The organism is Devosia beringensis (assembly GCF_014926585.1).
GTDB classification, from domain to species: Bacteria; Pseudomonadota; Alphaproteobacteria; order Rhizobiales; family Devosiaceae; genus Devosia; species Devosia beringensis.
Map to the genome: position 1 here is coordinate 3,680,122 of NZ_CP045422.1, position 57,056 is coordinate 3,737,177.

Sequence of the window (57,056 nt, forward strand, 5' to 3'; positions counted from 1 at the left end):
TCTACCGGAACGACAAAATAACTGGCTGGCTCGACATTCAGGATCTGGTCGCCAACCGAAAGGCTCTTGCTGCCCTGCAGGACCAGATGGATCATCGGCTGATAGACCTGATTGGAACAGGCCTCTGCGCGCACCATGGATACGCGGGGGAGCCCGGTCTCGGTCCACTTGTCGTCGGCGCGCATGGCGAAGTTGCGCAAGTCTTTTAGGTCATTGATCATGGACAAGCCTATCACCCTGCTTCCCGGGATAACAAGACAATGAGAAGAATAGGCAAGAATGCGCGAGGATCCGGCACGCTGTCTTCCCGCCAGCTCCCCACATCACGCCTGTCGACCGGGCCATGAGGTTTGTGCCCGGCGCATTCAAGGCGGGATAAACCAATGAAACTGAGTGGAAAAGTTGCCATCGTCACGGGCGCGTCGAGCGGCATCGGGGCGGGCATCGCCAAGGCCCTGGGCAGCGAAGGCGCCACGGTCATCGTCAACTATGCCAGCAACAAGCAGGCCGCAGACGCCGTGGTCGCCTCGATCCAAGGCGCAGGAGGCACTGCAGTGGCCATCCAGGCAGATATGACCCGTTCAGCCGACATTATTGCCCTGTTTGACACCGTCATGACCGGGCATGGTCGGCTGGATGTGCTGGTGAACAATGCCGGCATCGCTATTTTCGAAATGGTCGCTGACCTGACCGAGGACGCCTTCCACAAGCAGTTCAACCTGAACGTGCTGGGTCCGCTCCTGGCGATCCGCGAAGCGGTCAAGCATTTCGGGGACGCGGGCGGCAGTGTCATCAATATCAGTTCGATTCTGAGCACCGACCCCTATCTGGCATCCAGTGTCTATGCCGCGACCAAGGGGGCCGTCGACACAATGACCTTCGCGCTTGCCAGAGAGCTCGGTTCGCGTGGCATCCGGGTGAATTCCATCCTGCCAGGCCACACCAACACCCCGGGCACTGACGGGAATTTCGCCGGCGAATTCGGTGACAAGCTGATTGCGGGCACCCCGCTTGGCCGTTTCGGTGAGCCTGCCGATGTCGCCCCGGTGGCGGTCTTTCTGGCGTCGGACGATGCCCATTGGGTGACGGGTGAATCGATCCGCGCCGCGGGCGGCGTTCGTGGTGTCGGCTACTAGCTACCCCGATTGCTAATCAGGATGGCGCCCGGATCGCTTCGGACCGGGCGCCATCCACCGCGCGTTGGCGGCGACGACCGCACGTCAGGCCAGGGGCTTGGAGAGGAAGGTGCGGGTGCGGCCGCGGGGAAAGTCGGGCAGGGCGCCGAACGCCGTGTAGCCAGCCTTCTGATAGACCTGCAGGGCCTGCGGGTTGAAGGTGTCGATATAGGCGCCGTGACAGCCGCGGGTCCGCGCCTCGGCCTCGGCCGCGGCGAGCATGCGCCCGGCCAGGCCCTGTCCGCGCTGGCTTTCGGCCACCCAGAGCCACTGGACGTAGAGCCAGCCCCAGGCGGTATAGCCGGACAGCCCGGCGACCAGGGTCTCGCCCTCATGCAACAGCACGGCGAGGGCCGCGCGGCCGGACGGGCCGACATCGGCGGCATTGAAGGCGCTGAGATTATCGCCCAGCTGCGCCAGGCTTGCCGCGTCGGGCTGGCCGGTCAGCGTCAGGGACAGCTCAGCCATGGCTGAGCCTGCCGCCGGTGAGGGGGTGGGGCGCGCCGGTCGTGGTGGGAAAGCTAATCGGCAGGTCGCGCAATACCCGTACGGCGAGGAAGGCAAAGCATTCCGCCTCGATGGCATCGCCGCGCAGGCCCAGCGTATCGGCGGCAATGGGCTCGACGCCGGCCCGGCTTTCCAGCATGGCCATGATGGCTGGGTTGTGCCTGCCGCCGCCGCAGACCACCAGCCGCTCGGGCCGGCGCGGCAGCAGGCCGAGCCCCTTGCCGACGGCGCCGGTGGTAAAGGCGGTCAGCGTCGCCGCGCCGTCTTCGGCACTCAGCCCGTCGGCCATGCGGGCAGAGAAGTCGAAGCGATCGAGCGATTTGGGATAGGGCGCGCTGAGATAGGGGTGGGTCAGCAATTGCGCCAGGCGCGCCTCGTCCACCGTGCCGCGCAGCGCCAGCTGCCCGTCGCGATCCATGTCGCCCAGGCCCAGGCCGCGGATGAAGTCGTTGATCGGCGCATTGGCCGGTCCGACATCGAAGGCGATCAGCTGGTCGGCGCCGTCCCACCAGGTGATATTGGCGACCCCGCCCAGATTGAGCACAGCGGTGCGGCCGTCGACATAGCCGAGGCGCCGGAGCAGCGCCTGATGATAGAGCGCCGCCAGCGGCGCGCCCTGGCCGCCGGCCCGAACATCGGCGGAGCGGAAATCGGAGGCCACCCGGATCCCCAGCAGGTCCGCCATCAGCTGGCCATGGCCCAATTGCCGCGTGGCGCCGATGCGGCCCGGCTGCGGCGCCCGATGCAGCACCGACTGGCCGTGAAAGCCGACAATGCCGATATCGGCCGGCGTCAGCCCGGCTGCGCGGACGAGGTCCGCCACTGCGGCGGCCTGGGCGCGGGTAATGGCCTCCTCGGCTTCGGCAAAGATGGCCGGCTCGGGGCCCTCGAACTGCCAGACCAATGCTTGGCGGAGGGTTTCCTCGAGCAGGCTGCGGATCGATGGCGGATAGGGGGCGAGGGTATAGTCGCCAAAGGCGGTAATGCTCTCGCCATCGGTCTGCACCAGCGCCACGTCGATATAGCCGTCGAGCACGGTTCCGGTCATCAGGCCCACGGCCCAGATCGGCTGCATGGCGCTTCTCCTATTGGGTGTTGATCAGGTCGCCGACGGCGCGGCGCAGCGCCACGATGCCGCTGTCGAAATGGCGGGTGGGATGGACGCGATTGGTCAGCAATGTCCAGGCCAGGCCGCGCTCGAAATCGATCCACAGGCCGGTGCCGGTAAAGCCGGTATGGCCGATCGTGGAGGGTGAACAGTGCTCGCCGCCCGACCAGCCTTCATAAGGCCGCTCCCAGCCATGCGTGCGGCGGGCAGAGAGCGGGGTGCGGATCAGGGCATCACTGCCACTGTCATTGAGGCGCGCCGCGGCGAAGTCGAGTACGGAAGCGGCCGTACCGAACAGCCCGGCATGGCCGGCGCCCTGCAGCGCCGAACAATTGTCGTCATGCACTTCGCCGACCAGGACGCGATGGCGCCAATAGCAGTCCTCGGTTGCGGCCGCCTGTGCCGGATCGGCCGACCAGGCAAGGCCGGGACCGGGATCCATGTCGCGAATGGTGCGGCCCTCGATCCGCTCCAGTGCCAGGCCGAGCAGGATGAAATTGATGTCGGAATAGACCGAGGGGCCGGCCTCCCAGGCGTGCTGCAGCAGGAAGGTGCGCAGCAGGTCGGGGTCGCGGCCATAGGTATAGAGCGGAAACACCGCCGGGAACGGCGTCTGGTGCCCCAGGCACTGCCGGAAGGTGACGCGGCGTTCCCAATTGTCGAGATTATAGTGCCGGAAATCCGGCAGCACGCTGGTGAGTGGGGCATCGAGATCGATGGTGCCGGCCGCTGCCAGCGCCAGGATGCGCGGTGTGGTGAACAGCACTTTGCTGAGGGACGCCAGGTCGAACCAGGTGTCCTCGGTCATGGGACGCCGCTCGGGCACCAGCTGGGCTTGTCCCATGGATCGCACGGCCCGGTTGCCCTCAGCATCAACCACACCCAGCACGCCGCCAGGAATGCGGCCGGCCTGGATGGCGGCAGCGAGCGGCGCAAAGGCGCGCTCCAGCAGGGCGGCAGCTTTCATGACGGGGTCTCCAGGCGCACATGGTGATCAGGCCCGGCCTCGCGCCACTGCGCGGCCGGGGGTTCATAGCCTGCCACCCGCACCAGGGAGGGCACCTGGCTGGCGTCGAGGGCGAAGTGCTGGTTGCGCCGCTCGATGGCGGGCACTGCCGCGATCAGGCGCTTGGTATAGCTGTGCCGGGGCGCCGAGAGCACGGACTGGGCCGCGCCGATCTCGACGATCTGGCCGGCGAACATCACCGCCACGCGATGGGCAATGCGTTCGACCACGGCCATGTCATGGGAAATGAACAGATAGGCCAGGCCAAATTCGCGCTGCAGGTCGATCAGCAGGTCGAGCACCGTGGCCTGCACCGAGACGTCCAGCGCCGACACCGCTTCGTCGAGCACGACGATTTCGGGATTGAGCATCAGCGCTCGGGCAATGCAGAGGCGCTGCCGCTGGCCCCCCGAGAACTGGTGCGGATAGCGCGTCAGCACGTCGGCCGGCAGACCCACCCGCTCGAGCAGGAAGACCATGCGCTCGCGCAGGGCGGCGTCCTGGCGCTGGCCATTGGCGATGGCCGGCTCGGCCAGCAGGGCCGCCACATCAAGCCGCGGATTGAGCGAGGCAAAGGGGTCCTGGAATACCATCTGTACCGGGCGGCGCGAGCGGCCGGCCGCTATCGTGACACTGCCGCGCTGCTTGCCGACCAACGACAGCAAGGCGCGCGCGGTGGTCGACTTGCCCGAGCCGCTTTCCCCGACAATGCCCAGCGTCTCGCCAGCCAGCAGGTCGAAATCCACGCCATCGACGGCATGGACGGCATCGGGGCGGGCAAACAGGCCGCGGCCCACCGGGAACCGCACCACCAGGTCGTCGACCTTGATGACCGGCGTGCTGTTTATGCGGCGCGGCCCATCGTCCCGCGCCGCCTTGCCGGACGTGAAATGCGGCACCGCACTCAGCAGGTGCCTTGTATAGGCGTGCTGCGGCCGGTCGAGCACGGCATTGGTATCGTCCTGCTCGACGGCAAGGCCGTTCTGCATGACCATGATGCGGTCGGCAATGCCGGCGACCAGCCCGATATCATGGGTGATGAAGATCATCGCCATGCCGGTCTCTGCCCGTAGCTCGGCCAGCAGCGCCATGATCTGGGCCTGCACCGTGACATCGAGCGCGGTGGTCGGCTCATCGGCAATCAGCAGGCGCGGGCTGCTGGCCAGCACCATGGCGATCATCACGCGCTGCCGCATGCCGCCCGACAGCTGATGCGGATAATAGTCGAGGCGCGATTTCGCATCGGGAATGCGGACCCGGTCGAGCATGTCCAGCGCACCACTGCGGGCGGCCTGGCCGCGCAGGCCCCGGTTGAGCCGCAGCGCTTCCTCGATCTGGGCGCCCACCGTGTGCACCGGATTGAGCGAGGTCATCGGCTCCTGGAAGATCATGCCGATATCGCGGCCCCGCACCTGGCGCAGCGTTTTTTCCGGGGCGGTGGTGATGTCGAGCAGGCTGCCATCGGCGCGCTGCAGGGTAATGGCGCCACCGGTAATGCGGCCGCCGCCGAAATCCACCAGCCGGTTGATCGATAGTGCCGTGACCGACTTGCCCGAGCCGCTTTCGCCGACAATGCCCAGTGTCTGGCCGGCCGCCAGCTCAAAGCTGACGCCGCGCACCACTGCATTGGCCTTGGGGTCGGGACCAAAGCCGACATGCAGGTCGCGGACGGAAAGCAGGGCAGTCATGGGGTCCTCCCTTGCGTGCGCGGATCGAGAATGTCGCGCAGCGCGTCGCCGGTCAGGTTGAAGCCCAAAATGCCCAGCATGATGGTGAGGGCCGGAAACAGCATCAGCCAGGGCGCCTGCTGCATCAGGTTCTTGCTCTCCGACAGCATGACCCCCAGCGAGGGCGCCGGCGGCTGCGTGCCCAGGCCCAGGAAGGACAGGCCGGCTTCGGTGAGCAGCGCCCAGGCCAGAGCCAGGGTGACCTGCACGGCCAGCGGCGCCACGAGGTTGAGCAGCAGGTGCCGGCTCAGGACATAGGCCTGCGAGCTGCCAAAGGTGCGCGCCGCATCGACAAAGTCGCGCTGCTTGAGCGACAGAGCCGGGCCGCGCACCACCCGGGCAAAGATCGGCGTATAGACGATGGCAATGGCGGTGACGCTGGTAAAGGTGCCCGGCCCGACAATGGCGATGATCAGCAGCGCCAGGAGGATCGCGGGGAAGGCCAGCAATATATCCATCAGCCGCATCAACAGGCCATCCCACAGCCCGCCCCACCAGGCGGCCAGCAGGCCGATCACCGTGCCGGCCAGGGTGGCGCAGGCGACGGCGGCAAAGGCGATGTTGAGCGACTGGCCGATGCCCAGCATCAATCGGCTTAGCGTATCGCGACCCAAGAGGTCGGTGCCCATCCAGAACTCGGCATTGGGCGGCTTGAGCCGGTTGAGCGTGAACATCTGCAGCGCGTCATGCGGCGTCAGGCCCAGGCCAGCACACAGCGCCGCGAGCAGATAGAGCCCGATAATGACGACGCCGATGCGCCCGGAGGGGTGGGCGATGAGCGCGCGCAGCATGGCCATCACCTGCCTCCCAGCCGGATGCGCGGATCAAGCGCTGCATAGGCCAGGTCGACCAGCAGATTGACCACGAGGAAGTTGAAGGCGATGAACAGCACGCAACCCTGCACCAGCGCATAATCGCGCTGGCTGATGGCGTCGAGCACCAGCCGACCTAGGCCGGGCAAAGCGAAGATCTGTTCCACGATGACGGCGCCCCCCAGCAGATAGCCGAATTCGACGCCCGACAGGGTCACCACCGGGATCAGCGCATTGGGCAAAGCGTGGTGCCAGACGACGCTGAGGGCCGGCACACCCTTGGAGCGGGCGGTGCGCACATAGTCCTCGCTCAGCACGTCAAGCATGGCCGAGCGGGAGATGCGGGTGACCGAGGCGGCGAAGGCAAAGCCCAGCGTGATCGCCGGAAAGATCAGCTGGCTGAGATTGGCCAGCGGATCCTGCCAGAGCGGGGTAAACATGCCCATGGCTGGTACGACGCCGAAAAACACCGAAAGCACGAAGATGATCAGGATGCCCAGCACGAAGCTGGGCGTCGACTGCCCCAGCATGGCCAGCAGGCGCACACCCAGGTCGCTGGGCCGGCCATTGCGGGTGGCCGCCAAGACGCCGAGCGGAATGCCCACGCAAAGCGCGATCAGCATGGCCAGCAGCGCCAGCTCCAGCGTCAGCGGAAAGCGTTCGAGAATGATGCTGAAGACCGGCCGCGCATAAATGGTGGAGACGCCCAGGTCGCCCTGGAACAGCCCGCCCAGCCACCGCAGATATTGTGACCAGACCGGCTGGTCGATGCCGAAATAGACGGCGAGGGAAGCCCGCTGGTCAGGTGTCAGCATGCCGGCTTCGGTGCCCAGCATGGCGGTGATGGCGTCGCCGGGAATGAGCCGGATCGAGACAAACACCAGCACCGAGACGCCCAGCAGGATCAGCGGAAAGGTCAGCAGGCGCCGTGCCAGATAGTGCATTGATGCGGGGCCTTTGAGAAAGGGGGCTGGCAGCGCGCCAGCCCCGTCGGAAGCTACTGGATGGCGACCTTGGTGAGGCCGAACAGCGTGCCGGTCGGCGAGGGCTCAAAGCCGGTCACCGTCTTGAGCTGGGCCGTGTAGGTGAACGAGGTCGACAGCCACAGCCAGGGCGCCTGTTCGGCCAGGTGGCTTTCGAACTGATGGAAGATCTCGACGCGCTTGGCCGGGTCGGTCTCGGCCTGGCCCTGCTTCATCAGGCTGTCCAGCGTATCGTCGACAAAGTTCGAGACGCCCAGCAGATTGCCGTCCTTGGTGAAGTAGCGGTTATACATCGGATAGGGGTCAGGCCGGCCGCCATTCTGCGCCACGGCCATGTCGAAATCACCCTTGAGCCAGGTGTCGACATAGACATTGAGCTCCATCATCTCGATCTCGAGCGTGACGCCGATTTCGGCCAGCTGCGCCTGCAGCACCTGCGCTTCGGCGGCAGCCACCGGCGGCTCGCCGGTCGCGGCGATGACGGTGGCGCTAAAGCCCTCGGCCATCCCGGCTTCTTCCATCAAGGCCCGGGCGCGATCGACGTCCTGCTCGTAGCAGAAGAGCGTATCGGGATCCTGGGCAAAGGCCGGCACCGTCATCGGCCCGGTGACGACGCCTTCGCCGACCAGCGCCGCGTCGATGATTTCCTGGCGGTTGATGGCACAGGACATGGCCTGGCGGACCTTGAGATTGTCCATGGGCGGGCGCGACGGATTGAGCTGCAAGACGTTGTAGGCGAGGCCGCCGACGCGGTTGAGCTGCAGATTGGCCTCGTTGGGCACCAGGGTGGCAATCAGCGGGTCATTGATCAGGGCAAAATCGATCTGGCCGGCGCGCAGCGAGGCCAGGATCGCGCTTTCATCGGGCAGCACCGTCACATTGATGCCGTCGATGGCCAGGTCGCCACCGGCCCATGCGGGATTGGCGCTGAGCACTTCGCGCGCATTGGGTTCCCAGCTGTCGAGCACGAACGGGCCCGAACCCAAAGCCGTCGTGCCGATGGAACCGGCTGCGATGGCGCTGCCCGGCACGATGGCCGCATTGATATTGGCCATGGCCGCCAGGATCGGCACGTCGGCCGTGCTGAGGTTGAACACGACCGTGGCGTCATCGGGCGTATCGATGCTGGCAATGGAGAGGAAGTTGGAACGGGCGGCCGCCGCGGTCGCTTCATCGAGCACGCGCTCGAACGAGGCCTTGACGTCAGCCGGGGTCACCTTGGTGCCGTCGCTGAAACTGGCTTCGGGGTCGAGCGTGAAGGTGAGCGTCTTGGCATCGGCCGAGAATTCCCAGCTGCTGGCAATGGCGGGCACGATGTTGAGTTCGGTGTCGAGGCGCACCAGTGGCTCATAGATCAGCTCGAGCAGGCGCAGCGACGAAAACGCCGTCTGCGTATGGGGATCAAGGCCGGTGGCGTCCTGAGACCAGGCCATGCGCAGGGTGGCGGCCTGGGCGGGCAGGGCGATGGCGGTGGTCGACAGGGCGGTCGCAATAGCGAGGCCAGCGGCGAATTTGCGTGAATTGGTCCAGATCATCTTGTTCCCTCCAGAATCGATGGCATGTGGTCAGGCTTTTGCGGCAGATTTTTCGCTGGGTTGTGCAGGCTTGCCCTCGATGGCCAGGCGCAGGAAGCCGCCGGCCGATGCCAGCGTGGCGCGCGCGGCGGTCACGTCGAGCCCCGTCAGGCGGACCAGGATGGCCAGCTTGACGTCATTGCCGGTCAGTTCAAGTGCGGCCTCGGCCTGCTGGGGCGTGCACTCGGTGGCCTGCATGACGATACGCACGGCGCGGGCCAGCAGCTTTTCATTGCTGGCATTCACGTCGACCATCAGGTTTTGATAGATCTTGCCGATGCGGATCATGCTGGCGGTGCTCAGCATGTTGAGCACCAGCTTCTGTGCCGTGCCCGATTTGAGGCGGGTCGAGCCGGTCAGGGCCTCGGGGCCGACCACCGGCGAAATGGCAATGTCGGCCAGCCGGGCAATGGTGGAATCCGGATTGCAGGACAGGGCCACCGTCGTCGCGCCCAGGCTCTTGGCATAGTCGAGCGCGCCGATGACATAGGGGGTGCGGCCGCTGACGGCGATGCCCACCACCACGTCGTGCGGCGTCAGCGCCAGCTTTTCGAGGTCGCGCTGGCCTTCGCCGCGATCATCCTCGGCGCCTTCGATGGGGTGGCGCAGCGCCCGGTCGCCCCCGGCAATGATGCCGATCACCATGCCCTCGGGTACGCCGAAGGTGGGCGGGCATTCCGACGCGTCCAGCACGCCGAGGCGGCCGCTGGTCCCGGCGCCCAGATAGATCAACCGTGCGCCGGCCTTGAAGGATTCCACTACCTTGTCCACGGCGGCGGCGATCTGGGGCAGCTCGCGTCGGACGGCCTCGGCGACCTTGCTATCCTCGCCGTTCATCGCGGCCAGAATGTCGGGGGTCGGCATCAGGTCGATCTGCATCGTGCCGGGGTTGCGGGCCTCCGAGACGAGCTGGTCGAGCTCTGCCATCAAGATGCTTCTTGCCATTGTGCCCTCACTCAATCCGGCTGGAATGCTAGGAGGCAATATTCCATATGTCAATTAATCTTGGAATATTGTATTCCAAATTAACCGATGGCGCGGCACCATGCGGTTTAGGCGGCAGGGCTGCCGACCGCGCGCTGTCCTTGCCACGGCGGTGTGCTGGGCTCTAGTCGTGCCCGCCGGTCGTTGCGTCGAAAATGCTGTTTTGGGGGAAACATGTCCATATTGAAGGTGCTCGGCGCCAAGCTGGAATCGATGACCCAGGCGGATCAGCAAATTGCCCGCTTCATCATTGAGCATCCCGAGCAGATGCTCACCCTGTCGTCGCAGGGCCTGGCCGATGCCACCGGGCGCAGCCAGTCCAGCGTGGTCAAATTCAGCCAGAAGCTGGGTTATGGCGGCTATCAGCAGCTCAAGCTGGCGGTGAACAAGGCCAAGGCGCTGGAGTGGCAGGCGCCCGGCGGCATCATCCATGGCTCGATCGACAGCAGCGACAGCTACATGACGATCCTGCAGAAGCTGATCGGCAGCAAGCTGCTGTCCATGCGTGAAACCACCGCTGCCAATAGCGAACAGACCATCGATCGGTCCCTTGAAGCCCTGGCCAAGGCGCGGAAGATCCAGTTGGCCGGCGTCGGGGCCTCTTCCCTAGTGGCGCGGGATTTCTCCTACAAGCTGCTCAAGATCGGCCGCACCGTGCTGATCGACAGTGATACCCATATCCAGGTCGCCAATGCCTCCGGTCTGGGACCGGGCGATACCCTGCTGGCCCTGTCGCATTCGGGGCGGAGTCTGGAGACTCTGCGTATCGCCGAAGTGGCCAAACAGCGGGGAGCGACGGTTATTTCGGTGACCGGCCTGCAGCCCAACCCGCTGCTCGATCTGGCCGATATCCACCTCTTTACCGTCGCCGACGAGGAACGGGTGCGCTCATCCGCCATCACCTCGCGCGACGCGCAGTTGATGCTGATGGACATGATGTTCATCCTGCTGCTGCGCCGGCAGGATGACGCAGCGGACTTCATCCACAACAGCGAAATCGCTGTCGCCGTTCTCAAGGCACCCTGAGCGGCAAGACACGGAAAACGTGATTTCCTCAGCCTGTGCATATAATATAATATTCTTGACACTGTCAAAATTAGGAATTTAGTATTCCAACGTCGGCGCTCTTGAGGGAGAGTGCCTGCGCAGGGGCCTGCATGCTTGCAGGCGATCGGAGGAATATAGTGGCTCAGCTATCGCTGCGCGGCATCAAGAAGCGCTTTCGCACGACCGACGTGCTGCACGGCATCGATCTGGAGATCGGGGACCGCGAATTCGTGGTCTTTGTCGGGCCGTCCGGTTGTGGCAAGTCGACCCTGCTGCGCCTGATTGCCGGGCTCGACCCGATCAGCGAAGGCGAGTTTTTTCTCAACGGCCATCGCATGAACGATGTGGCGCCCTCGCGCCGCGGCATTGCCATGGTCTTCCAGTCCTATGCGCTCTATCCGCACATGGACGTCTATGAAAACATGGCCTTCGGCGCCCGCCTCATGGGTCTGGACAAGACCGAGGTCGAAAGCCGCATTGCCGAGACGGCGCGCATGCTGCGGCTCGAGCCGCTGATGCAGCGCAAGCCGCGCGAACTCTCGGGCGGCCAGCGCCAGCGCGTCGCCATCGGCCGCGCTCTGGTGCGCAAGCCCGACGTCTTCCTGCTCGACGAGCCGCTGTCCAATCTCGATGCCGCGCTGCGCTCGGATGTGCGGCTGGAGATCGCCAAGCTGCACCGCGATATCGGCGGCACCATGATCTATGTGACGCATGACCAAGTCGAGGCCATGACCCTTGCCGACAAGATCGTGGTGATGAATGCCGGCCGCATTGAGCAGGTCGGCTCGCCCCGACAGCTCTACGAAACCCCGGCCAATACCTTCGTTGCGACCTTTATCGGCTCGCCGCGCATGACGCTGGTCGATGTGACACGCGATGGCGATCGCGTCGGGGTGGCCAATGGCGGCTCGGTCGCCACCGGCGCGCTCCCAGAGGGCTCCGCCTTCAAGCTCGGCCTGCGTCCAGACGCCGTCCACCTGCAGCGCGGGGAGGGGGGCGAAGGGCTCTCCGCCACCGTGGTCTATACCGAATATCTCGGTGACAACGCCTATGTCTATGCCCGCCTGGCCGACGATACGCTGCTCTCGGCCCGCACCACGCCCAATGATCTGTTTGCGCCCGACGAGTTGGTGACCGTGACGGTCACGCCGGGCGCAGCGCATTACTTTTCCGCCGAGGATGGCCGGCGGCTGGAGCCCTAGAGGCGCCGGCACAGTCCATATGCATGAATTCACAAGGAGAGGGAACACCATGAGAACCAAATTGATCCGCATCGGCGCCGCATTGAGCGCCCTGCTTGTCGCGGCGCCGGCTTTGGCGCAGGACCTGACCTTCTGGAGCTGGCGCCAGGAAGACCGCGCCGCCTATGAGACGTTCATCGCGACGTTCGAAGCGGCCAATCCCGGCATCACGGTCAATTTCGAGACCTTCGAAGCCGCCAATTACAACACCATCCTCTCCACCGCTCTGGCGGGCGGTACCGGGCCGGACGTCATGATGGTGCGCGCCTATGGCGGGCTCGAGAATGTCGCCGCTGCCGGCTACCTCGAGCCACTGTCGGCCGAGACCGTGCCGGCGCTGGCCGATTTCGTCCCGGCCGCTCTTGCTGCCGAAAGCGTGCGCGCCGATGGCATTGCCTATGCGGTGCCCTTTGCCAGCCAGACCCAGCTGGTCATCTACAACAAGACCATTTTCGACGACAATGGCCTGGCCGAACCCAAGACCTGGGACGAGTTGCTGGCTGCCAGCCAGACCCTCAAGGATGCCGGCGTGATCCCCTTTGCCAATGGCACCGCGACCGCCTGGCAGAACGAAACCGTCACCTTCGGCCTCGGCTCCTCGCTGATGGGCAAGGAATTCTATGACGGGCTGATGGCCGGCACGACCGACTTCACCGACCCCGCCTTTACCGGCGCGCTGACCTCGATCGCCGCCCTGGCCGCCGACTATTTCCCCGACGGCTTTATCGGCCTCGACTATCCCTCGGCCCAGCAGTTGTTCTCCTCGGGCATGGCCGGCATGTTCATTGGCGGCTCCTATGAACTGGCGACTTTCAAGGCCCAAAACCCCGATATCGAGCTGGGCGTCTTTGCCGCCCCGGGCGAGACTGCCGAGGCTGACAAGCTGGTGGGCCTCTACTTCGACGGTGGTTATGCGGCCAATGCGGCTGGCGCCAACAAGGAAGCCTCGATCAAGTTCCTCAACTATCTGGCCAGCCAGGAATTCGGCCAGGCTTTCGCCAATACGCTGAACAATATCTCGACCATTCCGGGCGTCACCTTCGACAACCCGCTGCTGGCCGAGGTCAACGAGCTCAATGCCAGCTCGATCCCCTATCTGATGCTGGTGCACTTCCGCTTCGGCGAGCCTTCCGGCTCGGTGCTGATCCAGGGCGAAATGCAGAAGCTGTTTGCCGGCGAAACCACGCCCGAAGCCATTGGCGAAGCGCTCACTACCGGTCTTGCCGCTTGGTACGAGCCCTTCAAGAAATAAGTCTCCCGACTTGTCGCGCCGCTCCTTCCCGTCCGCGGGGAGGAGCACCCATCCCCAAATCCAGGCGAGCCCGACCATGCCCAAACTCAGGATGACCGGCCGAGGCCTCTGGATCACGCTGCTGATCGTGCCGCCACTGGCCTTTGTGGCGCTGTTTATCGTCTATCCGATCATCTCGGCCTTCGCCTATGCCTTCTTTGACTGGCAGGGCCTGCGCCGCGGCGGTTTCGTCGGGCTGGAAAACTTCCATACCGTGCTCTTCGTCGAGCCCTATCGCAGCTGGACGATCAACGCCTTCTCGCACAACCTGATCGTCTTCTTTGCCCTGATGGTGCTGCAGAACGGGCTGGGTTTCCTGCTGGCCTATGCGCTGTGGCGCGAACTGCCCGGCGCGCGCTTCCACCGCATCGCCGTGTTCCTGCCGGTGGTGCTCTCCACCATCATCGTCGCCTATCTGTTCAAGCTGTTCCTCCATCCCCTGTTCGGGGTGGTCAATATCAGCCTGCGCGGCATTGGCCTCGACTGGCTGGCCCAGCCCTGGCTGGGGCAGGGCGGCACGGCGCTCTGGGCGCTGATCGGCGCGCAGGCCTGGCACATGGTGGGCTTTCCCACCCTGGTATTTCTCGCCGGCATGCAGCGCATTCCGGGCGAAATCCTCGACGCGGCGCGCATGGAAACCGAGAGCGAATGGGTCAAGATCACCAAGATCGTCTGGCCGCTCGTGGCACCCAGCGCCACCATCGTCTTCACCCTGCTCTTCGTGGGCGCGTTCAACTGGTTTGAGCTGCCCTATATCATGGCCGGCCTTGATGGCTCGCCCTATGGCTCCACCGACGTGCTGGGGCTTTATTTCTACCGCACCGCCTTCGGCAATGTCTCGGCCGGCCAGCAGGATTTCGGCCTGGGCAGCGCGCTGGCCGTGCTTATCTTCATCTTCATCGCGGCTTTTGCCACCTTCATGACGCTGCGCTTGCGGGCCAGGGAGATCCAGGTATGACCGCCGTCAGCACCAGCTATTACGATCGCCGTGGCATCCTGGGCACGCTCGGGCGCGACGGCCTGCTGCAGATCGTGCTGATCGCCAATACGGTGCTGATGCTGGCCCCCATCATCATCATGGTGTTCTCGGCCTTCAAGACCACGCCGCAGATCTTCCAGTCGCCCTTTGCCATCCCCGACTTCACCCAGGTCGGCAATTTCCTGCGCATCTGGACCGAGACCAATTTCCTGCGCTACCTGCTCAATTCCTTCGTGGTCACCGGCGCCTCCATGGTGCTGATCCTGACGCTGGGGACCATGGCCGCCTATGCCATTGGCCGCTATGCCTTTACCGGCTCGAATTTCATCCTGATGTTCTTCCTGGCCGGGCTGACGCTGCCGCTCAAACTGGCCATCATTCCGCTCTTCATGCTGATGCGGGACCTTTCCATCCTCAACAACCAGCTCTCGCTGATCTTCGTCTATACCGCCATGGGCCTGCCCACGACGGTCTTCATCATGACCGGCTTCATCCGCAGCCTGCCCAATGAGCTCGAAGATGCCGCCCGTATGGACGGCGCCAGCGAGGCGCGCATCATGTGGTCGATCATGCTGCCTTTGGTGCGCCCGGCTATGGTGATTGCCGGCATCCAGAACGTGGTGCCGATCTGGAACGACTTCTTCTTTCCGCTGGTCTTCATCCAGAATGACGACCTCAAGACCCTGCCGCAGGGGCTGACCAGCTTCATGGGCGAATATACCACCGACTGGGGCGTGCTGTTTTCGGGGCTGACCCTGTCGGCGGCGCCGATCATCATCATCTATATCGTGCTCTCCAAGCAGTTCATCGCCGGCATGACCTCGGGCGCCGTCAAGTGATGCTACCGCGCGGTCTGGTCGTGTCCTGCCAGGCCCGGGCGGACAATCCCCTGCATGGCCCCCAGTTCATGGGCGCCATGGCGGTGGCGGCGCGCGACGGCGGGGCGGTCGCTATCCGCGCCAATGGGCCCGAGGACATCGCGGCGGTCCGGGCCGCCGGCCTGCCGGTCATCGGGATCCACAAGGTGTTTTCCGACCGCCACCCGGTCTACATTACCCCCGATTTTGCCGCTGCCCAGGCCATTGTGGCTGCGGGCGCCCAGATCGTGGCGCTCGATTGCACCAGTCGACCCCGCGATGGCGAGCCGGTCGATCTACTGGTGCGCCGCATCCGCGAGGAACTGGGCGCCGAGGTCTTCGCCGATATTTCGACCTTGGACGAGGGCCTCGCTGCCACCGACTGGGGCGCAACCTATGTTGCCACCACGCTGTCGGGCTATACTGAAGCAACCCAACCGCGGCCGGAGGAACCCGATTTGCTTTTGCTTGAAACCCTTGCGTCGCGCCTTTCCGTGCCGGTGGTGGCCGAGGGACGTTTCAACACGCCGCAACTGGTACGCCAGGCCTTCGACGCCGGCGCCCATGCCGTGGTGGTTGGTACGATGATCACCAATCCGCGCGAAATCACCCGAGTGTTCGTGCAGGGTGTCGTGGCCGCATGAGCCAGCCCGTCCATCTCGGCCTTGATGTGGGCGGCACCGCCAGCCGCTGGGTCGCCTGCGCCCGGAACGGGGAAGTGCTCGGGCGCGGCGAGGCAGCCGGGGCTACCGGTCATGTCTTCAACCCGGCCGAAAAGGATCGCCTGCGGCTGACTCTGGAAGCCATTGCCCAAGCACTCGGCGCTGCCGGCCTGCAGCCCAGTCGCGTCACCGCTGGCCTGACCGGCTATGGCGCCATCGTCTCGGACGAGGTCAAGGCTTTGGTTGGTACGGCGCTGGGTGTCGGCGCCGGGGACATTGTCCTCGTCGATGATATTGTCCTGGCCTATATCGCCCAGTTCGAGCCGGGAGAGGGCCATCTGATCTCGGCGGGAACCGGCTCGATCGGCGTCCATGTCACCGCTAGCGGCGCGATGATCCGGGTTGGTGGCCGCGGCATTCTGATCGATGATGCAGGAGCGGGCAGCTGGATTGCCTTGCAGGCGCTCGATCACATCTACCGGGCGCTTGATCGCCACGGCAACTTCGACGCGGTAGAGCCCCTTGCCGGGTTGCTGTTTGCCCAGATTGGCGGTCAGGATTGGCACGATGTCCGCCAATTCGTCTATGGCGGCGATCGGGGCCGGATCGGCACGCTGGCTGTGGCCGTTGCGCGTGCCGCGGAGGCAGGTGACGCGACGGCGCTCGCCATACTGCGCCAGGCCGGCGGCGAACTCGCCCGGCTTGCGTTGGCCCTGTCCGGACGCGCCGGTGATCACCCGATACGATTTATTGGCGGCGTCCTCGACCTGCATCCGGTCATCTTCGCGGAAATCCAGGCATGTCTTCCGGCCCAGGCGGTGAGCAGGGCCGTCGGCGACGCGGCGCTGACTGCCGCGCGCCTGCAGAGCGGCCAACGCCAGGCCTGGATAGCCCTGCTGGCCGGCACCTTGGCCGGCCCGCCAAGCTAGAGCAGCCGCACCACCAAAGCGTCGCGCGGCGGAATGCTGATCGTATCGCCGTCGCATGCCGACTCAGCGCTTGCCCAATGGGTTGCTCCAAAGAAGGCGGCCCGGTCCTCTACCAAGAGGGTGGCCTGCTGGGTCTCGCGCGTCGGGTTGAGCACCCAGAGCACCTTGCCATTGGGCCCGTCATGCAACCGCGCCTGCAGCGCCGGGTTGGACAGTCGCACCTGCTGACGCTTGCCGGTCCAGGCGAAGGCAGCAGCGAAATAGGCCAGGTTGTCGGCGCTGCTGGTCTTGAAATAGGCAACGCCCGGATGGCTGCCAACCAGCAGGGTCTTGCCCGAGCCGAACTGGTTTTCGACAACGGCCAGCCTGCCGTCCGCAAAGCTGCCGCGTCCTTTGCCGGTCGTGGGCCGGTAAGCTTGCAGGAAGCCGCCGCCCTGTACCGGCTTGCCGTCGAAGTCGAAGCGGATGCGATCCCCGATATCGGGCATGAATTCGACCTCGGCCTCAACAGCGCCGAACACGGCGTCGAGCCCGTTATGGGGCTGGGTGGTGCCCACCTTGCCGCGATCGCCGAAATAGCCTGGCGTCGCCTCCGAGATCAGCGTGCCGCCGGCCGCGACCCAGTCCGCCAGCGCTTTGGCATGCGCGGCCGTGAGCATGATGGGGTAGGGGGCATAGATGGTGTCGTAGTCGTCTAAATGGTCGATATGCACCCAGTCGGCCTGGATGCCATTGTCGAAGAAACCGCGATAGGCGCCCCACATGGCTTCGCGATAAGTTTCCGGCTGGTGGCTGTAGTTGAGCAGGTAATCCCAGGCCTGGGCCTCGGGAATGACCAGGATGGCGATGTCACCCTTGACCGGTTTGGCGGCGAACAGCTCTTTCTGCTGTGGCGCATTGGCCCATTTGCCGATCGTGCTGGCCATGTCTGAGCGCGGTGTGCGCGATCCGTCCATGCCATAGGAGCCAAAGGCGCCGAACAGCGGACCATCGAGCAGCGGGCGAAAGCGAAGGTTGAGCACGCCGGTGGCGCCCGCAGCGAACGAGGTCATGGTGAGGGTGCGGATATCCTCGGGCTCCATGACGCGGCCGTCTTCCTTGTCGCGACCCAGCACCTGCGGCTGCAGCCAGAGTGGCCCGCCGGGCCGTTCGGCGTGCCACCAGGGCTTGCCGCGGGCCGCTGCCCGCGTCAGGTCGGGGCCGAAGAAGTTCTGCCAGGGCGCAAAGCCGCGGCGGCTGGGCACCCAGGTCAGGCCATAGAGCTCGACCTTGGAGGCGGCCAGCCAATCATCGGAGCCATTGGCCGCCATGTTGGGAATGGCGCCGCCGACGCCATGGGCGGCGATCAGGCAGTCGCTGTCGATGCCGCGGATGGTATCGATCTTGAACTGCATCTGGTCGTAATAGTTCTGCCGCTTGAATTCGAGCCAGTCGAGATTCTGCGGATAGGCAGCCACTTCATGGGGCGGATCGACATCGTCCCAGCTCGCATAGGAATAGCGATACCAGGCTTGGGCCAGCCCCTCGAGATCGCCATATTTGGCCGCCAGCCACAGGCGGAAATCGGCCTTCATATAGTCCGAGAAATCGACGTCGGCGGCGTAGTTGACCTCATTCCAGACATCGTAGCCGAGCAGCGCCGGATGGCCCTTGTAGCGGCTCGCCAGCGCCTTGAGGAAAGCGCCGACCGCTTCCTTGACCTCCGAGGCATTCATGGTCAGCGCGCCGGCGCCGCCGCCATTGTTGGAAAAGCCGCCGGTCGCTGAACTGACACCCATATTGGATGTCATCGGCCTGCCATCGGCGCGCAACTGGCGGGCGTGGCTCCACTGCCTATAGGCCCAATCCGGCACGGTATGGGTCAGCTCGGCGATAATCGTCTTGATGCCATTGCGGGCGGCCAGGTCCATCTGGCGGTCATAGTCCTCCCAGTCATAGTGCCCCGGCTTGCGCTCGATGGCGGCCCACATGAACCAGTGCCGGAAGACGTTCATGCCATCCTCGGCGGCCACGCCATAGTCGCGCTCCCAATCGGGCTTGGGCGGGTTGGACTTGCGGAAATAGACGGCGCCGAACGGGGATTGCGGGAGCTTGTCGAGAGGCATGGCGGACTTCCTTGCGGCAATGGTTCATCATGCGGCGGCGCGGGGGCGTCGTCGGCGGTTGGTCAGGGGCGAGGGGCTGCGGCTAGTTGTCGTCGCCGGCCAGCGCCTCCAGGGTTCGGATCAGGGCGGAGTGGTCCTTGTCGCCATCGCCCCGGGCAATGGCGGCGTTCATCAGCTGTTGCGTCGCTGCGGCATTGGGCAAGGCGATGTTGAGCGCCTTGGCAGCCTCGGCAGCCAGCGCCAGATCCTTGCGGTGCAGGCGAATGCGGAAGCCCGGATCGAAGGTGCGCTTGATCATGCGTTCGCCATGCACTTCGAGGACGCGCGAGGCAGCAAAGCCGCCCATCAGGGCCTCGCGCACCCGCGCCGGATCGGCGCCGGCCTTCTTGGCAAACAGCAGGGCCTCGGCAACGGCCTCGATGGTGAGTCCGACAATGATCTGGTTTGCCACCTTGGCGGTCTGGCCATCGCCATTGCCGCCGACCAGGGTGATGTTCTTGCCCATGAGCTGCAGCAGCGGCAAGGTCCGGTCGAACACGTCCTGCTTGCCACCCACCATGATAGTGAGCGCGGCATTGCGCGCGCCGACCTCGCCGCCCGAGACCGGGGCGTCGAGAAAGTCGCAGCCCAAAGCCGCGATACGCGCGGCGAAATCCTTGGTGGCAACGGGGGAGATCGAGCTCATGTCGATGACCAGCTTGCCCGCAGATAGTCCCGCCGCGACCCCCTCGGCACCGAACAGCACGGATTCTACGTCAGGCGTGTCAGGCAGCATCAGAATGATGACGTCGCTGGCCTCGGCGACTGCCCTGGCGCTGCCCAGCGCCTTGCCGCCCTTGTCGACCAGCGCTTGCGAGGCCGCCTTGACCCGGTACAATGCCAGGTTATGGCCGGCCGTCAGCAGGTATTCCGCCATGGGGCGCCCCATGACGCCAAGACCGATGAAACCGATATTCATGTCGTACTCCTCAAAGATAGGGTTTCATCCAGGCCAAGCCGGCGCTGGTGCCGGCCCGCGGCTTGTATTCGCAGCCGACCCAACCATCGTAGCCAAGCCGGTCCAGCTCGGAGAGCACGAAGCCATAGTTGATCTCGCCGGTGCCCGGCTCGTTGCGGCCAGGATTGTCAGCGATCTGCACATGGCCGATGCGATGCCTGAGGCGCTCATAGGTGGGGACGAGGTCCCCCTGCATGACCTGGGTGTGGTAGACGTCGTACTGGATGAACAGATTGTCCGACCCCACAGCCTCGAGCAGGCGCTCGGCATGGTGGGTGGTCGAGACATGGAAGCCAGGAATATCGCGCAGGTTGATCGGCTCGAGCAGCAGCTTGATGCCGGCCTCGCCGAGCCGCAGCGCGGCATAGGTGAGATTGGCGATGAGCACGGCGTCGCGCTGCTGCAGGGTCGAACCGGCGGGCGCGATGCCGGCCAGGCAGTTGATCCTGTCGCAACCCAGCGCCTTGGCATAGCGGATCGCGGTCTCGACCCCTGCCTCGAATTCCGTCACCCGGTCGGCATGGCAGCCAATGCCGCGCTCGCCGCCATCCCAGTCGCCGGCCGGCAGGTTGAACAGCGCCTGGGTCAGGCCATTGGCCTTGAGTGCGGCCGCGACGGCCTCGGCCGGGAAGGCATAGGGCCCGACATATTCGACGGCCCTGAAGCCGTCCTTGGCCGCCGCCGCGAAGCGGTCGAGGAAGGGCAGGTCCGCATAGAGGAATGACAGGTTGGCGGAAAATTTGGGCACGGGATCAATCCTTCAGGCAGTAAAGCGGGTGCGGTGCATCATCCGCTTGTGCCGCGGGTCGGGGTTGGGCACGGCGGAGATCAGGCTCTTGGTATAGGGCTGCTGCGGATAGGTGCAGATCTGCTCGGCCGTGCCCATTTCCACCAGTTTGCCGCGATGCATTACCGCGACGCGGTCGCAGAAATAGCGGACCACCGAAATGTCGTGCGAGATGAAGATGAAGCTGAGGTCCAGCCGCTTCTGGATCTCGAGCAGCAGGTCGAGGATCTGGGCGCGGATCGACACATCGAGCGCGGCCGTGGCCTCGTCGGCAATGATGATCTTGGGATCAAGGGCCAGAGCGCGGGCAATGCCGATGCGCTGGCGCTGGCCGCCGGAAAAGGCGTGCGGATAGCGTTCCATGGCCATGGCATCAAGGCCAACGAGTTCGAGCAGTTCGATGACGCGGCTCTCCAGTGCCGCGCCCCGCATCGTGTCCGACACGATCAGCGGATCGCCGATGATTTCCTTGACCGTCATGCGCGGATTGAGCGAGGCAAAGGGGTCCTGGAACACCAGACGTACGTCGCGGTGAAACCCCTTGAGCTGGCGCTTGTTGAGGCCGGTCACTTCGACGGGTTCGCCCTTGCCGAAATAGGTAACCTGGCCTGCACTGGGCTCCACCGTGCGCAGGATCAGCCGACCCAGCGTGGTCTTGCCCGAGCCGCTTTCGCCGACAATGCCGAGATTTTCGCCGGGATAGAGATCGAAGCTGACATCGTCGACCGCCTTGATGGCGTGACCATGGCCGCCGAACCAGCCGGTCGAGGCGCCATAGAGTTTGGAGAGATGACGGACGCTGAGCACCGGCTGGCGCGTGCTCCCCGCGTCGGGCGCGCTTTGGTCATCGGCGCGCTGGTTCTGCTCCAGCTTGACCGTCGATTTCAGCAGGCGCTGCGTATAGGGGTGTCGCGCATCGTGGAATATGTCGTCGGCGCTGCCGGCTTCCACGATCCGCCCATAGCGCATCACCGCCACTGCGTCGGCTACTTCGGCGACCACGCCCATGTCATGGGTGATCAGCAGCATGGCCATGCCGCGGCTGACCTGCAGGCGCTTGATCAGATCGAGGATTTCGGCCTGGGTTGTGACGTCGAGCGCCGTGGTCGGTTCGTCGGCGATGAGGATTTCGGGGTCTGCCGCCAGCGCCATGGCGATCATGGCGCGCTGGCGCATGCCGCCGGAAAACTCGAAGGTATAGCGGTCAATCATCTTGTCGGGATTGGGGATTTCCACCTGCCGCAGCAGCTCGATGGTCTCGGCCCTGGCCTGTTTCTTGTCCATGCGCCGGTGCAGCAGCAGGGCCTCGACGATCTGGCTGCCAATGGTATGGACCGGCGACAGCGAACTCATGGGTTCCTGGAAGATCAGGCCAATGCGGCCGCCACGGATCTTGAGCAGTTCGGGGCTGCGTTCGGTCAATGTGGCAATATCGATATCGCCATGCTTGCCGGCCAGCAGGATGCGGCCGGTGGTGATGGCCCCATTCTTGTCGAGGATATGCAACAGGGCACGTGCGGTCACCGATTTGCCGGAACCGCTCTCACCGACGAGGCACAGCGTCTGGCCCCGGCGCAGTTCAAAGCTGACATTGCGCACCGCATGCAAGATCTGCGTGCGCAGGCGGAAATCGAGGCTGAGATCATCGACGCGGAGCACGACATCGCCCTCGGCGCCATCGGACAGTCGTTCAGTGGTGACGGCTTGCATCGGCATGGCGTCAGCTTTCATAGGGGTCGGCGGCATCGCGCATGCCATCGCCGAGGAAGTTGTAGGCCAGTACGGTCAGCACCACGGCCGCGGACGGCCAGATCAGCAGCCAGGGTGCATTGGCGATGGTGCGGACATTCTGGGCGTCTTGCAGCAGCACACCCCATGACACGACGGGCGCCTTGAGCCCGATGCCGAGAAAGCTCAGCGCCGTTTCGGCCACGATCATGGTGGGCAGGGCCAGGGTGACCACCGCGAGGATGTGACTGGTCAGCGAGGGGAGGATATGCCGGAAGATCAGCCGGCGCTCGCTCGACCCGTCCAGCCGCGCGGCGGTGACGAAGTCTTCGCTGCGCAGGGCAAAGAACCGGCCACGCACTTCGCGGGCTAGGCCTGTCCAGCCGAACAGCGAGACGATGAGGGTGATGACGAAATAGACGGTGAGCGGGGACCAGCTCAGCGGGATGGCCGCAGCAAGCCCCAGCCAGAGCGGGATGGTGGGCATGGAGGAAATGACCTCGATGACACGCTGGATCACCATATCCACCCAGCCGCCGTAAAAGCCCGAGATGGAGCCGAGCACGACCCCGAGGATCAGGCTGATGGTGACACCGATCAGACCGATCGACATCGAGGTCCGCGTGCCATGAACCAGCCGGCTCAGCAGATCGCGGCCAAGCCTGTCGGTACCCAGCAGATACATGGTGTCGGCAGGATCGAGGGGCCCGATCAGATGGGTGTCCATGTCAAAGACGCCCCAGAGCTTGTACGGCGTGCCCTGCACGAAAAAGCCGATCGGCACGACCTGGTTGTCATCGATGACATAGGAACGTCGCAGCGACGCCTGATCCACGGTCATGCTGTAGCCGGTGACATGCAGCAGGAACTGCTGGTTGCCGTCGGGCTGGGTGGCAAAGAGGCGGATTTCCTGTGGCGGCGCATTGGTGAACTGCGGCCGCGACGTGTCGGGCAGGGCCGGCGCGAGGAATTCGGCAAACAGGCCGACCAGGTAGAGCAGCAGGATGATGATGCCGGCCACTACGGCGACCTTGTTACGCGCGAACTTGATCCACATCAGCCGCCAGGGACCGGCGACGGCGGTTTCGACCGGGTTGCCGGCCTTGAGCGCGGAAACTGCCGGCCCGGTTTCGGGCACGCTATCGTCGATGAAGGTGTGCGCTGTCATCAGTTGAACCTGATCCGTGGGTCGAGAAGGGCAAGAAGGATGTCGGAAACCAGCATGCCAACGAGCGTCAGCACGCCCATCAGCAGGATGAAGCTGCCGGCCAGGTACATGTCCTGGCTGATCAGCGCCCGCAGCAGCAGCGGGCCGGCGGTGGGCAGGTTGAGCACGATGGCAGTGATGGTGACGCCCGAGATCAGCTCGGGCAGCACCCAGCCAATAGCCGAGACGAAGGGGTTGAGCGCGATGCGGACCGGGTATTTCAGCACGGCCCGGTATTCGGGCAGACCCTTGGCTTTGGCGGTAACTACATAGGGCTTGTTGAGCTCGTCCGTCAGATTGGCGCGCAGGATGCGGATCAGCGCCGCCGTGCCATTGGTGCCGATGACGATGATGGGGATCCACAGATGCGCCAAGAGGTCGACGAACTTGCCCCAGCTCCAAGGGGCTTCGACATATTCGGGCGAGAACAGCCCGCCGACGCTCTGGCCGAAATACTTGTAGCTGAAATACATCAGCACCAGCGCCATGATGAAATTGGGCACGGCCAGGCCAATGAAGCCGAGCAGGGTGAAGCCATAGTCGCCCACTGAGTGCCGGCGCATGGCCGAATAGATGCCGATCGGCAGCGACACGGCCCAGACGAAGAGTAGCGCGGCAATGGAGATGCCCAAGGTCGAGCCCATGCGCTCCCAGATCAGCTCGGCTACCGGCCGGTTCCATTCAAAGGAATAGCCGAAGTCGCCGCGCAACAGGATGCCGCTGATCCACTTCCAGTATTGCTCATACATCGGCGCGTCGAGGCCGTAGATCTCGCGATAGCGCTGGATCTGGCCGGGGTCGATATTGGCGCCGCTGTCGGCCATCGAGGCCAGCATCGAGGTCAGATAGTCGCCCGGCGGCAGCTGGATGATGGTGAAGGCGATGATCGACATGCCGATCAGGGTCGGGATCATGTAAATCAGCCGCTTGATCACATAGTTCAGCATGGCAGTTCCATTCAGGCCCAGGTGACGTGGACGACTTCGATGGTGGCGATCGCGGGTACCACGACTGTGACGCGGCCATCGGTGACCTTGGCCTCAGCCGCGCCGCCCGCTACCAGCAGTTCGGCCTGGCCGAAGCGTTTGCCTGGGGGGATGGCGATTGACACTTCCTGCCGGCCGACCGGATAGACCTCACGGATCGGTCCCTTCATCATCATCGGGTTGGTGAGGTTGTTGAGGACGACGGCGAGGCCTTGGTTGTCCTCTCGCACCGAGAGATCGAGCACGGACTGGCCTTGGATCTCCACATCCGCCCGCTTGTTGAGAGCCCAGCGCACGGCATTGCCGATCAGCCTGGAATGGTCGCCGGCCATGACTTCCCAGAGGATGCCGCCGATATTCCAGGGGATATAGACGGTACGGCCGCCCGATGCGTGTTGGCGGGTTACCACAGCGGCCCCCTTGGGGTCTTCGCGCGGATAGACTTCTTCCATTGGCAGGTCGGGGAAATCGGGCACATAGAGGAAGGGCTGTTCGCTATCGGCAACGGCGTCCACCGCCAAGAGCCTCGTGCCGCCCATGATGCGGTTGGCGCCCTCGAAGCCCTGCGAGATCGGGTGGGTGCCATTGATGGCGACATAGGTGTTCTTGACCGGGCCGCGGGCGGCTTTGGTCAGGGTCACGCCGAGCAGTTTGCCCAGCGCAATGGCGTCGCGCGGCTTGTTGGCCTCGGTACGGGTCGAACTCTCATGCGCCGCTACCACAGAGCCGCCCCGCGCCACATAGTCTTCCAGCGCCTTGACCTGCGCATCAGAGAGGCAGGTGGAATTGGCCAGGATGATAACCTTGAAGCGGTCGAGCGTGGCCGGGGTCATGGCCTGGTCCGACACCATTTCGAAGGGCAGCCTGGCCTCTATCAGCGCCATGTAGAAGCCGAGATCGTCGGCTTCAGCGGCGCGGCGCGTATCCAGCCCATGATGGCGCAAAGTGGTGGCGGGGTCGAGAATGGCAATCTCGGCGATGGGCGTCATGCCCTTGAGCACCGGCTCGAGATCGGCATGCAGGCCAAAGCTGTCGGCCACGGGCTTTACCCAACGGGTATCGGGCACCACGCCGTTGAACTTGGTGAACCAGGGCAGCAGGCCCTGTGTCGTGCCGTCATCCATCCAGGCCTGGATCTCAGGACCTGTGGTGACAGAATCCTTCCAGCGATATTCCTCTTCCGGTCCGATCGAGGTGATCAGGATGGCCGGGCGGTCACGGAAGGTGGCGCGCATCCGCTTGCCATTGCGGCCGCTCATCCAGACCGGCTCGGTGCCGCGCCGACCCTGGTCGTCGACGCAGAGGAAGGGGCAGTATTTCTCGATGATGTCGAGGTCGAATTCGGTGAGCGAGACCGAGCCCATATTGGGAATGAAGCTGGTATGCGGCTTGATGGCCTTCATCACCGCGTCCCATTCGACGACGAGGCGGCTCAGCACATTGCGGCGCCAGGCGGTCCAGGCCATCCAGGCCGGGTTTTCGAGGCTTTCATCCATGGGCAGTTCGTGGCCGGATGCGGCGCGGAAATTGGTCTTGCAGCTCTCGCAATAGCAGACGCCATGGCCCTGCCATCGATTGGCGAAGATGGCGTCGATATCGTAATTGGTGGTCAGCTCCCTGAGCACTTCTGGCATGAACTTGAAGTTGTAATCGGAATAGGCGCAGGTGACCCAAACTTCGGGGAAGGCCCAGTGGCGGCGCTTGTTGCCCGCCCTGTCGACCGCGATCCATTCCGGATGGGCATCGGCCGCGTCCTGGTGGATGGCATGGGGATCGACGCGGGCCATGACATGCATGCCCAACTGGCGGGCGCCGCTCACGAGATCGCCAAAGGGATCGGTGTCGCCGATGAATTTGGAGACATAGTGCAGCGGCACCTTGGAGGGATAATAGGCCACATAGCCGCCGGCACTGAGGCAGACCGCATTGGAGCGTGTCTGCTTGAACACATCAATCCACAAAGCGGGATCGTATTTGACCGGATCGTCCTCTGCCAGGGTCAGCTGGGTCCAGCGCGTCGCTGACTTGTACCAATCGGGGGTGCGCAGGTGGTCGGTGGCTGGTGCTGTGCTATCGAGCATGACGGATCCGCTGGGTATGAGGGGGCAGTCGCCGGCCCGTGAGGGCCGGCGGTGACCATGATGGTGGTTGATCAGCCGGTCAGGCCTTGAAGAACTGTTCGGGGCGGGTCGGGCCGGGAGTGGGCCAACCGAAAGAGTTGGGCATTTCCTTGAGCAGGTTGACGACGTCGTTCTTGACCACCCCATAGCCGTCGGCCGGCAGGCTGACGCCGAAGGTGAAAAAGAGGTCCGCCGCATTCTGCAGCACCTGGGCCATCAGCTCGTTCTGCGTCGCCGGATCGGCCGTGGCAACCAGCTCGCGATAGAGGTCCTGCTGGGCCTTGACCGCCGGCGGTGGCTCGACCGCCGCTTCGTTCTCGGGCTGGGTGAAGTAGAGCGCCCAGCCGGGAGCATAGAAGCAGTTGTTGTTGATCGGCACGTAGAAGCGGGCATCGAGCATGGCGGCAATGCCGGAATTGGCGCCGAACTGGTGGGCCGTGGCATCATATTCGCGGCCGCGACGCACCCGTTCCTCCCAGAGCGAGCGGTCCATGGTGCGCATCTGTGCATCGATGCCGACGGCCTGGAACATGGGAATGGCCAGCTCGAACATGTCGAGGAAGGTGGTGCGGGTCTGGTCGATCTCGAAGATGATGGTGACGCGCCGGCCTTCTTCGTCCTGGCGATAGCCATCGCCGTCCTTGTTGGGAATCAGTGCATCGAGCAGCGCATTGGCCTTGGCCGGGTCGAACTCGGTGAACTGCTTGGCCAGTTGCTCATTGTAGAGCGGATCGCCTTCGCGCATGGAAGGCTGAGCCGGTGAGCCCTGGCCAACGAACACGGCCTCGATCAGCGCCTGCCGATCCACGGCATGCGACAGCGCCTGGCGGAACTCGATGGTGTTGAACAGCTTGTTCTTGACCGGATCGAGATGGTTGAGGTTGAGCTGGAAGGCCATCACATTGGCCGCGGTTTCCTTGAGCGTATAGAAGCCGTAATTGCCGGTTTCCTGGGCATCGAACAGCACCGGCTTGTTGGCCGGGGTACAGATATACTGGTCCATGATGTCGATCTCGCCCTGCAGCGTCTTGAGCAGCAGCACTTCGGGATCGGCGACCATCTGGTACACCACCCGGTCGAAATACGGCAGTTGCGTACCCTCGGTATCGACCTTGAAATAGAAGGGGTTGCGGGTGGCGATGGCCCGTTCGGTATTCTCGCCCGGCGCGCCGTCGGCAAAGACCCAGGCATTGAGCGTCGGACGATTGGCGTTCTGGTAGAAGGTATTGTCGTCCAGCATGCCGATCTCGCGCTGGAACAAGGCGATCCAGCTTTCCAGACCCTGCTCCTTGGCCAGGGCATCGGCGTCCGGATTGTACTTGATGTGGAACTGTTCGAGATAATGCTTGGGCGTGCGGGTCATCTGGTCCTGCTGGGCCCAGGCGAGCTGCTGCACGAAGAAGCCGTTGGGGCCGGGGAAGGTGACCTTGAAATTCTGTTCGTCCAGCACTTCAAGCTTTGCCGGTTCACCCTTGACATACCACCACGAATTGCCACCCAGCGAGGCTTCCACATCGCTGAAATAGGCGTCGTACCAGAACTGGATATCGGCGGTGGTGAAGGGCACGCCATCGGACCATTTGTGGCCCTTGCGCAGGGTGAAACTATATTCGGTTGCCTCTGCATTGACCGACCAGGATTCGGCGACGTTTTCGACGAGACCCGACCAGTCCGGGTTGAAGCGGACCAGCGGCTCATAGCCCTGATAGCGCACCAGCATCGACAGCGAACCGCCGCCGACCAGCGCGTGATTCCAGTCGCCGCCCTGCTGGCCGACGCGCTCAAACGGCGTGATCACCAGCGGTTTGGTGGGCAGGCGTTCGGCGACCGGCGGCAGCGTGCCGCCATCGACCTGGGCCTGCAGAAAGGCCGATTCCTGCGCCCGCACCCAACCCGGTACGGCCAGCGCTCCGGCAAAAGCGGAACTAGCGACGATAAAAGCCCTGCGGCTGATACTTACCATGTCTGATCTCCTCCTCGGCTAACCGCCTGTGGCGTTGTTAGCTGATGATGAGCTTGCGGCGCATCATTTGTTAGGTAAAGCGTTATGTTTATGTTGATGTGTTTTTGCGAGTAGCGTTTATTGCTATTGCCGGACGGTCCCGGTATCAGGCGGAAAATAGCAACGGAGCTCGCATGGCGCGCGTCACCCTATCGACCATTGCCGAGGCGACGGGCCTCTCCAAGTTTGCCGTATCCCGCTCACTGTCGGGCAAGGACGGCGTCAGCGACGACACCCGCCGCCGCGTATTGGAGGTCGCCACCCAGCTTGGCTATATCCGCGCCGTGGCCGAGGTGGCAGCGCCGGTGCTGGGCATTGTCTTTCACGATACCGACCTGGTGAATTCCGAACTGCACCTGCTCATCCAGAGCGGCTTTCAAATCGAGACACAGCGCGCCGGCTATCAGGTGCGCATGTGTTGGGCACATGAAACCGACGAGATCGTGGCCTTTGCCCGTAATTGCCGGGCCGTCGCCCTGGTGGGCCCTCATCCGCGCGCCAGCATGGTCGCGGTCACCGCCCTGGGCATCCCCGTCGCCCGCAATGGCTGGGTCGAGCCGCTGGATCCCTTTGATACCGTTTCGGGCACTGATCACGAGGCCGGCTCAGCCGTCGCCCATTATCTGCTCGAGCTCGGTCACCGTTCCATCGCTTATGTGCATGGCACGCCGGGCTATCGCGGCCGCATCGAGCGCTTCTACGGCGTGCGCGAAGTGCTCGAGACCCATCCGGAAGTCACTTTCCGCGAGATGAAGTTCCAGACCGAGATGCGCTTTCCCCAGCACCTGCAGGAAGTGCAGGCCGATGGTTTTGCGCCCACGGCCTTCTTCTGTGCGCATGACGGCATGGCGCTGACGGTGGTCTCCGAGCTGTTGCGGCTGGGCTATCGCATTCCCGACGATATCTCGGTGGTCGGCTTTGGCGATTACTCGGCCGCCACGCAGATCTCCCCGCAGCTGACTACGGTCAAGGTGCAGGGCTTCCAGATGGGGGCAGGGCTGGTACGCATCCTTGACGATCGCCTCAAGCAGCGCATCCCCGCCGATGTCCCAGTGCGCATGGGCTTCGTCTCGCATCTGGTCATACGCGAATCGGCAGGCAAGGTGAGATCGTCATCACCCAGATCGGCGGCGGGCTGACTGGGTGCAAATAAGCCCTTGATAAGTTTCAATGAATTCCCGCCGGTATTTGACCTGCATCAAGGATGGGCAGCGGGCGCAACTCTAGAGAATGGTCAGCGGGTCCATGGATTGACCCGCATTGAAGGAATTCACTGATGCGCAACACTCTCAAGACTGTGATCGCGGTTTTTGCCCTTGCGGGGCTTGCGGTCACGCCCGTCCTTGCTGCCGATTTCGAGGTGCACATGCTCAACAAGGGCGTGGCGGGCAGCATGGTGTTCGAGCCCGCCTTCGTTCAGGTGCAGCCGGGCGACACGGTGACCTTCATCCCCACCGATAAGGGCCACAATGTCGAAACCATCAAGGACATGCTGCCCGAAGGCGTCGAGCCCTTCAAAAGCAAGGTCAACGAAACCTACACCGTCACTTTCGACGTTGCCGGCGTCTATGGCGTCAAGTGTACGCCCCATTTTGCCATGGGCATGGTCGGCCTGATCTTCGTTGGCGATGACCTTGCCAATCTCGACGCCGTCAAGGCGGTCAAGGTGCCCAAGAAGGTCGGCGAGCGCTTTGAAGAAGTCTACACCGCCCTGGGCATCTGAGCCTCGCGCCACATTTGCCGCGCTGGCCTGGAGTGCCGCGAATGCGCACTAATTAGGCAGTCATCAAATCTGCACAAGCTATTGACTCGCGGCTTCAGGCTCGCCATCATCTGCGAAATTATCGGACATTGACGGGCATCTGCGCCCCACTTTTGGAACACACCGTGTCGTTCCTGGGTGGGGAATTTTGTGTTGGACCCAAGGCATGGCGCTGGAAAACGATACCGTAGCGATAGGCGTGCTGTTTTCGGCCAGCGGCCCCTATGCCGCCATTGGCCGGGAAGGCCTGGCCGGCACCATGCTGGCGATCGATGAGATCAACGCGACCAGCCAGCATGACTTCGTGCTCGAGGCGCATGTGCGCGACCCGCAGGGCGTCACCGAAAACTATGCCAGGCTGGCGGCCGACATCGTCGCCAGTTCCGGGGCGAAACATATCGTGGGCTGCACCACCTCGTGGAGCCGCAAGGACGTCATTCCGCTGCTCGAAAAGCGCAATACCGTGCTGTGGTATCCGTGCCCCTATGAGGGCTTCGAGGCGCATGAGCAGGTCATCTATCTGGGCGCCTGTCCCAATCAGCATGTGCTGCCCTTGCTTGACTTCGTCCTGCCGCGCTTCGGTGCGGACGGCTATCTCGTCGGGTCCAACTATATCTGGGGTTGGGAGACGAGCCGCATTGCGCGCGATGTCATGGAGGCGGCCGGCGGCCGCGTCGCGGGAGAGCGCTATGTGCCGCTGGGCGATGTCGACATTGACCGGATTATCGAGGAGATCCGGACCAAGCGGCCGGCTTTCATCCTCAATACGCTGATCGGGCCGTCGTCCTACGCGTTCCTCGCCGCCTACCATGCGCTCGGCAAGACTGACCCCGCATTTGATGCGTCGGCGCGGCCGGTCCTGAGCTGCAACTTTGCCGAGCCGGAGCTGGCCCAGCTGGGCGAGGCGGCGGCCGGCCAATATGCGGTCTCTCCCTATTTTCAATCGCTGGAGACCACGGAGAACCGGCAATTTCTGGAGGCCGTGGCCCGCCACGCGCCGGAAACCGGGCCGGTGTCGGCTTTCTTTGCCCAGGCCTATGCTGCGGTCCATCTGCTGGCGGCGGGGATGGCGGCCACCGGCACCGATGACACCGGAGCGGTGCTCGGCGCCTTGGCGGGTCGATCCGTTACCGCCCCCTTCGGTCCGGTCGAAATTGACCCCACCACCAATCATGCCGTGCTGACGCCGCGCATCGCCCGCGCCACGGCCTCGGGCTTCGAGATCGTGGCCGACCGTGGCGTCGCCATCCGGCCCGATCCCTACCTGGCCTATGCTGCCAGCCGCTCCGCCCAGCCGGTATCGCATCTGCGGGTGGTCAAATGAGCGCGCCCGTGCAGATCGCCAGTTTTGATGGCAAGACCGCGCTGATCCTGCATCGCCCGCATCCGGTGGTCGAGGCGATCACCCGGCAGTTGGCGCAACTCGGCGTGCGTTGGGCGGCGTCGTGGCCTGATCTTCCAGCCGGCAAGGCGCCTGGCGCTGACCTGCTGTTCTATGACGCCGATATGGGCCATGACGGCCAGTTTCCCTGGACCCCGGGCGAGGCGCCGATGCCGGCCATCGCCCTGATTGGCTCGGAGGCGCCCGGCCGGCTGGCCTGGGCAATCCGCCTGGGTGCCGATGCGCATCTGCTCAAGCCGGTCGGCAGTGGCGGCGTGTTCACGGCGCTGGTGATCGCCGCGGAGGCCTTTGCCAGGCGCTCGGCCATGCAGGACGAACTGGCCGGCTTGCGCAGCCGGCTGGAGCAGCGCGAAGTGGTCGCCGAGGCCACCGCCTGCCTGATGCTGCAGGGCAACCTGCCGGCCGAGGAAGCCTATGCCCGGCTGCGTCGGGAAGCCATGACGGCACGGCTGACCATCGAAGCCATGGCCGAGAAGATCGTGCACGAATTGCGGGCGGGCCATGTCCATCATCGCTCCTGAACTGGGCATGCCCAGCGCTCCGACACGGCCCGTCCGTGCCCAGTCCGTGCTCGGCCGGTTGCTGCAGCGCCCCATGGCGGTGACCGGGCTCATCATCATCGTCGTGGTCGTGCTGGCGGCGCTGTTTGCGCCGGTGCTGACGCCGCACGATCCCAATGAACAGTATTTCGAGGGGCTGACGCTGGAGGGCGCGCCTTTGGCCCCCAATGGACAGTTCTGGTTCGGCACCGACCTTCTGGGGCGCGATCTGCTGAGCCGGCTCATCGTGGGGGCGCAGACCTCGCTGGTCATCGGCGTCGTGGCCAATGGCATCGCGGTGGTCCTGGGCTCGCTGGTGGGCATTACCGCCGGCTATTTCCGCGGCCTAGTCGGCGCGGTGTTGATGCGCTTCACCGACCTGATGATGAGCTTTCCGGCGCTGCTGCTGGCCATCGTGCTGGCCGCCATCTTCCGGCCGAGCCTGTGGATCGTGGCGCTGGTCATCGCCATGGTCAACTGGGTGCAGATTGCCCGCGTGCTCTACACCGAGACCCGCTCGCTGTCCGAGCGCGAGTTCATCGAGGCCGAGCGGGCGCTGGGCGCGGGATCGCTGCTGATCCTGTGGCGCCACATCCTGCCGCATCTGGTGTCGACCATTCTCGTCTGGGGCACGCTGGGCATTTCGACCACCGTGCTGCTGGAGGCCACGCTGAGCTTTCTGGGCATTGGCGTACGGCCGCCGACGCCGAGCTGGGGCAATATCATCTTCGAGAACCAGACTTATTTCGCCACGGCGCCCTGGCTGGTGTTCATTCCCGGCGCCGCCATCCTGCTGCTGTCGCTGGCCTTCAACCTGCTAGGCGATGCCTTGCGCGACATTCTTGACCCGACCCAGCAGGGGAGTTCGTCATGATCGGCTATCTCGCCCGCCGGTTTGGCCAGGCGGCGCTGATCCTGCTCGGCATCAGCGTGGTGACCTTCGTGCTGCTCTATCTGCTGCCGGCCGATCCGGTACGCCAGATCGCCGGGCGCAGCGCCACGGCTGAAACAGTAGAAAACATCCGCCGACAGCTCGGTCTCGACCTGCCGCTGTGGGAGCAGTACTGGCGCTATCTCACCAACCTGCTGAGCGGCAATCTGGGCCGCTCCTATCTGCAGAAGAGCGAAGTTTCCGAACTGATTGCGGCTCGCCTGCCGGCGAGCCTTCTGCTGATGGCCGGCGCCATCACCTGCGAGCTGGTGATCGGGCTGACCATGGGCGTGCTGGCGGCCGTGCGCCGGGGCGGCTGGGTCGACAATCTGCTCATGGTGATTTCCTTCATCGGCGTATCGGCCCCGCAATTCGTCGTCGCCATCCTGCTGCTCTATATCTTTGCCGTGCAGCTGGGCTGGTTCCCCATTGGCGGCTACGGCACCTTTGCCCACCTGGTGCTGCCGTCGCTGACGCTGGGCCTGCTCGGGGCGGGCTGGTATGCTAGGATGATGCGCTCCTCCATGCTGGAGGTGCTGCGGCAGGACTATATCCGAACCGCCCAGTCCAAGGGCCTGCGCGGCCGCATCGTGCTGTTTCAACACGCCATTCCCAATGCCATCCTGCCCATCGTTGCCATGATCGGTATCGATATCGGCATGTTCATGAGCGGCATTGTCGTGGTCGAAAGCGTTTTCGGCTGGCCCGGTATCGGTCAGCTCGCCTGGCAGGCCATCCAGCGCGTCGACATTCCCATCATCATGGGCGTCACGCTGGTCTCGGCCTGCGCCATCGTCATCGGCAACCTGGTTGCCGACCTCGTCGCCCCCCTCATCGATCCGCGCATCAAGCTGCGCTGACCGCCCAACCAAGGAGAGACCAAGCATGCGCAGATTGCTGTTATCCGGAATTGCCCTGGCCGTCCTGACCATGGCATCACCCGTTTTTGCCCAGGAGGAAAAGCAGGGTGGCTCGATGATCGTCACCTACAAGGATGACGTGGCGACCCTCGACCCAGCCATCGGCTATGACTGGCAGAACTGGTCGATGATCAAGTCGCTGTTCGACAGCCTGATGGACTACGAGCCGGGCACCTCCACGCTGACGACGGACCTGGCCGAAAGCTACACTATCTCCGATGACGGCCTCACCTATACGTTCAAGCTGCGGCCGGGTGTCAAATTCCACAATGGTCGCGAGATGACCGCCGAGGACGTCAAATACTCGCTCGACCGGGTCACCGATCCGGCAACGCAGAGCCCTGGCGCGGGCTTTTTCGCCTCCATTGCTGGCTATGATGCTGTAACTGACGGTTCGGCAACCGGCCTCTCTGGCGTCGCGGTCGTCGATCCGCTGACCGTCGAGATCACGCTGTCGCGGCCCGATGCCACCTTCCTGCATGTGGTGGCGCTCAACTTCTCCTCCATCGTGCCCAAGGAAGCGGTGGACGAGTTCGGCGCCGATTTCGGCAAGCACCCGGTCGGCACCGGCGCTTACTCGCTAACCGAGTGGACGCTGGGCCAGCGTCTCGTCTTTGCCCGCAATGCCGATTACTGGAAGGCCGGCATTCCCAAGATGGACGAGATCGTCTTCGAGATCGGCCAGGAGCCAACCGTGGCGCTGCTGCGGTTGCAAAATGGCGAAGTCGACATCCTGGGCGACGGCATTCCCCCGGCGCAGTTCCTCGAGGTCAAGGACAACCCGGACTATGCCGACATGATCATCGAGGGTGGCCAGCTGCAGACCGGCTATATCACCCTCAATGTGACCACGCCGCCCTTCGACAATCTCGAGGTGCGCAAGGCCGTCAACATGGCGATCAACAAGGACCGCATCGTCCGCATCATCAATAACCGCGCGGTGATCGCCAACCAGCCGCTGCCGCCTTCCATGCCCGGCTATACCGAAGGCTATGAAGGCATTGCCTATGATGTGGAAGGCGCCAAGGCGCTGCTGGCCGAGGCGGGCTTCCCCGATGGCTTCACCACCGAACTCTATGTGTACAATGTAGATCCCAATCCCCGCATCGCCCAAGCCATCCAGCAGGATCTCGCCGCCATCGGCGTTACCGTGGAATTGCTGTCGCTGGCCCAGGCCAATGTGATCGAGGCCGGCGGCGCCGGTACGGCGCCGATGATCTGGTCGGGCGGCATGGCCTGGATCGCCGACTTCCCCGATCCATCCAACTTCTACGGCCCGATCCTGGGCTGCGCCGGTGCGGGCGAGGGCGGCTGGAACTGGTCGAAATACTGCAATGAAGCGCTCGACGCCATGGCGACGGCGGCGGATTCGATGATCGACCCGGCCAAGGCGGCTGATCGCTACCAGGCCTGGAGCGACGTCTATATGGGCGTGATGGCCGATCTTCCCTGGGTGCCGGTTTTCAACGAGCAGCGCTTCACCATGAAGTCGGCCCGCCTGGGTGGCCCCGATGCCATCTTTGTCGATCCCGTCCATATTCCCGTCAACTACGACTATGTGTTTGATAAAGATGTGCAGTAACTGCGACTACACCATCCACCGCGTGAACCATCACTTCGGGTGGGATCATTCTATCCCGCCCGTGCAGCGGGTGGCGCCCGGTTCGTCGGTCTATTTCGAGTGTCTCGACAGCGGGGCCGGGCACTTCACGCCCGCCAGCACCGTGGCCGATGTGTCGACGCTCGACTTTTCTAAGGTCAATCCGGTCACCGGCCCCATCTATATCGATGGGGCCCAGCCCGGTGACGCCCTCAAGATCACCATGGAGGGCTTTGAGCCCTCCGGCTTCGGCTGGACGGCCAATATTCCTGGCTTCGGGCTCCTGGCCGACCAGTTCAAGGACCCGGCGCTGACGCTGTGGCACTATGACAAGACCAGCATGGCGCCGGCAGCGTTCTCGAAAAACGGCAAGGTGCCGCTCAAGCCATTCTGCGGCGAGATGGGCGTTGCTCCAGCGGCGCCTGGCAATCACTCGCAGGTGCCGCCGCGCCGGGTGGGTGGCAATCTTGACATCCGCGACCTCACCACCGGCACGGTGCTGTATCTGCCGGTCGAGGTCGAGGGTGCGCTGTTCTCGGTGGGCGACACCCACGCCGCCCAGGGCGATGGCGAGGTCTGCGGCACGGCCATCGAGAGCCAGATGAACGTGGCACTCAAGTTCGAGCTGATTAAGGGCGCCAACCTGGCTATGCCGCGTTTCACCACGTCGGGGCCGGTCACCAACCATCTCGACGCCAAGGGCTATGAGGTGACCACCGGCATCGGGCCGGACCTGATGGCGGGTGCGCGCGACGCGCTGTCAGGCATGATCGACCTGCTGGGCAGCCAGTATGGCCTGTCTGCCGAGGAGGCCTATATGCTGTGCTCTGTGTGTGGCGATCTCCGCGTCTCCGAGATCGTCGACATGCCCAATTGGGTGGTGAGCTTCTACTTCCCCCGGATCGTCTTCGAGTGACGGCCGAAGCGTCCCCGCTGCTCGAACTGCGCGGCCTCGTCACCGAGGTCGCGTCGTCTTCCGGTCCACGGCGCGTGGTGGACGGGCTCAGCTTCACGCTGGAGCGCGGCCAGACGCTCTGCATTGCCGGCGAGTCAGGCTCAGGTAAATCGATGACCGCGCTCTCGCTGATGGGCCTGCTGCCCCAGCCCATGGCGCGGGTTACCGCGGGATCGGCCCTGTTCAATGGGCGCGACCTGTTCGGCCTGGATCGGGAAGCCATGCGCGCCATTCGTGGCCGCGAGATCAGCATGATCTTCCAGGAGCCGATGACCTCGCTCAATCCGGTGATGACGGTGGGCCGGCAATTGTCCGAGGCGATCACGGCGCATACAACGCTGACCGCCAGCGCGGTCCGCACGCGCGCCTTGGAACTCCTTGATCAGGTGCAGATACCCGAGGCGGCGCGGCGCCTGAGCCAATATCCGCATGAGCTCTCAGGCGGCATGCGGCAGCGCGTGATGATCGCCATTGCGCTCAGCCAGCGGCCGGACATCCTGATCGCCGATGAACCGACGACCGCCCTCGATGTGACGGTGCAGGCGCAGATTCTCAGCCTCATCCGCCTGCTGCAGCAGGAGACCGGTACGGCGGTGATCATGATCACCCATGACATGGGCGTGGTGGCCGAAATGGCCGACCATGTCCTGGTGATGAAGGATGGGTGCCAGGTCGAGACCAGTCCCGTGCGCACGATCTTCGCGTCACCCGCGCAGCCCTATACGCAGGCGCTGCTGGCGGCCGTGCCGGTGCTCGGCTCGATGGCGGGCACCAGCATGCCCAGGCGGGCAACGCCCGCCGCTGCAAACCCGAGGGAAGTGCTCGATGTCGACAACCTGAGCGTACGCTTCGACCTGCGCGGTGGACTGCTGCGCCAGGTGAGCAAGCGGGTGCATGCTGTGGAGGGCATTTCGCTGCGCCTCCATGAAGGCGAAACCCTGGCCTTGGTCGGCGAAAGCGGCTGCGGCAAATCCACGACGGGCCGGGCTTTGCTCAACCTCGTGCCCTTTACCGGCGATGTGCGGGTCAACGGCACCCATATTGCTGGGCTGCGACCCGACCAGATGAAGCCGGTCCGGCGCGATATCCAGATGATTTTCCAGGATCCCTATGCCTCGCTCGATCCGCGTATGCGGGTGGGCGAGCTGGTAGCGGAGCCACTGAAAATCCACGGCCTGGCCAAAGGCAGCGAATTGACCGACCGCGTCGAATACCTGTTCGGCCGCGTCGGACTGCCACCCGAGGCAGCGGCCCGCTATCCGCACGAATTCTCCGGCGGCCAGCGCCAGCGCATCTGCATCGCGCGGGCGCTGTCGCTGTCGCCCAAGATCATCGTCGCCGACGAAAGCGTCTCGGCCCTGGATGTCTCGATCCAGGCCCAGGTGCTCGACCTGCTGCAGGACATCCAGAACGAGACGGGCATCGCCTATCTCTTCATTTCCCATGACATGGCCGTGGTCGAGCAGATCAGCCATCGCGTGGCGGTGATGTATATGGGGCGGTTCGTCGAGGTGGGGACGCGGGCGCAGCTCTTCGAGAACCCGCAACACCCCTATACAAGGGCGCTGATGGCAGCCGCCCCGGTGCCCGATCCGTCGCGCGACCGGCGCCGCTACGTGCCGTTCGATGGCGACCTGCCCAGTTCGGTCCGCCCGCTCGGCTACGAGCCGCAGCCGGTCGTCTATCGGGATGTTGGGGCCGGCCACCTCGTCGCTCAAGGCGCCTGACCGGCCGATCTCCGGATGCAAGACACTGTGGCCGCGCGTGCGGGACGGGCAGGGCGCAGACTTGTCGCATAGGCGCCGAGCAGGGCGTGATCAGAATTTTCACTGTCCGCCAGACGGGGGTATTGCATAAGGCCCTGTCCTCCCATAGTTACTGCGGCGGTGAGGCCACGTGGCGGAGTGGTTACGCAGCGGATTGCAAATCCGCGTACTCCGGTTCAATTCCGGACGTGGCCTCCAGTAATTTCCCAATAAAATCGACTGCCTGACGGTGATCCCGGTCTTTGAGTGGCTGGGGTCGTACCATTGCGGGTCCTTCCCGCTCAGTTTTGAGGTTTTCCCGACACTCCCGACGAATCCGTGACATAGGACATGGCACATGGGGACGGTAGGATGGGCAGCTCGATTTACGCGAAGATGGCCCTGGTCGGCAGCATGCTTGTCTTCGGCGCGCTGGCTGTCGCCGCCGGGGAGAACGACGCCTGCAACATCAAGGGCAATGTGAGCACTCAGGGAGAGCGCATCTATCACGTCCCGGGTCAGAAATATTACAATGACACCCGGATCAGTGCGTCCCATGGTGAGCGCTGGTTCTGTTCAGAAGAAGAGGCCCGCTCTGCCGGCTGGCGCCGCTCCAAAGTGTAGAGCGGGATATGGCTGCCGCTGGTCTAGCCTGACTCAGATGCCCGGCATCACGACAGGCGCGGGTGGCACATAGACGGGCACCTGCGGCAGCGAGTCTATCCTGCGCTCTACGATTAAGTCCTGCTGTGACTTCTGTAGCGCGTCGATCTGGCTTTGCAGGTTGCGCTGGCGGGTTTCGGCCGCCAGTTCGTTCTGCAGGCAGACGATGCGTTCGCCATTGGCCTGAATTTCTCCGGCCGTGTTGCCCGGTGCAGGCGCGGGACACGCGCCCTGGGCGGTGCCCACCGAAAAAGCGAGGGTCACAAAGATAATGACGGCGGGTTTCATCATGCCGGGCATGCTGCGCTTTGAGTGTCGGCAAGGCAAGTCACGTCTGCTTGGTGTGACCGGCGCTGTGCGCCGACCGCCTTCACATCCTGCCGATGCGCAAAATCTGCCCGGTGCGTTCAATTTTCAAGCCTTGGGGCGAGTGAGGAGCCATCTTGGTCAGGTCGCCCCAGTCGGATTGCCAAAGGGTGCGGTCGCCGCTGACCACGATCTCGACGTCGTTGCGATTGGCCATCCTGATGGCCAAGGCAAAGGATTTCGATAGTGGCAAGGGAGATGTCGCGTCCGGAGCCGCATCTTCATGGGCTGATACAACCTCGCAGGGTCCGGTGACCCTGGCGCGGGCTTCCCCGTCCCGATCGACAAACAGAAAAAGAGTAACCAGGTCGTCCACAGTCGCATCGACATAGCGAAATGAGCTTTTCATGGGAAAGCTCCTTGTTCGTCAGATGACATGACCTGACGTGAGTTTGTATAACGTGCCACATGGCCAAATGTTCCGCTGCGCCGGACCCGACGGCCGGCGGCGCCAGGCGAACACACGCCGCTCACCGCTGAGTTGCTTGAAGGGCATCACCTTGGCGACGATGCTGTGATCTGTGCTCATACCCATCATGCACCACTCATTTTGTCGCGGAGTGCCATATGGCCTTGCCAAGCAGGCGAGGCTGGGGATATTCACGTCCAGCATATGACCGGCCGGGGCGGACGACAGCAATGACACAATTCGAGCAGCTGCGCGCCAGGATGGTCGACAACCAGTTGCGCACCAGTGGCGTCACCGAGCCGAGGCTGCTGGCCCAGATGGCTGAGGTGCCCCGCGAGCGCTTCGTTCCCGTCGATCGGCAGGCCGTTGCCTATATTGATGATGTACAGTGGCTGGGGCAGGGGCCCGCCCGACGCTTCATGATGGCCCCGGCGACACTGGCTAAGCTGCTGCAATTGGCGGCTGTTACCCCCGATGATACGGTTCTCGATGTTGGCGCAGGAACCGGTTACGGCACCGCTGTCATGGCCGGATTGGCCCATTCCGTTGTCGGCCTTGAAGCCGATGCCGATCTGGCCGGTGCGGCCAGCGCGACCCTTGGCGATCTGGGCATTGCCAATGTCGACATCGTGGTCGGCGATATTGACGCGCTGAGGCGCACTGGCTTTGACGTCATCTTCGTTGAGGGCGCGCTCGATCAGGTACCACAGGCGCTGTTTGCCGCGCTCAATGATGGCGGTCGGCTGATAGCCCTGATTCGCTCTGGCGGCGTGGCCGTGGCCAATGTCTTCGTCAAGACTGGCAATGCCATTGCGGCCCGCGGGGAGTTCAATGCCACCCTGCCGCCGCTACTGCAGGCACAGCCGCAACCGGAATTTGTGTTTTGATGTCGCCTATTAGGCGATGGAGGTTCCGCGCTGTTGCCCGGTGGGCACTGTCGGGACCGAAACGCACGTTATATTTTGACCGCCATTGCGCGGGCGGTTGTTAACCCCATCTGCCACGCATAGAGTTTGCGGGATATTGGAGAGACTTGCATGAGTTTTCGCGGGAAATTGGTCGCAAGTGTAGTGGCTTTGATGGTCAGTGCTGTCGCGGTAGGCGGTGCGCAGGCTCAATCGATCGCGCAGGCTCTGACTACGGCCTATGATTATGCCCCGGATCTGCAGTCGGCTCTGCTCAGCGCCAAGTCATCGGCGGAGAACATTGCCCTGGCCAACGCCGGTAAGCGCCCCACGATCGGCGCATCGCTTAGCGGCAGCTACAACTGGAGCGTGGTCAACAACAGATTTGATGACAGCACGTCGTTGTCCCCGGGCCTCTCCTACAATCAGACCATCTTCGATAATGGCAAGACGGACGCCGACATCGAGGCGGCCCGCGCCGGTGCCGAAGCTGCCGAATACCAGATCCGCAGCACCGAGCAGACCGTGCTGCTGGCCGTGGTGCAGGCCTATATGAATGTCTATAGCGGGCGCCAGCTCGTAGCGCTGCGCCAGGAAAACCGCGATTTCTACTCGGCGCAGTTGCAGTCCTCCCGCGATCGGCTCGACGTGGGTGAGGGCACCCGCATTGACGTGGCGCAAGCAGAGGCCCGGTTGGCCCAGGGCGATGCCGCTTATCGTGCCGCGGTCAGCAGTCTCGAGATCAGCCAGGCGACCTTCCAGCGCTACGTTGGCCAGGCGCCGCAGAATCTCGATCCCAGCCACAATTTCTCCCGCCTGATCCCCAGTTCTCTCCCGGCAGCGATTGCTGCTGCCGAAGTCGACCATCCGGCCTTGCTGATGTCCAAGGCGGCCATTCGCGCGGCCCAGGCATCGAGCGCCAGCGCCAAAGCACAGTTTGGACCTAAGGCAAGCCTGAGCGGCGGGGTTACCGGTACAGCGACCGATCCCAAGGGCCAGCGCGACGGTATCAGCGGCTCGGTTAGCTTTCAGATCACGGTGCCAATCTATGCCGGTGGCGCTATCGGTGCGGGTGTCCGCAAGGCCAATATCGAGCAGATCAAGTCTGAGGTCGACGCCATGTCCGCCTATGACCAGATCCGCGAGGCGGTAATCTCGGCCTGGGCCGGCATCCAGAGTGCCGATGCCCAGATTTCTGCCGCCAATTCAGCCGAGTCTGCCGGCCGCACCGTCGTTGACGGGGTGATCCAGGAACGCGATCTGGGTACCAGCACCACGCTCGACGTGCTCAATGCGCAAGCCGAGTTGACCACGGCCCGCGAAGCCCGCATCACCGCCTCGACCAACAAGGTCATTGCCACTTTCTCGCTGCTGGCCGCCATGGGCCACCTGACAGCGGCCGATCTGGGTCTCAACGTCGAAGTGAAGTCGGCAGTCCGCTATACCGACGCTGTCGATGACGTGTGGGCCGAACTGCGCAGTGTCAAAGAATAAATCCGGCCATCTACTCCATCTTTGGTGGCCGGGCATCGCCCGGCCACAAGTTTTAGTGGAAGACCTCGGCTATCGGCAGGTCCGTGATTCCTAAAATTTGCTGTCCGGTCTAAGCTGTTGTTCACGAATCAGGGTTTGGCCGCGTTTGCGGGGGCCGTTTTTCCGGTTCGGAGCGCATGAGTAAGAGGCACCTATGAACAAGCCGGCACCCAAAGAACCCTCAATGGATGAAATTCTGTCGTCCATTCGGCAGATCATCGCCGACGATGATGCCTCCGGGGTTCCACGCCGGGCCGCCAGCCTGGCGGCAGCCGATCCGATGCAGGCCGCTCCCGCCCATGCGGCTGACCGCGACCTGAGCGATATGCTCGGCGATATCGAACCACTGGCCCTCAGCCCGTCGCAGATCGTGGACGATGGCGGCGACGATGACATTGAAGGCTTCAGCTTTGATTCCATCTTGGCAGATACGCCGGTGGAAGAGGACGATCCGATGGCCGTTGCCGCGCCGATGCTGGTCGATCCCGAGGATATCAGCTTTGCGCCCGCCGCCGCCGATGATGACGACGATCTCCCCTCGTTCTCCCCCCCTGTGCAGCGGGTCATCCCGCCCGACCCCAAGCCCGTGGCTGCCAAGGCCAAACCGGCCCCGGCTCCCGAGCCTGAGCCGGAATCGCTGATGGCCGGCATGGATTTCGATCTCCCCAGTTTCAACCCGGAGCCGGAGCCCGAGGCCGAAGCCGGTTTCGACATTCCCGAGTTCAACCCGGAGCCTGCGGCCGAAATCTCCTTTGATGCCGATGCAGAGATTGCCAGCTTTGACCCGCCCGCATCGCCTGCCGCGGTGCAGCCGGCTGCTATGCCCGATGCGAGTCTGTCGGCTGACATGGCCTCACAACTGCTCGAGCCGACGACACAGGCTGCCGTGCGCAGTTCGATGACCAAGCTCAACGGCCTGGGCCTGGGCAATACCGGCGCCACCATCGAGTCGCTGATGCGCGACATGCTGCGGCCCATGCTCAAGGAATGGCTGGACGAAAACCTGCCATCCGTTGTCGAGCGCATGGTGGAAAAGGAAATCGCCCGGGTTTCTCGCGGCGAATAGCCTGTTCCGTCATCTCTGATGCCCTGCCATGCGCGATACGGTTGACCCCGCATCGCGCATTTGCTTGAAGTCTCCCCAAACCTTGTCCGACCCGTCTGGTCTTCTCCATCGAGAAGGTCCGTTGGCGGGTCGCTGTTGTTGCGAGTGACCAATGCTTGAAAAGTCCTATGAGCCCGGCGCCGTCGAAGACCGCGTCTATGCCGACTGGCTCAAGGCCAAGGCCTTTGCCGCCGGGGCAGGTGCCGCACCCGGCGCCGAGACCTTCACCATCGTCATCCCGCCGCCCAATGTCACCGGCTCCCTGCACATTGGCCACGCACTCAACAATACGATCCAGGACATCCTGGTCCGCTTCAACCGCATGCTGGGCAAGGATGTGCTCTGGCAGCCGGGTACAGACCATGCTGGCATTGCCACGCAGATGATCGTCGAGCGCCAGCTGATGGAACGCCAGCAGCCCGGCCGCCGCGAGATGGGCCGCGAGAAATTCGTCGAGCGCATCTGGGAGTGGAAGGCGGAAAGCGGCGGCACCATCATGAACCAGCTCAAGCGCCTGGGCGCTTCGGCTGACTTCTCGCGCGAACGCTTCACCATGGGCGAAAACGGCGCGGCCGACGACCAGATGGTTCGTGCTGTCACCAAGGTCTTTGTCGAGCTGCATGATCGTGGCCTGATCTATCGCGCCAAGCGCCTGGTCAACTGGCATCCCGGTCTCGAAACCGCCATTTCCGACCTCGAGGTCGAGAATATCGAGATCAAGGGCCATATGTGGCACCTGCGCTACCCGCTGGCCGATGGCGTCACCTATCAGTTCCCGGTCAAGGATGAAGAGGGCAACGTTACCGGCACGGAAACCCGCGACTACATCATCGTCGCCACCACGCGCCCCGAGACCATGCTGGGCGACAGCGGCATTGCCGTGCACCCGGAAGACGAGCGCTATGCGTCGCTGGTCGGCAAGTTCGTCGACCTGCCGCTGGTCGGGCGCCGGATTCCCATCGTCGCCGACGAGTATGCCGATCCTGCTCTGGGCACAGGCGCGGTCAAGATCACCCCGGCGCATGACTTCAACGACTTCGAGGTGGGCGTCCGCAACAGCCTCGAGCAGATCAATGTCTTCACCACCAATGGTGCGATCATCTCGGATGAGTTCATCCCGGGCGCCTATCGCGGTCTCGACCGCTTTGCCGCGCGCAAGGCGATCGTCGCCGACCTGACGGCGCTGGCCGAAGAAGATCCCACCCGCGGCCTCGATCACATCGAGGACAAGAAGATCATGGTGCCGCATGACGAGAAGAGCAAACTCGTCGTAATCGAGCCCTTTCTGACCGACCAGTGGTGGGTCAAGGCCGACGTGCTGGCGCAGCCCGCCATGGCCGCCGTCCGCGAAGGCCGCACCAAGTTCGTGCCGCAGCAATATGAGAACACCTATTTTGCCTGGCTGGAGAACATCAAGCCCTGGTGCATTTCGCGCCAGCTCTGGTGGGGTCACCAGATCCCGGCTTGGTATGGTCCGGACAATCACGCCTTTGTCGCCGCCAGCGAAGCCGAAGCCCAGGCCCAAGCCGACGCGCATTATGGCGCAGCCACCATCATCAAGCGCGACGAAGACGTGCTCGATACCTGGTTCTCCTCGGCTCTCTGGCCGTTCTCGACCCTTGGCTGGCCGGACGAGACGGCCGAACTGCGCCGCTATTACCCTACCGACGTGCTGGTCACCGGCTTTGACATCATCTTCTTCTGGGTCGCCCGGATGATGATGATGGGGCTCGAATTCCTCAAGGAAGAGCCGTTCCACACGGTCTACATGCATGCCCTGGTCCGCGACGAAAAGGGGCAGAAGATGAGCAAGACCAAGGGCAATGTCATCGACCCGCTTGAGCTTATCGACCAGTATGGCGCAGACGCCACCCGCTTCACCCTGGCCGCCATGGCCGCGCAGGGGCGGGACATCAAGCTCTCCATGAGCCGCGTCGAGGGCTATCGCAACTTCGTCACCAAGATCTGGAATGCTGCGCGCTTCCTCGAGATGAACGAGTGCCGCCGCGTCGAGGGCTATGACCCGCGCGCCAACAAGCTGCCGCTCAACCGCTGGATCGTCGGGGCCACCGCGCGCGGTGCTGCTGCCGTGACCCAGGGCATCGCCGACTACAAGTTCAACGAAGCCGCCAATGCCGCCTATGACTTCACATGGGGCACGTTCTGCGACTGGTATGTGGAGTTCGCCAAGCCTGTCTTCATGGGCGAGGACGAGGCTGCCAAGGTCGAGACCCGCGCCACTGCCGCATGGGCGCTCGACCAGATCCTGACGATCCTCCATCCGTTCATGCCCTTCGTCACTGAAGAGCTCTGGGCCGAGACCGGCAAGTTCGGCACGCCGCGCGACAACATGTTGATCCTGACGCGCTGGCCGGATCTGGCGGGCCTCGAGGACGCGGCCGCCGATGCCGATCTCACCTGGCTGATCGACGTGATCAACAATGTCCGGTCGGTGCGCAGCGAGATGAATGTTCCCGCCAGTGCCAAGCTGTCGCTGGTGGTGGTTGGCGCCAGTGAAACGACGTTGCGGCGTCTGGTGGCCGGTACCTCGCTGATCACGCGGCTGGCCCGCCTCGAAGACATCACGCCCCAGGCCGATGTGCCCGGCGAGTCGGCGCAGTTCGTCGTCGGCGAGGCCACCTGGGCGCTGCCTTTGGCCGAGTTCATCGACATCCCGACCGAAAAGGCGCGGCTCTCCAAGGAAGTCGACAAGCTTGATGCCGAGGTTGCCCAGATCGACAAGAAGCTGGGCAATGAGCAGTTCGTCGAAAAGGCACCGCCCGAGGTGATCGAGGAGCAAAAAGCCCGACGCGAAGCCGCCATCGAACGGCGTCACCATATCGCCGAGGCCCTCAAGCGGCTGAGTTGAGAACGCCCATGGACGATACCATCCCACGCGAGCCACCCGCCCGACATGTCGACAACGGCATGGTCGGCGTTGGCGCCGTGCTGGTCTTTGACGGCCGCGGCGGCGCGGTGCGTCACGAACCCAGCGCGGCCGAGCCAGCCGTGCCGGCGCGGGGCTTCAAGCTTGTCTGCGGCAATTCCAAATCCCCCGAATTCAAGGTCTGGCTCAAGGAAGAGCTGGGCGCCTTCAATGCCGATCTGCTGACCGTGCCCAGCACGCGCTCGCGCTGCACGGTGGTCGAGGACCGGGCCATGGTGGTGATGCGGGTGGCGCGTCCCGGTGCCGAGCCGGACGATATGGGTCGCCAGTTGCTGACCATCTGGATCGAAAAGGGGCGGGTGATCATCGCTTCCGAACTGAACATTCTGGATTTCGTGGGCGTCACCAACTGGATTTCGTCGCACCATGCGCCGATCTCGCCGGCCGACCTGGTGGCGCGGATGGGCCTGCGGGCCGCCGATCGCCTTGAGCCGCTCGTGGAAATGCTTGGCAATCGCCTCGACGGTATCGAGGAAGGGCTGATCCTGCAGAACAATCCCAAGGCCAGTGCACGACTGGCCGACCTGCGCCGCAATCTCATCAATTTCCGCCGCATCGTCTGGCCACAGCGCGATCTGCTGAACACGCTCGAAATCGAGGATCTCAGCTTCTTTACCGCCCGCGATCGTCTGCGGCTGCGCGAAGCCTCGGCCCGCACCGCCCGGATCGGCGACGAATTGCAGTCGCTCTCTGAGCGCGCCGTGCTGGTGCATGAGCAGATCATTGATGCACGGGCCGAGCAGATGAACCGCACCATGCTGATCCTGGCTGCGGTCACCGTCGTTTTCATGCCCCTGACCCTGATCACCGGCGCGCTGGGCATGAATGTCGAGGGCATACCCCTGGCCGGCGCATCGCATGCCTTCTGGACAGTGTGCGCCATGTTGTTCGTGCTGGCGCTGGGCATTGTCTGGTGGATGCGCGGGCGCCGCTGGCTGTAGTAGGGGTCCGGGCGCTATGCGCCCGGACCCCTTGCCTCAGATGCTGGCCCGATCCTGGTGCAGGCGGGCATAGTAGCCCCCCGCGGCCATCAGCGCGTCATGCGACCCTTCTTCGGCAATGCCTTGCTCCGTCAGCACGACGATGCGATCGGCATGGCGCACCGTCGACAGCCGATGGGCGATGACGATGGTGGTGCGGCCCCGGGCCAGGGACTGTAGCGCCTGCTGCACCGCAGCTTCGCTTTCATTGTCGAGCGCGCTGGTGGCTTCGTCAAAGATCAGGATCGGTGGATCCTTGAGAAAGGCCCGGGCTATGGTCAGCCGCTGCTTCTGCCCGCCGGACAGCCTGACGCCGCGCTGGCCGATATCGGTGTCATAGCCACGCGGCAGCGCCATGATGAAGTCATGCGCATGGGCTGACCTGGCCGCTGCGACGATCTCGGCGTCGCTGGCCTCGGGCCGCCCATAGCGCAGGTTCTCCGCCACGCTGCCGGCAAACAGGTACACGTCCTGCGCCACCACGCCCACGCTGGCGCGTAGCGAGGCCAGGGTCACGTCGCGAATATCCTGGCCGTCAATGCGGATCTCCCCGCTGCTGACCTCGTAAAACCGCGGAATAAGCGCGCAGAGCGTGCTCTTGCCGACGCCGGACGGGCCGACAATGGCGACGAACTCGCCCGGGGCAATGTCCAGGGACAGGTTGGATAGCACCGGTGGACCATCGCCGTGATAGGCAAAGCTGACATGGCGGAGGGCGATGGCGCCGGTCACGGGGCGCAGGGGCCGGGCGCCGGGGCGATCGATGATCTCGGGCTGCAGCTCGAGAATTTCCATGGCCCGCACGAAGCCGGTATGACCTTCCTGCCAGACCCGCACCACATTGGCGAGGCGCCGGACGGGATCGATCAGCACCCCGACGCAGAGCAGGAAGGTCAGCAGTTCCGCGGTCGTCAGGTCGGCGGCGACGATACGCAGGGCGCCCGCGACGATGACGCAGATCGTGACGATCTGGGCAAAGCCTTCCATGCCCACCGAGAACCAGGCCTCATTGCGGTAGCCGTCGCGGCGGCTCTCGACAAAGCCCTGATTGGCCGCGTCGAACTGGGCCAGTTCCAGCGCCTCGTTGCCGAAGGATTGCACGACCCTGATGCCGGCCAGACCATCCTCGACACGCTCATTGATGGTGCCGATGCGGACCTTGTTGCCCAGCCACGCCAATCCGATCCGGCGGTTGAAATAGAGCGCATAGACCACCGCGAGCGGGATCATCGCAGCGATCATGCCCGCCACGATCGGGTCGATCAGGAACAGGATGGTCAGCGCGCCGGCCATCTTGAGCAGGCCGATGGCCAGGTCCTCCGGTCCGTGATGGAACAGCTCGCCCAGCGCGAAGGTGTCGTTGGTGATCCTGCTCATCAATTGCCCGACCTTGTTGCGGTCGTGAAAGGCAAAGGACAGTTTCTGGCAATGCGCAAACAGTTCGCGCCGCAGGTCGGCTTCGATGCGCGAGCCCATCATGTGGCCCTGATAGTCGACAAAGAAGGTGGCCACCGCCTCGACGAGGAAGACGCCCACCATGATGGCGCCGACGAAGAGGATTTGGCGAAACCCGTCACCGGTGCCCGAGAGTTCGGCGAGGTGGGCGGTGAGGTAACTGGCGCATAGCGGCAAGGCTACAGCTGAGGCGGCGACGAGCATGGCGCAGCCCAGGTCGGCAAGCAACAGGGGGATGTGCGGGCGATAGTAGGAGACAAACTTCCGCGCCCGCGCTCGCCGCCGCGCGACTACAGCAGGTTCGTCGGTTTTGGTTTGGAAGAGTTTGCTGAGAAGTGGACTACGGCGCCCGTCGGCTGGCGCTCCCGTCCAGGGAAATTGAAAGTGCATGAGGTGTCATGTCCGGTTGATGTTTGACGGCTGCGGCTTCGGACATGGTTTTCATCTTGCACTCCCTGTGTGACGTGTTGCGTCGCCAACTATGGCCAGCCCGTTGGGCGCCGACAACCGTTGCCAGTGGGCTTTGCCGGTGGTTGTGCTCCGTCGGACACAGAGCCTGGGCCTGTTCTGTGACGATTCGGCAACAACATCGGTGAATCCGATTTGCTACGCCCGGCGGCAACCATTTGGCGATGTTTGTCGCCACAATCTCATCCTAAACCGATCTCGCTGAGGCATCCGGGGCGGGTGGCCAAAGGCGTTCTGGAGCATCAGCTCGTTTCGTCTTCACCCGCACCACGCCAAAGCCGATGGGATAGTCCGAGTGTCTGCATTTCAATGCAGGCCGGGGCTGGGAAAAGGTTGGGAGGCCAGACGTCGACGTGACCGATATGATCGCTGTCCTGCAGCGCCCTGTCATTTCCAGCATTACCAGCAGCCCGCGCGATCTCGTGATCGGGCTTGCTTCAATGCGGTCACAAACGCGGCTTAACAAATTCTTAACAGAGTCCTTCCGGCGCCAATCCAAGCCAGCAGACTCGTCGCGGAGGCTGGCACAGGTGCCGGCGCCGACCCCATCACAAATTCGTCGCCCGGATGTCCGGGCCGGCGAAACGAACACCACCTGCGCCAGCGTGGGTAAAAGGAGTACGATGCGGACCATTAGGGACCATTCCCTGATTTCCGTGACGATCGCAGCCATCCTGGCCCTGTCGGCCTCGATCCTGCCCGTGCACGCACAGACGGCGGCTGACGCCGCCCTGAACATGGCCAACATGCTCGACGGGGCAGGTGGAGGCGTATCCAGCGGTGAATTGCTGGCCGCGCTGCAGGATGCCGCCGATGCCGGCCAGCCCATGGCCATGTGGCAACTGGGCACGATGTATGAGAATGGCGAGGGCGTGGCCCGTGATCCGGTCAAGGCGTTCGGCTTTTTTGCCCAGATCGCCAACCAGCACGCCGATGCCGCCCCCAAGGGCGTCGAGGCCGATATCGTGGCCCGGTCCTTCGTCAAGGTGGGCGACTACTACAAGGAAGGGTTGCCCGACGCGGGCATTCCCGCCGATGCCAACCGCTCCCATGCCTTGCTGCTGCATGCCGCTACCTATTTCGGTGATGCCGACGCGCAATACCGCGTTGGCCTGCTCTATCTGCAGGAAGATGAACTCGGTCTGAGCCCGCTGCAGAGCGCGCGCTGGTTCTCGCTGGCGGCCCGCAAGGGGCATTGTCCGGCCCAGGCCCAGCTTGGCGATATGTTGTTCACGGGCATCGAAGGCATCGAGGCCCAGCCGGTCGAGGGCCTGATGTGGCTGAGTATTGCCCATGACCGCTGCGCCGGCACTGGTGACGCCGCCTGGGTCGACGAAAAGCTGATGCACGCCCAGTCGCTGTCCACCCCCGAACAGCAGGACGAGGCCGCCGCTCTGGCGCGCTCGATCGCGCCGCAGTTCGCCGGGTTCTGATCCCGCGCTTGCAGCCTAGAAGCTGAACTGGCCTTCCACCGGCACGTGGTCGCTCGGCTTGTCCCAGCCGCGCACATCCTTGTGGATGCGCACGTCGTTGAGCCGGTCCGCCGCCTGCGGTGACAGCATCAGGTGATCGATGCGGATGCCGGCATTGCGCCGCCAGGCGCCGGCCTGGAAATCCCAGAAGGTGAAGGCCTGCTCGGCCGTGACGGCCCGCAGCGCATCGGTCAGGCCCAGATTTGTCAGGGTGCGGAAGCGTTCAAGGCTCTCGGGCCGATAGAGCGCATCGCCCCACCAGGCCTGGGGATCGTGCGCGTCGATCGGCGCCGGGATCAGGTTGAAGTCGCCCAGCAGGACGAAGGGCTCTTCGAGCAGCAGGCGCTCGGCAACATAGGCCTCCAACCGCCGCATCCAGGCCAGCTTGTAGGGAAATTTTTCGCTGTCGACGGGGTTGCCATTGGGCAGATAGATGCCGCAGACCCGGATGGCGCCAGAATCCACCGAGAATACGCCCTCGATGAGCCGCGCCTGCTCGTCGCTGTCGTCGCCGGGCAGGCCGCGCGTCACCTCGTCGAAGGGCAGCAGCGACAGGATGGCGACGCCGTTCCAGCTCTTCTGGCCGTGGGTTTCCAGATTATAGCCGAGCGCCTCGATCTCGGCCCGGGGGAAGGTCTCGTCGACCGATTTGATTTCCTGCAGCACCACGATGTCGGGCTTTTCCTGCGCCAGCCAGGTCAGCAGGATGTCGAGGCGGGCCTTGATGCCGTTGATGTTCCAGGTGGCGATGCGCATGACGGTCTCCGTTGCGCGAAAACTAGCTGTCCTGCGGGCAGGGGGCAACACTAGAGGCCAGCATAAACCGCTTCATACACCGCCGCACGGTAGGCGCCATCGCTGCCCTCAAGGCCGGTATTGCTCATCGACACCACGCAAAGCCCGTTCTGCGGGTCGATCCACCAGTTGTGCCCATAGATGCCGCCCCAGCGCACGGTGCCCCGCGCCGCCGGCAGTCCGGCAGCCAGCGGATCGTCGACAAAGGCGCCAAAGTAGCTGAACTGCAGGCCTGGGCCCACGGCCTGGGCCAGCTGCGGCGTCTGGTTTGCCAGGCCCAGCGCCACGGTTTCCGGCCGCAGCATGGCCCCGCCACCGCTGCGCAGCGTCTCGAGCAGCTGCATGAAGTCGGCGCCGGTGCCCGCCGCGCCCCCGCCACCGGAGTGAAAGGCGTGGCCGTCGAGGATCCGGCCCGGATCATAGGTCGTCATGCCGCCCCAGGCGTTGGGCACGCTATGCGGATCACCCATCAGCACTGCGCCGTTCGGACCATCGGCATAGGCCGCCGCCAGCCGTCCCAGGTCGGTGACGCCGAACATTGTATCCTGCATCCGCAACGGGCCGGTTACGTATTGCGCTATGGCGTCGCCGGGCATGCCGCCGCTTAGCTGCCCGGCAATGACGCCCAAGACGTCGATCGAGGGCCCATAGGCCCAGCTGGAACCCGGCCGGAAGGCGAGGCCGAGCCCGGCCAACCGCGCCATGATCGCGTCCGTCCCGAGATGCCAGCGATTGAGCCCTGCCGCCTGCTCGGCCGGTGTCATGATCGAATCGGCGCGCAGGCCCGATGTGTGGGTAAGCAGGTGATGGATGGTGATCTCGGGCGCGCTGCCATCCGCCAGCTTCGGCCGGAACGCCGGCAGGTAGCGCGTCACCGGGTCATCCAGCCGCAGCTTGCCTTCGTCCAACAGTGCCAGGATGGTCGCGGCGACGATCGGCTTGGTCAGGGACGAATAGCGGAAGATGGTGTCGATCGTCATCACCCGCCCGGCCTCCCGGTCGGCCAGGCCATGCGCCTTTTCATAGAGCGGGCGACCGTCCTTGTGCACCAGCAGCACCGCGCCAACGATCCGCCGCTCGGCGATCGCCCGTGATACCACCCCGTTCAGTGCCTGTTCGATATCCATGGCCGTCAGTCCTTCAATCCGGCATAGACCGCGTCGCGCACCGCATCGACATAGGCGCCGTCGACGCCGGCTGGCGCGGTATTGCTCATCATCAGCACAGTCAGTTCGCGTTCTCGGTCGACAAACCAGGAATGGCCATAGATGCCGCCCCAGCCCAGCGTGCCCACGCTTTCTGGCGTCCCGGCGGCAACGGGATCGACGATGATGTCGGAGAAATAGCTGAACTTGCAGCCGGGCGTCCGGAACACGTCGCCGGTCTGCGGTCGCGCTGCCAGGGCAAAGGTCTCGGGCCGCAGAATCGCCGGGGCGCCGGCCCGTATCTGGTCGAAGAAGTTGAACAGGTCGTCGGGCGTGCCCACCATGCCGGCGCCACCGGCCTGGAACGCAGCGGGGTTAAATGCCCGGCACGGCGAAAACAGCACTGTCGTGCCATCCGCATTGCGATGCCGGTAGTGGTCGCCCATGGGCAAGGGTCCCGCTGCGGTATTGGCATAGTTCGCTGCCAGCCGGGTGCGGTCCGTGATGTGGAAGGCGGTGTCCGCCATGCCCAGCTTGCGGGTGACCAGATGCGCGACGGCCTCTTCCAGCGTGCCGCCGAACGCCTTGGCGACCACGGCGCCGAGCACGTCGATGGCAACCGAATATTCCCAGCGCGTGCCGGGCTCGTAGCGCAGCTCCTGCGCGGCGAGGCGGGCAAAGTTGGTTTCGTAGTCGAGACTGTCATCGGCCAGCCCGGTCGCCACGCCAGACTCGGGCGCATAATTGTAGCTCAGCCCGGCCGTATGGGTCAGCAGGTGCCGGATGCGGATGGTGGGGGTCGTTCCCTGATAGCGCGGGGTGAAATAGGGTAGGTGGTCGGCTACCGCATCTTCGAGCGATAGCTTGCCTGCGTCGCATAGCGCCAGCGCCGTCAGCGACACCATCGGTTTGGTCAGCGAGGCCAGCCGGTAGATCGTGTCAAAGTCAGCTTTTTGTCCGGCCTCCCGATCAGCCAGTCCGAAGCTGTGCCGATAAAGGCTGCGTCCGGCCTGTGCCACCATGACCGCGCCGCCAACCAGCGTTCCCTTGGCGATGGCCGTGCTGGTGATCTCGTCGAGGCGGGTCTGCAAATCCATGACATGGCTCCGGTTTTTGCCCGGAGCATAGAGCGGCCGATAGCCTCTGTCTGCCTGGTATGGAAGTTTTAGACGGCGAAGCTGGTGCCGCAGCCGCAGGACGCGACAGCATTGGGATTGCGGATCTCAAAGGCCTGCCCGATCAGGCTGTCGACGAAGTCGATCTCCGAGCCGCCCATGAATTCCAGGCTCATGGAATCAATGAGCACCACGGCATCGCCCTTTTGCAGAACGATATCGCCGCTGCCGGCCTTTTCCTGTACGAGATTGTATTCATACTGAAAACCCGAGCAGCCGCCGCCGGCCACCGATATGCGCAGCACCGTGCCTTCGGCCTCTTTGGCCAGGATTCGCGACACGCGCTTGGCGGCGCTGTCGGTGAGCACGACTTGGGTCGGGGCGAGGGCGGTTTCGGTCATAAGGATTCCAGTGCCGTTTCGTAATGTCATAACGGTCAGGCTAAAATAGTAACTCCTGCCGGAAATGAAAAGGGCCAAAAGATTGGGTTGTCATCAACGATGAGCGATACTGCGGTTTACGCTTCCAAACCCGAGCATTCCCTTGGCCGCATCGATGGCGCCGGGCCCAGCCCGACCCGCAGCGAGTTCCAGCGCGACCGGGATCGCATCATCCATTCGACCGCGTTTCGGCGCCTGCAGCACAAGACGCAGGTGTTCTTCGAGCATGACGGCAACCATTTCCGCAACCGGCTGACGCATACGCTCGAAGTCAGTCAGATGGCCCGTTCCATGGCCCGGGCGCTGCATCTCAATGAAGACCTGGCCGAAGCCATCGCGCTGTCCCATGATTTTGGCCACACCCCGTTCGGCCATGCCGGTGAGCGGGCGCTGCATGCGGCCATGGCGCCCTATGGCGGGTTTGACCACAATATCCAGGCCATGCGCGTCGTCACCCGGCTGGAGAACCGCTATGCCGAGCATGACGGGCTCAACCTCACCTGGGAAACACTTGAGGGCATTCTCAAGCACAATGGCCCGCTGACCAATCGTGACGGCACACCCTATGGCAAGTATGCCGAAGAGGGGCTCCCGGCCGGGCTCGACGACATTGCCGCTTGTGCCGACCTGCGCCTGTCCAGCTTTGCCTCGCTCGAGGCCCAGACCGCCGCCATTGCCGACGACATCGCCTACAATGCCCATGACGTCGATGATGCCCTGCGCGCCGGGCTGATCACGCTGACTGACCTGCTCGACGTGCCCTTTGCCGGGCCCATCGTGCGCGAGGTCCTCGATCGCTATCCCGATATTGTGCCCAAGCGACAGGCTCATGAGGTGCAGCGTCGGCTGATCACCCGCAGCATCGAGGACGTCATATCCACCACCGCCGCCAATATCGACGTGGCCGGGGTCACTTCAGCCGAAGACGTGCGCATGGCGGGGCGGACGCTGGTCGCCTTTTCGCCGCAGCTGGCCGCCGCCGTGGATGGGCTCAAGAGCTTTCTGTTTGCGCGGGTCTACCGCCATGAATCGGTGATGGTGTCGGTGCGCAATAGCGAGCAGCTGGTGCTGGACCTGTTTGCCCGCTACTTCGACAGCCGCGATCTGCCCGGCCGCTGGGGCGTGGCAGCGCGCGCCGCTCGCACGGATTCCGAACTGGCCCGCATCATCGCCGATTTCATCGCCGGCATGACCGATCCCTATGCCCTGGCCGAACATGCACGGCTGTTTGACGCTCGCCCGGAATTCCGTTAACCCCGGCGCACTTTAATAGTCAGGTCTATCATGGACGTTTTCGCTCTGTTTTCCGCGCGCGTCGCCAATGCGATGCATGTCCTCTACCCCGAAGTGGGCGCCGATCTGCTGGCCCGTATCGTGGTCGAGCCGCCGCGCGATCCTGCCCATGGAGACCTCTCCACCAATGCTGCCATGGTCGTGGCCAAGCCGCTAGGCAAGAATCCGCGCGAGGTAGCCAATGCGCTGCTGGAGCATTTCAAGCATGATGGCGACGTTGCCAGCGTGGAAGTCGCCGGTCCCGGCTTCATCAACTTCCGCCTCAATGCGCCGATCTGGCACCAGGTGTTGCGCTCCATTGCCGAGCAAGGCGCCGATTATGGCCGCTCCACGCAGGGCGGCGGCGAAGCGGTCAATATCGAATATGTCTCGGCCAATCCGACCGGACCCATGCATGTCGGGCACACCCGCGGCGCCGTCTTCGGCGATACGCTGTCGTCACTGATGGCCTATTCGGGCTTTGAGGTGACGCGCGAATATTACATCAACGACGCCGGCAGCCAGATCGATACCCTGGCGCGCTCCACTATGCTGCGCTATCGCGAGGCCCTGGGCGAGACCATCGACATTCCGCCCGGCTTCTATCCTGGCGATTATCTTGTGCCTGTGGGCCAGGCGCTCAAGGCCGAGTTTGGCGATTCCCTGCTGGCCAAGCCGGAAGCGGAAGCGCTGGCGATCGTGCGCGAGCGCGTGCTGGCGGCTATGCTGGAACTGATCAAGGCCGACCTGGCCCTGCTGGGCATCCATCACGATGTGTTCTTTTCCGAGCGGCAGCTGCACGGGCAGGGCGGCGACATCGAGCTGACGCTGGCCTGGCTGCGCGAAATGGGCATGATCTATGAGGGTCGGCTCGAGCCCCCCAAGGGCAAGACGCCCGAGGATTGGGAAGATCGCGAGCAGACCCTGTTCCGGGCTACCGATTATGGCGACGATACCGACCGGGCGCTGATCAAGTCAGACGGCTCCTATACCTATTTTGCCGCCGACATCGCCTATCACCGCAACAAGTATCTGCGCGGCTTCAAGCACATGATCAACGTGCTCGGCGCCGACCATTCCGGCTACGTCAAGCGCCTGCAGGCGGCCACCAAGGCCGTCTCGCTCAATGCCGCCGACATGGATGTGCGCATCTGCCAACTGGTGCGGCTGCTCAAGAATGGCGAGCCGTTCAAGATGAGCAAGCGCTCGGGCGATCTGGTCACGCTGGCCGACGTCGTCGAGGAAGTGGGCGCCGATGCGACCCGCTTCATGCTGATGTATCGGCGCAATGATGCGTCCATGGACTTCGACTTTGCCC

General features: G+C 63.9%; 50 protein-coding genes and 1 tRNA gene (2 of these 51 only partly in view). 27 read left to right on the plus strand and 24 right to left on the minus strand.

What is annotated here, in order from left to right:
* Positions 1-221, minus strand: the 5' portion of a protein-coding gene (locus GDR53_RS17905) for an AraC family transcriptional regulator (protein ID WP_193338161.1). The gene continues 703 nt to the left of window position 1, outside the view; the window shows 221 of its 924 coding nt (coding positions 1-221); it begins with the start codon at positions 219-221; its stop codon lies off the left edge, out of view.
* 162 nt (positions 222-383) lie between these two features.
* On the opposite strand from GDR53_RS17905, the gene GDR53_RS17910 reads away from it, so the two are divergent.
* The gene (locus tag GDR53_RS17910) at positions 384-1,136 is read left to right on the plus strand and encodes an SDR family NAD(P)-dependent oxidoreductase (RefSeq protein WP_193335775.1); all 753 of its coding nucleotides are present in this window, start codon (positions 384-386) and stop codon (positions 1,134-1,136) included.
* An 84-nt stretch (positions 1,137-1,220) separates the two neighbouring features.
* On the opposite strand, the gene GDR53_RS17915 is transcribed toward GDR53_RS17910, so the two are convergent.
* Genes GDR53_RS17915 through murQ form a run of 8 tightly spaced genes read right to left on the minus strand, consistent with a single transcriptional unit; the run spans position 1,221 to position 9,837 of the window.
* Complete coding sequence (locus GDR53_RS17915; protein WP_193335776.1) at positions 1,221-1,643, minus strand: GNAT family N-acetyltransferase; 423 nt, start codon at positions 1,641-1,643, stop codon at positions 1,221-1,223.
* Positions 1,636-2,757, minus strand: coding sequence for an anhydro-N-acetylmuramic acid kinase (locus tag GDR53_RS17920; RefSeq protein ID WP_193335777.1), 1,122 nt, complete (start codon positions 2,755-2,757; stop codon positions 1,636-1,638). Before GDR53_RS17920 ends, GDR53_RS17915 begins: the two co-directional genes overlap by 8 nt.
* A gap of 10 nt (positions 2,758-2,767) precedes the next feature.
* A complete protein-coding gene (locus tag GDR53_RS17925; RefSeq protein ID WP_193335778.1) occupies positions 2,768-3,757 on the minus strand; it encodes a serine hydrolase domain-containing protein in 990 nt (329 codons plus the stop codon).
* A complete protein-coding gene (locus GDR53_RS17930) occupies positions 3,754-5,484 on the minus strand; it encodes an ABC transporter ATP-binding protein (protein ID WP_193335779.1) in 1,731 nt (576 codons plus the stop codon). The genes GDR53_RS17925 and GDR53_RS17930 overlap by 4 nt, the downstream gene beginning before the upstream one ends.
* Positions 5,481-6,320 (minus strand): ABC transporter permease, encoded by an 840-nt coding sequence (locus tag GDR53_RS17935; protein WP_193335780.1) that lies wholly within the window; start codon positions 6,318-6,320, stop codon positions 5,481-5,483. Before GDR53_RS17935 ends, GDR53_RS17930 begins: the two co-directional genes overlap by 4 nt.
* Positions 6,320-7,279 (minus strand): ABC transporter permease, encoded by a 960-nt coding sequence (locus GDR53_RS17940; RefSeq protein ID WP_193335781.1) that lies wholly within the window; start codon positions 7,277-7,279, stop codon positions 6,320-6,322. Before GDR53_RS17940 ends, GDR53_RS17935 begins: the two co-directional genes overlap by 1 nt.
* Before the next feature lie 53 nt (positions 7,280-7,332).
* Positions 7,333-8,853, minus strand: coding sequence for an ABC transporter substrate-binding protein (locus tag GDR53_RS17945; protein ID WP_193335782.1), 1,521 nt, complete (start codon positions 8,851-8,853; stop codon positions 7,333-7,335).
* A gap of 30 nt (positions 8,854-8,883) precedes the next feature.
* Positions 8,884-9,837 (minus strand): N-acetylmuramic acid 6-phosphate etherase, encoded by a 954-nt coding sequence (gene murQ / locus GDR53_RS17950; RefSeq protein WP_232846666.1) that lies wholly within the window; start codon positions 9,835-9,837, stop codon positions 8,884-8,886.
* A 213-nt stretch (positions 9,838-10,050) separates the two neighbouring features.
* On the opposite strand from murQ, the gene GDR53_RS17955 reads away from it, so the two are divergent.
* The 7 genes from GDR53_RS17955 to GDR53_RS17985 all read left to right on the plus strand — a co-directional run bounded on the left by GDR53_RS17955 (position 10,051) and on the right by GDR53_RS17985 (position 16,882).
* Positions 10,051-10,902 (plus strand): MurR/RpiR family transcriptional regulator, encoded by an 852-nt coding sequence (locus tag GDR53_RS17955; protein ID WP_193335784.1) that lies wholly within the window; start codon positions 10,051-10,053, stop codon positions 10,900-10,902.
* A 158-nt stretch (positions 10,903-11,060) separates the two neighbouring features.
* Entirely contained in the window at positions 11,061-12,125 is a 1,065-nt protein-coding gene (locus tag GDR53_RS17960; RefSeq protein ID WP_269802198.1) for an ABC transporter ATP-binding protein, read from the plus strand.
* A 49-nt stretch (positions 12,126-12,174) separates the two neighbouring features.
* Positions 12,175-13,416 carry an extracellular solute-binding protein gene (locus tag GDR53_RS17965; RefSeq protein WP_193335786.1) on the plus strand — a complete coding sequence of 414 codons (1,242 nt, stop codon included), beginning with the start codon at positions 12,175-12,177 and terminating at the stop codon, positions 13,414-13,416.
* Between the two features lie 76 nt (positions 13,417-13,492).
* The gene (locus GDR53_RS17970; RefSeq protein ID WP_193335787.1) at positions 13,493-14,413 is read left to right on the plus strand and encodes a carbohydrate ABC transporter permease; all 921 of its coding nucleotides are present in this window, start codon (positions 13,493-13,495) and stop codon (positions 14,411-14,413) included.
* Positions 14,410-15,273 carry a carbohydrate ABC transporter permease gene (locus tag GDR53_RS17975; RefSeq protein WP_193335788.1) on the plus strand — a complete coding sequence of 288 codons (864 nt, stop codon included), beginning with the start codon at positions 14,410-14,412 and terminating at the stop codon, positions 15,271-15,273. The genes GDR53_RS17970 and GDR53_RS17975 overlap by 4 nt, the downstream gene beginning before the upstream one ends.
* The gene (locus tag GDR53_RS17980; RefSeq protein ID WP_193338162.1) at positions 15,273-15,935 is read left to right on the plus strand and encodes an N-acetylmannosamine-6-phosphate 2-epimerase; all 663 of its coding nucleotides are present in this window, start codon (positions 15,273-15,275) and stop codon (positions 15,933-15,935) included. The genes GDR53_RS17975 and GDR53_RS17980 overlap by 1 nt, the downstream gene beginning before the upstream one ends.
* Positions 15,932-16,882: an N-acetylglucosamine kinase gene (locus GDR53_RS17985; protein WP_193335789.1), complete on the plus strand. Its 951-nt coding sequence runs from the start codon at positions 15,932-15,934 to the stop codon at positions 16,880-16,882. The genes GDR53_RS17980 and GDR53_RS17985 overlap by 4 nt, the downstream gene beginning before the upstream one ends.
* Here GDR53_RS17985 and GDR53_RS17990 read toward each other — a convergent pair.
* The 8 genes from GDR53_RS17990 to GDR53_RS18025 form a co-directional block, all read right to left on the minus strand.
* Positions 16,879-18,987, minus strand: a complete 2,109-nt coding sequence (locus GDR53_RS17990; protein WP_193335790.1) for a beta-galactosidase — start codon at positions 18,985-18,987, stop codon at positions 16,879-16,881. The genes GDR53_RS17985 and GDR53_RS17990 overlap by 4 nt on opposite strands.
* 82 nt (positions 18,988-19,069) lie before the next feature.
* Positions 19,070-19,945, minus strand: coding sequence for a 2-hydroxy-3-oxopropionate reductase (locus tag GDR53_RS17995; protein ID WP_193335791.1), 876 nt, complete (start codon positions 19,943-19,945; stop codon positions 19,070-19,072).
* 10 nt (positions 19,946-19,955) lie between these two features.
* A complete protein-coding gene (gene hyi / locus GDR53_RS18000) occupies positions 19,956-20,732 on the minus strand; it encodes a hydroxypyruvate isomerase (RefSeq protein ID WP_193335792.1) in 777 nt (258 codons plus the stop codon).
* 12 nt (positions 20,733-20,744) lie between these two features.
* The gene (locus GDR53_RS18005; RefSeq protein WP_232846667.1) at positions 20,745-22,487 is read right to left on the minus strand and encodes an ABC transporter ATP-binding protein; all 1,743 of its coding nucleotides are present in this window, start codon (positions 22,485-22,487) and stop codon (positions 20,745-20,747) included.
* 4 nt (positions 22,488-22,491) lie between these two features.
* Complete coding sequence (locus GDR53_RS18010; protein WP_193335793.1) at positions 22,492-23,667, minus strand: ABC transporter permease; 1,176 nt, start codon at positions 23,665-23,667, stop codon at positions 22,492-22,494.
* A complete protein-coding gene (locus tag GDR53_RS18015; protein ID WP_193335794.1) occupies positions 23,667-24,653 on the minus strand; it encodes an ABC transporter permease in 987 nt (328 codons plus the stop codon). Before GDR53_RS18015 ends, GDR53_RS18010 begins: the two co-directional genes overlap by 1 nt.
* 11 nt (positions 24,654-24,664) lie before the next feature.
* Entirely contained in the window at positions 24,665-26,773 is a 2,109-nt protein-coding gene (locus tag GDR53_RS18020; protein ID WP_193335795.1) for a family 10 glycosylhydrolase, read from the minus strand.
* A gap of 79 nt (positions 26,774-26,852) precedes the next feature.
* Complete coding sequence (locus tag GDR53_RS18025) at positions 26,853-28,775, minus strand: ABC transporter substrate-binding protein (RefSeq protein WP_193335796.1); 1,923 nt, start codon at positions 28,773-28,775, stop codon at positions 26,853-26,855.
* Between the two features lie 173 nt (positions 28,776-28,948).
* Between GDR53_RS18025 and GDR53_RS18030 the strand changes: the two genes are divergently transcribed.
* From GDR53_RS18030 to GDR53_RS18080, 11 genes are all read left to right on the plus strand, one after another.
* Entirely contained in the window at positions 28,949-29,953 is a 1,005-nt protein-coding gene (locus GDR53_RS18030) for a LacI family DNA-binding transcriptional regulator (RefSeq protein ID WP_193335797.1), read from the plus strand.
* Between the two features lie 137 nt (positions 29,954-30,090).
* Positions 30,091-30,537: a pseudoazurin gene (locus GDR53_RS18035; RefSeq protein ID WP_193335798.1), complete on the plus strand. Its 447-nt coding sequence runs from the start codon at positions 30,091-30,093 to the stop codon at positions 30,535-30,537.
* 205 nt (positions 30,538-30,742) lie between these two features.
* Positions 30,743-31,900, plus strand: coding sequence for a transporter substrate-binding domain-containing protein (locus tag GDR53_RS18040; protein WP_193335799.1), 1,158 nt, complete (start codon positions 30,743-30,745; stop codon positions 31,898-31,900).
* A complete protein-coding gene (locus tag GDR53_RS18045) occupies positions 31,897-32,499 on the plus strand; it encodes an ANTAR domain-containing response regulator (RefSeq protein ID WP_193335800.1) in 603 nt (200 codons plus the stop codon). The genes GDR53_RS18040 and GDR53_RS18045 overlap by 4 nt, the downstream gene beginning before the upstream one ends.
* A gap of 7 nt (positions 32,500-32,506) precedes the next feature.
* Positions 32,507-33,391, plus strand: a complete 885-nt coding sequence (locus tag GDR53_RS18050; protein WP_232846845.1) for an ABC transporter permease — start codon at positions 32,507-32,509, stop codon at positions 33,389-33,391.
* Positions 33,388-34,308, plus strand: coding sequence for an ABC transporter permease (locus GDR53_RS18055; protein WP_193335802.1), 921 nt, complete (start codon positions 33,388-33,390; stop codon positions 34,306-34,308). The genes GDR53_RS18050 and GDR53_RS18055 overlap by 4 nt, the downstream gene beginning before the upstream one ends.
* A gap of 25 nt (positions 34,309-34,333) precedes the next feature.
* Positions 34,334-35,950, plus strand: coding sequence for an ABC transporter substrate-binding protein (locus GDR53_RS18060; RefSeq protein WP_193335803.1), 1,617 nt, complete (start codon positions 34,334-34,336; stop codon positions 35,948-35,950).
* Positions 35,940-36,884 (plus strand): acetamidase/formamidase family protein, encoded by a 945-nt coding sequence (locus GDR53_RS18065; protein ID WP_193335804.1) that lies wholly within the window; start codon positions 35,940-35,942, stop codon positions 36,882-36,884. The genes GDR53_RS18060 and GDR53_RS18065 overlap by 11 nt, the downstream gene beginning before the upstream one ends.
* Positions 36,881-38,650 (plus strand): ABC transporter ATP-binding protein, encoded by a 1,770-nt coding sequence (locus GDR53_RS18070; RefSeq protein ID WP_193335805.1) that lies wholly within the window; start codon positions 36,881-36,883, stop codon positions 38,648-38,650. The genes GDR53_RS18065 and GDR53_RS18070 overlap by 4 nt, the downstream gene beginning before the upstream one ends.
* Before the next feature lie 163 nt (positions 38,651-38,813).
* Positions 38,814-38,887 (plus strand) — tRNA-Cys (locus tag GDR53_RS18075).
* A 195-nt stretch (positions 38,888-39,082) separates the two neighbouring features.
* Positions 39,083-39,292, plus strand: coding sequence for a sunset domain-containing protein (locus GDR53_RS18080; RefSeq protein ID WP_232846846.1), 210 nt, complete (start codon positions 39,083-39,085; stop codon positions 39,290-39,292).
* A 33-nt stretch (positions 39,293-39,325) separates the two neighbouring features.
* Here the strand turns inward: GDR53_RS18080 and GDR53_RS18085 are convergent, their stop codons facing one another.
* On the minus strand, positions 39,326-39,622 hold the full coding sequence (locus tag GDR53_RS18085; protein WP_193335806.1) for a hypothetical protein: 297 nt from the start codon (positions 39,620-39,622) through the stop codon (positions 39,326-39,328).
* 79 nt (positions 39,623-39,701) lie between these two features.
* Positions 39,702-40,046, minus strand: a complete 345-nt coding sequence (locus tag GDR53_RS18090; RefSeq protein WP_193335807.1) for a hypothetical protein — start codon at positions 40,044-40,046, stop codon at positions 39,702-39,704.
* A 290-nt stretch (positions 40,047-40,336) separates the two neighbouring features.
* Here GDR53_RS18090 and GDR53_RS18095 point away from each other — a divergent pair, with 290 nt between their 5' ends.
* From GDR53_RS18095 to GDR53_RS18115, 5 genes are all read left to right on the plus strand, one after another.
* Complete coding sequence (locus GDR53_RS18095; protein WP_193335808.1) at positions 40,337-40,993, plus strand: protein-L-isoaspartate O-methyltransferase family protein; 657 nt, start codon at positions 40,337-40,339, stop codon at positions 40,991-40,993.
* Positions 40,994-41,185: 192 nt separating this feature from the next.
* On the plus strand, positions 41,186-42,505 hold the full coding sequence (locus GDR53_RS18100) for a TolC family outer membrane protein (RefSeq protein ID WP_193335809.1): 1,320 nt from the start codon (positions 41,186-41,188) through the stop codon (positions 42,503-42,505).
* Between the two features lie 223 nt (positions 42,506-42,728).
* Positions 42,729-43,610, plus strand: coding sequence for a DUF2497 domain-containing protein (locus tag GDR53_RS18105; protein WP_193335810.1), 882 nt, complete (start codon positions 42,729-42,731; stop codon positions 43,608-43,610).
* A 151-nt stretch (positions 43,611-43,761) separates the two neighbouring features.
* Complete coding sequence (locus GDR53_RS18110) at positions 43,762-46,518, plus strand: valine--tRNA ligase (protein WP_193335811.1); 2,757 nt, start codon at positions 43,762-43,764, stop codon at positions 46,516-46,518.
* 8 nt (positions 46,519-46,526) lie between these two features.
* Positions 46,527-47,537: a CorA family divalent cation transporter gene (locus GDR53_RS18115; RefSeq protein ID WP_193335812.1), complete on the plus strand. Its 1,011-nt coding sequence runs from the start codon at positions 46,527-46,529 to the stop codon at positions 47,535-47,537.
* Positions 47,538-47,573: 36 nt separating this feature from the next.
* Here GDR53_RS18115 and GDR53_RS18120 read toward each other — a convergent pair whose 3' ends face one another.
* Positions 47,574-49,235 carry an ABC transporter ATP-binding protein gene (locus tag GDR53_RS18120; RefSeq protein WP_232846668.1) on the minus strand — a complete coding sequence of 554 codons (1,662 nt, stop codon included), beginning with the start codon at positions 49,233-49,235 and terminating at the stop codon, positions 47,574-47,576.
* A gap of 887 nt (positions 49,236-50,122) precedes the next feature.
* Between GDR53_RS18120 and GDR53_RS18125 the strand changes: the two genes are divergently transcribed.
* Complete coding sequence (locus GDR53_RS18125; RefSeq protein WP_193335814.1) at positions 50,123-50,932, plus strand: tetratricopeptide repeat protein; 810 nt, start codon at positions 50,123-50,125, stop codon at positions 50,930-50,932.
* 15 nt (positions 50,933-50,947) lie between these two features.
* Here the strand turns inward: GDR53_RS18125 and xth are convergent, their stop codons facing one another.
* The 4 genes from xth to GDR53_RS18145 all read right to left on the minus strand — a co-directional run bounded on the left by xth (position 50,948) and on the right by GDR53_RS18145 (position 54,427).
* Positions 50,948-51,727: an exodeoxyribonuclease III gene (gene xth / locus GDR53_RS18130; RefSeq protein ID WP_193335815.1), complete on the minus strand. Its 780-nt coding sequence runs from the start codon at positions 51,725-51,727 to the stop codon at positions 50,948-50,950.
* A 50-nt stretch (positions 51,728-51,777) separates the two neighbouring features.
* Positions 51,778-52,893, minus strand: coding sequence for a serine hydrolase domain-containing protein (locus GDR53_RS18135; protein ID WP_193335816.1), 1,116 nt, complete (start codon positions 52,891-52,893; stop codon positions 51,778-51,780).
* Between the two features lie 5 nt (positions 52,894-52,898).
* Positions 52,899-54,008 (minus strand): serine hydrolase domain-containing protein, encoded by a 1,110-nt coding sequence (locus tag GDR53_RS18140; RefSeq protein ID WP_193335817.1) that lies wholly within the window; start codon positions 54,006-54,008, stop codon positions 52,899-52,901.
* Between the two features lie 68 nt (positions 54,009-54,076).
* Complete coding sequence (locus GDR53_RS18145) at positions 54,077-54,427, minus strand: HesB/IscA family protein (RefSeq protein WP_193335818.1); 351 nt, start codon at positions 54,425-54,427, stop codon at positions 54,077-54,079.
* A gap of 99 nt (positions 54,428-54,526) precedes the next feature.
* Here GDR53_RS18145 and GDR53_RS18150 point away from each other — a divergent pair, with 99 nt between their 5' ends.
* Together GDR53_RS18150 and argS are read left to right on the plus strand one after the other, a co-directional pair.
* Positions 54,527-55,720 carry a deoxyguanosinetriphosphate triphosphohydrolase gene (locus GDR53_RS18150; protein ID WP_193335819.1) on the plus strand — a complete coding sequence of 398 codons (1,194 nt, stop codon included), beginning with the start codon at positions 54,527-54,529 and terminating at the stop codon, positions 55,718-55,720.
* A 30-nt stretch (positions 55,721-55,750) separates the two neighbouring features.
* On the plus strand, positions 55,751-57,056 hold the 5' portion of the coding sequence (gene argS / locus GDR53_RS18155; protein WP_193335820.1) for an arginine--tRNA ligase. 440 nt of this gene lie beyond the right edge of the window; only the first 1,306 of its 1,746 coding nucleotides appear in the window; its start codon is at positions 55,751-55,753; its stop codon lies beyond the right edge, outside the window.

Excerpts from the sequence above, each read along its gene's own strand:
- GDR53_RS17910 (WP_193335775.1), top strand. The coding sequence starts at position 384 with ATGAAACTGAGTGGAAAAGTTGCCATCGTCACGGGCGCGTCGAGCGGC.
- GDR53_RS17915 (WP_193335776.1), bottom strand. The coding sequence starts at position 1,643 with ATGGCTGAGCTGTCCCTGACGCTGACCGGCCAGCCCGACGCGGCAAGC.
- GDR53_RS17920 (WP_193335777.1), bottom strand. The coding sequence starts at position 2,757 with ATGCAGCCGATCTGGGCCGTGGGCCTGATGACCGGAACCGTGCTCGAC.
- GDR53_RS17925 (WP_193335778.1), bottom strand. The coding sequence starts at position 3,757 with ATGAAAGCTGCCGCCCTGCTGGAGCGCGCCTTTGCGCCGCTCGCTGCC.
- GDR53_RS17930 (WP_193335779.1), bottom strand. The coding sequence starts at position 5,484 with ATGACTGCCCTGCTTTCCGTCCGCGACCTGCATGTCGGCTTTGGTCCC.
- GDR53_RS17935 (WP_193335780.1), bottom strand. The coding sequence starts at position 6,320 with ATGGCCATGCTGCGCGCGCTCATCGCCCACCCCTCCGGGCGCATCGGC.
- GDR53_RS17940 (WP_193335781.1), bottom strand. The coding sequence starts at position 7,279 with ATGCACTATCTGGCACGGCGCCTGCTGACCTTTCCGCTGATCCTGCTG.
- GDR53_RS17945 (WP_193335782.1), bottom strand. The coding sequence starts at position 8,853 with ATGATCTGGACCAATTCACGCAAATTCGCCGCTGGCCTCGCTATTGCG.
- murQ (WP_232846666.1), bottom strand. The coding sequence starts at position 9,837 with ATGGCAAGAAGCATCTTGATGGCAGAGCTCGACCAGCTCGTCTCGGAG.
- GDR53_RS17955 (WP_193335784.1), top strand. The coding sequence starts at position 10,051 with ATGTCCATATTGAAGGTGCTCGGCGCCAAGCTGGAATCGATGACCCAG.
- GDR53_RS17965 (WP_193335786.1), top strand. The coding sequence starts at position 12,175 with ATGAGAACCAAATTGATCCGCATCGGCGCCGCATTGAGCGCCCTGCTT.
- GDR53_RS17970 (WP_193335787.1), top strand. The coding sequence starts at position 13,493 with ATGCCCAAACTCAGGATGACCGGCCGAGGCCTCTGGATCACGCTGCTG.
- GDR53_RS17975 (WP_193335788.1), top strand. The coding sequence starts at position 14,410 with ATGACCGCCGTCAGCACCAGCTATTACGATCGCCGTGGCATCCTGGGC.
- GDR53_RS17980 (WP_193338162.1), top strand. The coding sequence starts at position 15,273 with ATGCTACCGCGCGGTCTGGTCGTGTCCTGCCAGGCCCGGGCGGACAAT.
- GDR53_RS17985 (WP_193335789.1), top strand. The coding sequence starts at position 15,932 with ATGAGCCAGCCCGTCCATCTCGGCCTTGATGTGGGCGGCACCGCCAGC.
- GDR53_RS17990 (WP_193335790.1), bottom strand. The coding sequence starts at position 18,987 with ATGCCTCTCGACAAGCTCCCGCAATCCCCGTTCGGCGCCGTCTATTTC.
- GDR53_RS17995 (WP_193335791.1), bottom strand. The coding sequence starts at position 19,945 with ATGAATATCGGTTTCATCGGTCTTGGCGTCATGGGGCGCCCCATGGCG.
- GDR53_RS18005 (WP_232846667.1), bottom strand. The coding sequence starts at position 22,487 with ATGCCGATGCAAGCCGTCACCACTGAACGACTGTCCGATGGCGCCGAG.
- GDR53_RS18010 (WP_193335793.1), bottom strand. The coding sequence starts at position 23,667 with ATGACAGCGCACACCTTCATCGACGATAGCGTGCCCGAAACCGGGCCG.
- GDR53_RS18015 (WP_193335794.1), bottom strand. The coding sequence starts at position 24,653 with ATGCTGAACTATGTGATCAAGCGGCTGATTTACATGATCCCGACCCTG.
- GDR53_RS18020 (WP_193335795.1), bottom strand. The coding sequence starts at position 26,773 with ATGCTCGATAGCACAGCACCAGCCACCGACCACCTGCGCACCCCCGAT.
- GDR53_RS18025 (WP_193335796.1), bottom strand. The coding sequence starts at position 28,775 with ATGGTAAGTATCAGCCGCAGGGCTTTTATCGTCGCTAGTTCCGCTTTT.
- GDR53_RS18030 (WP_193335797.1), top strand. The coding sequence starts at position 28,949 with ATGGCGCGCGTCACCCTATCGACCATTGCCGAGGCGACGGGCCTCTCC.
- GDR53_RS18035 (WP_193335798.1), top strand. The coding sequence starts at position 30,091 with ATGCGCAACACTCTCAAGACTGTGATCGCGGTTTTTGCCCTTGCGGGG.
- GDR53_RS18040 (WP_193335799.1), top strand. The coding sequence starts at position 30,743 with ATGGCGCTGGAAAACGATACCGTAGCGATAGGCGTGCTGTTTTCGGCC.
- GDR53_RS18045 (WP_193335800.1), top strand. The coding sequence starts at position 31,897 with ATGAGCGCGCCCGTGCAGATCGCCAGTTTTGATGGCAAGACCGCGCTG.
- GDR53_RS18050 (WP_232846845.1), top strand. The coding sequence starts at position 32,507 with ATGCCCAGCGCTCCGACACGGCCCGTCCGTGCCCAGTCCGTGCTCGGC.
- GDR53_RS18055 (WP_193335802.1), top strand. The coding sequence starts at position 33,388 with ATGATCGGCTATCTCGCCCGCCGGTTTGGCCAGGCGGCGCTGATCCTG.
- GDR53_RS18060 (WP_193335803.1), top strand. The coding sequence starts at position 34,334 with ATGCGCAGATTGCTGTTATCCGGAATTGCCCTGGCCGTCCTGACCATG.
- GDR53_RS18065 (WP_193335804.1), top strand. The coding sequence starts at position 35,940 with ATGTGCAGTAACTGCGACTACACCATCCACCGCGTGAACCATCACTTC.
- GDR53_RS18080 (WP_232846846.1), top strand. The coding sequence starts at position 39,083 with ATGCTTGTCTTCGGCGCGCTGGCTGTCGCCGCCGGGGAGAACGACGCC.
- GDR53_RS18085 (WP_193335806.1), bottom strand. The coding sequence starts at position 39,622 with ATGATGAAACCCGCCGTCATTATCTTTGTGACCCTCGCTTTTTCGGTG.
- GDR53_RS18090 (WP_193335807.1), bottom strand. The coding sequence starts at position 40,046 with ATGAAAAGCTCATTTCGCTATGTCGATGCGACTGTGGACGACCTGGTT.
- GDR53_RS18095 (WP_193335808.1), top strand. The coding sequence starts at position 40,337 with ATGACACAATTCGAGCAGCTGCGCGCCAGGATGGTCGACAACCAGTTG.
- GDR53_RS18100 (WP_193335809.1), top strand. The coding sequence starts at position 41,186 with ATGGTCAGTGCTGTCGCGGTAGGCGGTGCGCAGGCTCAATCGATCGCG.
- GDR53_RS18105 (WP_193335810.1), top strand. The coding sequence starts at position 42,729 with ATGGATGAAATTCTGTCGTCCATTCGGCAGATCATCGCCGACGATGAT.
- GDR53_RS18110 (WP_193335811.1), top strand. The coding sequence starts at position 43,762 with ATGCTTGAAAAGTCCTATGAGCCCGGCGCCGTCGAAGACCGCGTCTAT.
- GDR53_RS18115 (WP_193335812.1), top strand. The coding sequence starts at position 46,527 with ATGGACGATACCATCCCACGCGAGCCACCCGCCCGACATGTCGACAAC.
- GDR53_RS18120 (WP_232846668.1), bottom strand. The coding sequence starts at position 49,235 with ATGCTCGTCGCCGCCTCAGCTGTAGCCTTGCCGCTATGCGCCAGTTAC.
- GDR53_RS18125 (WP_193335814.1), top strand. The coding sequence starts at position 50,123 with ATGCGGACCATTAGGGACCATTCCCTGATTTCCGTGACGATCGCAGCC.
- xth (WP_193335815.1), bottom strand. The coding sequence starts at position 51,727 with ATGCGCATCGCCACCTGGAACATCAACGGCATCAAGGCCCGCCTCGAC.
- GDR53_RS18135 (WP_193335816.1), bottom strand. The coding sequence starts at position 52,893 with ATGGATATCGAACAGGCACTGAACGGGGTGGTATCACGGGCGATCGCC.
- GDR53_RS18140 (WP_193335817.1), bottom strand. The coding sequence starts at position 54,008 with ATGGATTTGCAGACCCGCCTCGACGAGATCACCAGCACGGCCATCGCC.
- GDR53_RS18145 (WP_193335818.1), bottom strand. The coding sequence starts at position 54,427 with ATGACCGAAACCGCCCTCGCCCCGACCCAAGTCGTGCTCACCGACAGC.
- GDR53_RS18150 (WP_193335819.1), top strand. The coding sequence starts at position 54,527 with ATGAGCGATACTGCGGTTTACGCTTCCAAACCCGAGCATTCCCTTGGC.